Annotated in this window: 52 protein-coding genes and 1 riboswitch; of the genes, 18 read left to right on the top strand and 34 right to left on the bottom strand. The window is 51.9% G+C overall.

Going from position 1 to position 47718, the window contains the following annotated elements:
• Positions 1-69 precede the first annotated feature (69 nt).
• The 6 genes from R2K26_RS14850 to R2K26_RS14875 form a co-directional block, all read right to left on the bottom strand.
• The gene (locus R2K26_RS14850; RefSeq protein WP_316523329.1) at positions 70-450 is read right to left on the bottom strand and encodes a relaxase/mobilization nuclease domain-containing protein; all 381 of its coding nucleotides are present in this window, start codon (positions 448-450) and stop codon (positions 70-72) included.
• Positions 411-719: a plasmid mobilization protein gene (locus R2K26_RS14855; RefSeq protein WP_136890900.1), complete on the bottom strand. Its 309-nt coding sequence runs from the start codon at positions 717-719 to the stop codon at positions 411-413. The genes R2K26_RS14850 and R2K26_RS14855 overlap by 40 nt, the downstream gene beginning before the upstream one ends.
• Positions 712-1017 (bottom strand): hypothetical protein, encoded by a 306-nt coding sequence (locus R2K26_RS14860; protein WP_316523330.1) that lies wholly within the window; start codon positions 1015-1017, stop codon positions 712-714. The genes R2K26_RS14855 and R2K26_RS14860 overlap by 8 nt, the downstream gene beginning before the upstream one ends.
• A gap of 193 nt (positions 1018-1210) precedes the next feature.
• Positions 1211-1573 carry a hypothetical protein gene (locus tag R2K26_RS14865; protein WP_316523331.1) on the bottom strand — a complete coding sequence of 121 codons (363 nt, stop codon included), beginning with the start codon at positions 1571-1573 and terminating at the stop codon, positions 1211-1213.
• The gene (locus R2K26_RS14870; RefSeq protein WP_316523332.1) at positions 1570-2016 is read right to left on the bottom strand and encodes a helix-turn-helix domain-containing protein; all 447 of its coding nucleotides are present in this window, start codon (positions 2014-2016) and stop codon (positions 1570-1572) included. Before R2K26_RS14870 ends, R2K26_RS14865 begins: the two co-directional genes overlap by 4 nt.
• On the bottom strand, positions 2016-2225 hold the full coding sequence (locus R2K26_RS14875; protein WP_316523333.1) for a helix-turn-helix domain-containing protein: 210 nt from the start codon (positions 2223-2225) through the stop codon (positions 2016-2018). Before R2K26_RS14875 ends, R2K26_RS14870 begins: the two co-directional genes overlap by 1 nt.
• A 128-nt stretch (positions 2226-2353) precedes the next feature.
• Between R2K26_RS14875 and R2K26_RS14880 the strand changes: the two genes are divergently transcribed.
• Together R2K26_RS14880 and R2K26_RS14885 are read left to right on the top strand one after the other, a co-directional pair.
• Positions 2354-5437 (top strand): RNA dependent RNA polymerase, encoded by a 3084-nt coding sequence (locus tag R2K26_RS14880; protein WP_316523334.1) that lies wholly within the window; start codon positions 2354-2356, stop codon positions 5435-5437.
• 115 nt (positions 5438-5552) lie between these two features.
• Entirely contained in the window at positions 5553-6299 is a 747-nt protein-coding gene (locus tag R2K26_RS14885; RefSeq protein WP_316523335.1) for a hypothetical protein, read from the top strand.
• A 163-nt stretch (positions 6300-6462) separates the two neighbouring features.
• On the opposite strand, the gene R2K26_RS14890 is transcribed toward R2K26_RS14885, so the two are convergent.
• The 9 genes from R2K26_RS14890 to R2K26_RS14930 all read right to left on the bottom strand — a co-directional run bounded on the left by R2K26_RS14890 (position 6463) and on the right by R2K26_RS14930 (position 17121).
• A complete protein-coding gene (locus R2K26_RS14890) occupies positions 6463-6930 on the bottom strand; it encodes a DUF6550 family protein (protein WP_316523336.1) in 468 nt (155 codons plus the stop codon).
• Entirely contained in the window at positions 6927-7250 is a 324-nt protein-coding gene (locus R2K26_RS14895) for a DUF6809 family protein (RefSeq protein WP_316523337.1), read from the bottom strand. Before R2K26_RS14895 ends, R2K26_RS14890 begins: the two co-directional genes overlap by 4 nt.
• A 183-nt stretch (positions 7251-7433) precedes the next feature.
• Positions 7434-7640, bottom strand: a complete 207-nt coding sequence (locus R2K26_RS14900) for a hypothetical protein (protein WP_316523338.1) — start codon at positions 7638-7640, stop codon at positions 7434-7436.
• Positions 7641-7724: 84 nt separating this feature from the next.
• On the bottom strand, positions 7725-11045 hold the full coding sequence (locus R2K26_RS14905; RefSeq protein ID WP_316523339.1) for an HsdR family type I site-specific deoxyribonuclease: 3321 nt from the start codon (positions 11043-11045) through the stop codon (positions 7725-7727).
• 28 nt (positions 11046-11073) lie between these two features.
• Positions 11074-12918 (bottom strand): P-loop NTPase fold protein, encoded by a 1845-nt coding sequence (locus R2K26_RS14910; protein ID WP_316523340.1) that lies wholly within the window; start codon positions 12916-12918, stop codon positions 11074-11076.
• 17 nt (positions 12919-12935) lie between these two features.
• Positions 12936-14060 carry a restriction endonuclease subunit S gene (locus R2K26_RS14915; RefSeq protein WP_316523341.1) on the bottom strand — a complete coding sequence of 375 codons (1125 nt, stop codon included), beginning with the start codon at positions 14058-14060 and terminating at the stop codon, positions 12936-12938.
• Complete coding sequence (locus tag R2K26_RS14920) at positions 14047-15651, bottom strand: N-6 DNA methylase (protein WP_316523342.1); 1605 nt, start codon at positions 15649-15651, stop codon at positions 14047-14049. The genes R2K26_RS14915 and R2K26_RS14920 overlap by 14 nt, the downstream gene beginning before the upstream one ends.
• Before the next feature lie 28 nt (positions 15652-15679).
• Positions 15680-16531, bottom strand: coding sequence for a nucleotidyl transferase AbiEii/AbiGii toxin family protein (locus R2K26_RS14925; RefSeq protein ID WP_316523343.1), 852 nt, complete (start codon positions 16529-16531; stop codon positions 15680-15682).
• Positions 16528-17121, bottom strand: coding sequence for a hypothetical protein (locus R2K26_RS14930; protein WP_316523344.1), 594 nt, complete (start codon positions 17119-17121; stop codon positions 16528-16530). Before R2K26_RS14930 ends, R2K26_RS14925 begins: the two co-directional genes overlap by 4 nt.
• Positions 17122-17481: 360 nt before the next feature.
• On the opposite strand from R2K26_RS14930, the gene R2K26_RS14935 reads away from it, so the two are divergent.
• A complete protein-coding gene (locus tag R2K26_RS14935; protein ID WP_316523345.1) occupies positions 17482-17703 on the top strand; it encodes a hypothetical protein in 222 nt (73 codons plus the stop codon).
• Between the two features lie 459 nt (positions 17704-18162).
• On the opposite strand, the gene R2K26_RS14940 is transcribed toward R2K26_RS14935, so the two are convergent.
• Complete coding sequence (locus R2K26_RS14940) at positions 18163-19032, bottom strand: patatin family protein (protein ID WP_316523346.1); 870 nt, start codon at positions 19030-19032, stop codon at positions 18163-18165.
• Positions 19033-19239: 207 nt separating this feature from the next.
• Between R2K26_RS14940 and trmB the strand changes: the two genes are divergently transcribed.
• The 3 genes from trmB to R2K26_RS14955 are packed head-to-tail and all read left to right on the top strand — an operon-like array spanning position 19240 to position 20921.
• Positions 19240-19956: a tRNA (guanosine(46)-N7)-methyltransferase TrmB gene (gene trmB, locus R2K26_RS14945; RefSeq protein WP_316523347.1), complete on the top strand. Its 717-nt coding sequence runs from the start codon at positions 19240-19242 to the stop codon at positions 19954-19956.
• A 43-nt stretch (positions 19957-19999) separates the two neighbouring features.
• On the top strand, positions 20000-20407 hold the full coding sequence (locus R2K26_RS14950; protein ID WP_316523348.1) for a DUF4430 domain-containing protein: 408 nt from the start codon (positions 20000-20002) through the stop codon (positions 20405-20407).
• A 1-nt stretch (position 20408) separates the two neighbouring features.
• A complete protein-coding gene (locus R2K26_RS14955) occupies positions 20409-20921 on the top strand; it encodes a hypothetical protein (protein ID WP_316523349.1) in 513 nt (170 codons plus the stop codon).
• Between the two features lie 62 nt (positions 20922-20983).
• Here the strand turns inward: R2K26_RS14955 and R2K26_RS14960 are convergent, their stop codons facing one another.
• From R2K26_RS14960 to R2K26_RS14970, 3 genes are read right to left on the bottom strand one after another with little or no spacing between them, the layout of a single operon-like run.
• On the bottom strand, positions 20984-21526 hold the full coding sequence (locus R2K26_RS14960; protein ID WP_316523350.1) for a hypothetical protein: 543 nt from the start codon (positions 21524-21526) through the stop codon (positions 20984-20986).
• Positions 21527-21553: 27 nt separating this feature from the next.
• A complete protein-coding gene (gene fliB, locus R2K26_RS14965; protein WP_316523351.1) occupies positions 21554-22576 on the bottom strand; it encodes a flagellin lysine-N-methylase in 1023 nt (340 codons plus the stop codon).
• A gap of 16 nt (positions 22577-22592) precedes the next feature.
• Positions 22593-23663 (bottom strand): LacI family DNA-binding transcriptional regulator, encoded by a 1071-nt coding sequence (locus R2K26_RS14970; RefSeq protein ID WP_316523352.1) that lies wholly within the window; start codon positions 23661-23663, stop codon positions 22593-22595.
• A 390-nt stretch (positions 23664-24053) separates the two neighbouring features.
• Between R2K26_RS14970 and R2K26_RS14975 the strand changes: the two genes are divergently transcribed.
• From R2K26_RS14975 to R2K26_RS14990, 4 genes are all read left to right on the top strand, one after another.
• On the top strand, positions 24054-24203 hold the full coding sequence (locus R2K26_RS14975; RefSeq protein WP_176820446.1) for a hypothetical protein: 150 nt from the start codon (positions 24054-24056) through the stop codon (positions 24201-24203).
• A 315-nt stretch (positions 24204-24518) separates the two neighbouring features.
• Positions 24519-25439 carry an aldo/keto reductase gene (locus tag R2K26_RS14980; RefSeq protein ID WP_316523353.1) on the top strand — a complete coding sequence of 307 codons (921 nt, stop codon included), beginning with the start codon at positions 24519-24521 and terminating at the stop codon, positions 25437-25439.
• A gap of 230 nt (positions 25440-25669) precedes the next feature.
• A complete protein-coding gene (locus R2K26_RS14985; protein ID WP_176820978.1) occupies positions 25670-26788 on the top strand; it encodes a sodium ion-translocating decarboxylase subunit beta in 1119 nt (372 codons plus the stop codon).
• Between the two features lie 12 nt (positions 26789-26800).
• The gene (locus R2K26_RS14990) at positions 26801-26929 is read left to right on the top strand and encodes an oxaloacetate decarboxylase (RefSeq protein ID WP_176820979.1); all 129 of its coding nucleotides are present in this window, start codon (positions 26801-26803) and stop codon (positions 26927-26929) included.
• 159 nt (positions 26930-27088) lie between these two features.
• On the opposite strand, the gene spoVAE is transcribed toward R2K26_RS14990, so the two are convergent.
• Positions 27089-27445 carry a stage V sporulation protein AE gene (gene spoVAE, locus R2K26_RS14995; RefSeq protein WP_316523354.1) on the bottom strand — a complete coding sequence of 119 codons (357 nt, stop codon included), beginning with the start codon at positions 27443-27445 and terminating at the stop codon, positions 27089-27091.
• Positions 27446-27560: 115 nt separating this feature from the next.
• Here spoVAE and R2K26_RS15000 point away from each other — a divergent pair, with 115 nt between their 5' ends.
• Entirely contained in the window at positions 27561-28547 is a 987-nt protein-coding gene (locus R2K26_RS15000) for a 2-hydroxyacid dehydrogenase (RefSeq protein ID WP_176820981.1), read from the top strand.
• Positions 28548-28603: 56 nt separating this feature from the next.
• On the opposite strand, the gene R2K26_RS15005 is transcribed toward R2K26_RS15000, so the two are convergent.
• From R2K26_RS15005 to R2K26_RS15015, 3 genes are all read right to left on the bottom strand, one after another.
• The gene (locus R2K26_RS15005) at positions 28604-28924 is read right to left on the bottom strand and encodes a rhodanese-like domain-containing protein (RefSeq protein WP_176820982.1); all 321 of its coding nucleotides are present in this window, start codon (positions 28922-28924) and stop codon (positions 28604-28606) included.
• A 71-nt stretch (positions 28925-28995) separates the two neighbouring features.
• Positions 28996-29943 (bottom strand): L-lactate dehydrogenase, encoded by a 948-nt coding sequence (locus tag R2K26_RS15010; protein ID WP_308449175.1) that lies wholly within the window; start codon positions 29941-29943, stop codon positions 28996-28998.
• 222 nt (positions 29944-30165) lie between these two features.
• Positions 30166-30999 (bottom strand): MBL fold metallo-hydrolase, encoded by an 834-nt coding sequence (locus R2K26_RS15015; RefSeq protein WP_316523355.1) that lies wholly within the window; start codon positions 30997-30999, stop codon positions 30166-30168.
• A gap of 382 nt (positions 31000-31381) precedes the next feature.
• Here R2K26_RS15015 and rpsT point away from each other — a divergent pair, with 382 nt between their 5' ends.
• Positions 31382-31642, top strand: coding sequence for a 30S ribosomal protein S20 (gene rpsT, locus R2K26_RS15020; protein WP_176821029.1), 261 nt, complete (start codon positions 31382-31384; stop codon positions 31640-31642).
• A gap of 246 nt (positions 31643-31888) precedes the next feature.
• On the opposite strand, the gene R2K26_RS15025 is transcribed toward rpsT, so the two are convergent.
• Positions 31889-32293: a DUF4190 domain-containing protein gene (locus R2K26_RS15025; RefSeq protein ID WP_316523356.1), complete on the bottom strand. Its 405-nt coding sequence runs from the start codon at positions 32291-32293 to the stop codon at positions 31889-31891.
• Positions 32294-32495: 202 nt separating this feature from the next.
• Between R2K26_RS15025 and R2K26_RS15030 the strand changes: the two genes are divergently transcribed.
• Genes R2K26_RS15030 through R2K26_RS15040 form a run of 3 tightly spaced genes read left to right on the top strand, consistent with a single transcriptional unit; the run spans position 32496 to position 34998 of the window.
• The gene (locus tag R2K26_RS15030; protein ID WP_316523357.1) at positions 32496-33098 is read left to right on the top strand and encodes a DUF1836 domain-containing protein; all 603 of its coding nucleotides are present in this window, start codon (positions 32496-32498) and stop codon (positions 33096-33098) included.
• A complete protein-coding gene (hflK, locus tag R2K26_RS15035) occupies positions 33091-34119 on the top strand; it encodes an FtsH protease activity modulator HflK (protein ID WP_316523358.1) in 1029 nt (342 codons plus the stop codon). The genes R2K26_RS15030 and hflK overlap by 8 nt, the downstream gene beginning before the upstream one ends.
• Positions 34120-34122: 3 nt before the next feature.
• Positions 34123-34998, top strand: a complete 876-nt coding sequence (locus R2K26_RS15040; RefSeq protein WP_316523359.1) for a protease modulator HflC — start codon at positions 34123-34125, stop codon at positions 34996-34998.
• A 128-nt stretch (positions 34999-35126) separates the two neighbouring features.
• Here the strand turns inward: R2K26_RS15040 and thiC are convergent, their stop codons facing one another.
• The 3 genes from thiC to R2K26_RS15055 form a co-directional block, all read right to left on the bottom strand.
• Positions 35127-36434, bottom strand: a complete 1308-nt coding sequence (gene thiC, locus R2K26_RS15045; protein WP_176820989.1) for a phosphomethylpyrimidine synthase ThiC — start codon at positions 36432-36434, stop codon at positions 35127-35129.
• Between the two features lie 61 nt (positions 36435-36495).
• A riboswitch (TPP riboswitch) is annotated at positions 36496-36603 on the bottom strand.
• Positions 36604-36673: 70 nt separating this feature from the next.
• Positions 36674-37939 (bottom strand): chloride channel protein, encoded by a 1266-nt coding sequence (locus R2K26_RS15050; protein WP_316523360.1) that lies wholly within the window; start codon positions 37937-37939, stop codon positions 36674-36676.
• 221 nt (positions 37940-38160) lie between these two features.
• Positions 38161-39003, bottom strand: coding sequence for a DegV family protein (locus R2K26_RS15055; protein WP_316523361.1), 843 nt, complete (start codon positions 39001-39003; stop codon positions 38161-38163).
• 222 nt (positions 39004-39225) lie between these two features.
• On the opposite strand from R2K26_RS15055, the gene R2K26_RS15060 reads away from it, so the two are divergent.
• Entirely contained in the window at positions 39226-39537 is a 312-nt protein-coding gene (locus R2K26_RS15060) for a TM2 domain-containing protein (protein WP_316523362.1), read from the top strand.
• A 14-nt stretch (positions 39538-39551) separates the two neighbouring features.
• Positions 39552-40214 carry a TM2 domain-containing protein gene (locus R2K26_RS15065; protein WP_316523363.1) on the top strand — a complete coding sequence of 221 codons (663 nt, stop codon included), beginning with the start codon at positions 39552-39554 and terminating at the stop codon, positions 40212-40214.
• 110 nt (positions 40215-40324) lie between these two features.
• Here R2K26_RS15065 and R2K26_RS15070 read toward each other — a convergent pair whose 3' ends face one another.
• Positions 40325-42250, bottom strand: coding sequence for a beta-L-arabinofuranosidase domain-containing protein (locus tag R2K26_RS15070; protein WP_316523364.1), 1926 nt, complete (start codon positions 42248-42250; stop codon positions 40325-40327).
• Positions 42251-42452: 202 nt separating this feature from the next.
• Between R2K26_RS15070 and R2K26_RS15075 the strand changes: the two genes are divergently transcribed.
• Complete coding sequence (locus tag R2K26_RS15075; protein WP_308449165.1) at positions 42453-42932, top strand: hypothetical protein; 480 nt, start codon at positions 42453-42455, stop codon at positions 42930-42932.
• A 197-nt stretch (positions 42933-43129) separates the two neighbouring features.
• Here the strand turns inward: R2K26_RS15075 and rsmI are convergent, their stop codons facing one another.
• The 6 genes from rsmI to R2K26_RS15105 all read right to left on the bottom strand — a co-directional run bounded on the left by rsmI (position 43130) and on the right by R2K26_RS15105 (position 47449).
• Positions 43130-43972, bottom strand: a complete 843-nt coding sequence (gene rsmI / locus R2K26_RS15080; RefSeq protein WP_176820996.1) for a 16S rRNA (cytidine(1402)-2'-O)-methyltransferase — start codon at positions 43970-43972, stop codon at positions 43130-43132.
• A complete protein-coding gene (locus R2K26_RS15085; protein ID WP_316523365.1) occupies positions 43959-44717 on the bottom strand; it encodes a methyltransferase in 759 nt (252 codons plus the stop codon). Before R2K26_RS15085 ends, rsmI begins: the two co-directional genes overlap by 14 nt.
• A gap of 169 nt (positions 44718-44886) precedes the next feature.
• Positions 44887-45057, bottom strand: a complete 171-nt coding sequence (locus tag R2K26_RS15090) for a DUF362 domain-containing protein (protein ID WP_176820997.1) — start codon at positions 45055-45057, stop codon at positions 44887-44889.
• A 115-nt stretch (positions 45058-45172) separates the two neighbouring features.
• On the bottom strand, positions 45173-46039 hold the full coding sequence (locus tag R2K26_RS15095) for a stage 0 sporulation family protein (protein WP_176820998.1): 867 nt from the start codon (positions 46037-46039) through the stop codon (positions 45173-45175).
• Positions 46040-46136: 97 nt separating this feature from the next.
• A complete protein-coding gene (locus R2K26_RS15100; protein WP_316523366.1) occupies positions 46137-47126 on the bottom strand; it encodes an ATP-binding protein in 990 nt (329 codons plus the stop codon).
• Positions 47126-47449, bottom strand: a complete 324-nt coding sequence (locus R2K26_RS15105) for a cyclic-di-AMP receptor (protein WP_176821000.1) — start codon at positions 47447-47449, stop codon at positions 47126-47128. The genes R2K26_RS15100 and R2K26_RS15105 overlap by 1 nt, the downstream gene beginning before the upstream one ends.
• Between the last annotated feature and the right edge of the window lie 269 nt (positions 47450-47718).

The raw sequence follows: 47718 nt of genomic DNA on the forward strand, positions 1-47718 counted from the left end.
TTTACGGTCATGCTGCTGTCCCCTTTGGGTTTCCCCGCCAGGTTAGCCGTTGACCACAGGCCTGAAACCTCACACCTGCCGCTTGCTAAGCGGATTTACTCTGCCCCTTATGGGCGCACTGATGATGTGATTGTGGATGTGCGCCGTATTCATATGCGTAACCACCACGCACTGGTAGCCCTTGAAGTATTTCGCAAACTTCAACCCGATCTCATGCGCTGTATCAAAATCCAGCGGATCGTCCGGGGCGAAGGCTTGGACGATGTGATAATAGCTACGGCCATCTGTTTTGCGGAACTGTTTCTTTACCGCTTCGAATTCATCCTGAGCTGTTTGAGCCATGCAGTTGACACCGGATATGAGACGTTCCACCGTTTTCTCACGGTTTGTAACATAGTCCAGGATACCGCTCAGACTGCGTGAGACAGCAATGAATTTAATGTTTGCCATGCGTTCCGGTACACCTCCGTAAAGGGTTCATAGTTCACCTGCGTGATACGCCCCTGCCGAGCCATGACCGTGAGCTGGTTCAGGTTATTTCCCTGATAGCGCAGCTCCCGCAGGAGCTCATCCATACCTTCAATGACCGTGACCTCACGATCCATAGCCGCCCGGCGCACAAACTCGCTCTCGGTCATATGAGCTGCATCCGCCTTGCGGCGGATGCAGTCCTTTTCCCACCCGGCAACGCGGGCGCGGATAAATTGATTCTTAGCCATGGTGCTCATCACCCTGGCGTGCCGGCATAGTCATCGTCTCGATCTGCTTAGCCAGAGTCTCGTCCCGCACATGCATATAATAGAACTCCAGCATCTTTTCGACTGCAAAGCACTGCTGCCACTCCGCACAGCCAGACAGTGCGGCTTTGCCCTTGCCGGTGAAAAAGTGATCCAACTCTTCACAGGAGACATCCGCGCCGAGTTGATAGAGCATGGCTTCCCGTACATCGCTGAGCATCTCTTCCTTATCGTACTTGTCCATCATAATTTCATAGGGATTATAGGTGTTCTCCGTCATAATCTTTATCTCCTTTAAATTTATTTTTCTTTGTGTTGATAGGGGTGCGGGCTTAGCCCGCCTGCCGAAGGGGTCGGAACGGGGCAATCGCCCCGTTCCGTACCACGAAGGCGAAACTTGTCATTCTCGAAGCGAGAATTTTCGGCGCTGACGCGCACTTCAGCCGCTCTGCGGCGCTTTGCGGAAAAGGCAGTCATCCCGCTTGGTCAAGCATCCATGGCGCATCACCTCCTTCCGTGCAGAACACGCTGCGGTAGGTACTGACATCCGGCACCATGCCTCGCTCCAGCATGATCGCACATTGCAGGGAGCGAAGGCACATTTCCTCATAGACGCTCCGTATCTCGTCGCGGCATCGGCGGGCGAGGGTCTTCTGCTCATCGGTCAAATCACCGCGATGTTCATCGCAGAGAAACAGACGAAGTCCGTCTTCATCAATGGGATCGGCATGATCCTTGTTCCACGCCCACCGGATGTAGCGTACTGTGTCGTGCGTGCGCTGGAGAACCATCATCGGGTCATGGTCTACAATAAAGTTTGCAATCTGCTGCATCATGCGCTTTCCTCCTTCTTTACGTTGCTCCGCTGCTCCAGCTCAGCCAGGCGCTTTTGCACCCGCGCCCGCTCCACACTCTCCTCCGCCCGCTGGAATTGCCGCTGGTAGTTCTGTTCCAACGCCTCCTGAATGGGTCGGATGTTGTAGATAAGGCTGCCGTTGCGCACGCGGCCGTCCTTCGTGATGATGGTGCTGGGTTCGGTACGGATGAGACCTTTTTCCTCCAGACCAGCCACATACTTCCGCACGGTGTTCTCGCTCAGCTGCACCGCCCGACCGATGGTGCGGTAGCTGGGATGGCACTGGTAGGTCCTGCGATCTTCGCAGCGCAGGAGGTAGTTGTAGACGGCGATCTCATGCGAGCTGAGACCGAGGTTGAACACCTCGTTTGGCACGAGGTAGTAATACTTGTTCGGATCTCGCTTAGGCCAGCGCTGGAACATCAGGCATCACCTCCTGTCTGCGCATCGACCCACCGACAGAACTTTTCTTTGGGTACCACGATGCGGCTGCCGATCCGCAGCGCTGGGAAGCCCGTCTCGTGCATGAGCTCATAGGCGCTGGAGATGGACACGCCCAGCACCTGCGCCACCGTGTTCGCGTTGAGGAACAGCGGCAGCTGGTCATAGTTGGTGAATGTGGATTCTTGCATTGGTTTCCTCCTTTATAATTTTTTGTTGAGAGCTGCAAGCAAAAAGCTCCCACTGAAAAAGTGGGAGCAGTATCCGTATTGCAAATTTGGAACCTTATGATAGAATAGAAGCATGAGGAGGTGAGCCGATGCCGCTGGTAAAATACAGGATCTACGAGCTGTCCGCCAGAGCTGTGATCAGCTATGGCAGGCAGCAGGACGGGACATATACCTTCCATCTCAGCGCCGCCGAGACAGAGAAATGCAAATCACTTTCCGCACCTCACGAGCAGGACGATAACGCACTGTTCTATCAGATCATGTGCGTGCTGCACGGCGATGCCTTCACCGGAAGACCCGGTGGGCAGCTGGTGACTGACCTCTCGGACATCATTTTCTATATGGACTTCTCCGGCATCTTCGACCGGAGCGGCGCCAGAAAGAAACACCTGATCCGGCAGGAGAAGGCCAGGGCCCTGTTCCGTCCCGAAGGTGTCAACCTGGACTTTGGCTCCAGGGCACATCGTTACCTCGCCTTTGAGCGTTCGGGCAGCATGAGCCGGCAGGCGCGGCTGGCCTTCATCCGGGAGGATTTTTATGACACGGTGTGCCGCCGCATCATGATGGATATGACCATCGGTGACTGCCAACTCAGCAAGCTCTATGCCTACAACGGCCTGATGCTGTCCAGCGGTATCCGCATTGACGGCATCGGCATTGACCGGCCCCACCGGGTGGTGGTCATCGACAATCCTACGCGCACAGAGCGGAATGTCAGCGTCATCACCGTAGAGGACGACGGAACGCAGAGCAGTACCCGCAAATATCACCGGGTGGAGAAAAAAGAGGACATCGAAATCACCTGCTTCGACGGCGAGGGGCTGATCTCAAAAGAATATGCCCGCGTCGTGGACGAGAAGCTGTGCGGGAAGAAAGTCCACACCTCATTCCAGATCCGTATGCCCTATGTCAAGGGTATGCTGCACGAGGTGGACTTCAAAGACTTCCTGACCCTCTGCGGGACGGACACCATCACCGATCTGTGGGGCATGGAGCATTCCGTCCGGGATGTGGACGTCATCCTCACCAAGAGCATGTTCAAGGGATACGGCTGGCTCACTGCCAGTGGCATGAACTGGGAGGACTACCGGACGGTGTTTCGCAAGTACCGCCATGCGCTGTACATCACCAATGTGAGCAAGGAGAAACCGGAACAGACCACCGAGCTGAACTATCAGTTTCTGACCACCGTTTCCATTCAGGGTGACGAGTTCCGCCCTGCCGATCTACCGGACGGCTGGGACCACAGCCCGGAGACAGACGAGCGAAATTGGCTCACCAAGCAGACGGAACTGGCGTATTACAATTTCTGCGCCGATGAATCGTTTCGGCAGAATTACTTTCTGGAGAAGTTTGAGCGGGTCAGCTGGTGGGAACGACACCAGGGCAAGGACCAGATCCTTGCCGCCGTGCTGAAAAAGAATCCGAGCTTCATCAACGAACCGGTCTATGCCAAGCGACTGGAGGATGAAGCCGATAAAATCGTGGAGCAGTACGCCGTCGGCCGGTTGATCGTAGCGGGAGACAACCGTTATCTTTCCGGTGATCTTCTGGACTTTCTGGCATTTCTGCTCCCGACTGTTCCGCCGCGCAAACGCAGGCAACGGATGTTTTACAGCACCGTCATGACCGACCACTTCCCGGAGAGTTCCTTCTATGCACCCCAGGCGGCCTATGCCCATGACGACGCCTGCACGCTGCTACGCAATCCGCACATTGCCCGCAACGAGGAGCTACAGCTTTCCTTCTACGACGCGAAGGAAGAGAGAAAGCAGATTCGGCATTACTATTTCGGGCACCTGACGGATGTGGTGATGGTGGATTCCAATATGCTGGCTGCGGAGCGGCTGGGCGGCGCTGACTACGACGGCGATATGATCAAGACCATATCTGATCCGATCCTGAATGCCTGCGTCCGCCGCAACTACAACCTCTACCGCTACGAGAAACACAAATCCCTCACCAACACAGAGAACATTCCTCTGCTGATGATCCCTACGGCCCAGCCCCAGATCCGCAGTGCCGACAACTGGGAGGCCCGTTTTGAGACCGTCCGCAGCACCTTCTCCTCCCGCGTCGGTCAGATCTGCAATGCCGCGCTGAATCGCAGCATTATCGCCTACAACGAAAACTCCGACACCGAGGAGCGGGCGCGCTGCCGGGAGGAGACGGAAACATTAGCCATCCTTACCGGGCTGGAGATCGACTCGGCTAAGAGCGGCATCCGCCCCGATCTGGATGAGTACCTGACCCACAAGACCGTCAAGCACAGTGCCTTCCTCAAATATAAGACGCTGGTAGAGGATGCGGAGACCCGGCGCGCCTGGTACGAGCCTACCCATGCGGCCAAGATAAAGGCGTTTTTCAAAAAGGTGGATTGGGACGAGGTGGACTCCAACGTGGAGCGCCTGCCGTATCTGGCACAGCAGCTGAAAAAGAACACGCCGCGCATCAAGGCAAAGCCCACCAAGGACGAAGAAATGTTTTCCTTTGCTGCCCAGCAGCCGGACTGGAGGGAACAGCTGGATTCCGATAAGCTGGCGGCGGTAGCTGCGCTGCTGCATGATTACGATGCCTGCCTCTCCCGCATCCGGGCCTGCCGCGTTCCGTTGAAGGAGAAAAAGCGGAAGAGCGATGTGGAACGCATCCTGTATGCCAGAGGGCAGGAGGATGCATATGATCCCGACGAGCTGTACGCCCTGTTCGGCAGTCTGCCGCCGGAAAGGGTGTCCGCTCTGCTGCACGCCATGAGGGAGCAGGCATGGCACCTCATGGACGGAGATGCACGGGAGCGCTTCCTGCGGGAATGGCTGCCAGAGCCAGAGTTTGAGGATGTTTATGACCTGCTGACCGATTTTCGCTTTGGCGGCTACCGCATCCTGGGAGATATTGTCTGTGATATGGAGGACGAGAACACCGGCAGGGAGAAAAAGCAGCTGTTCCGTGAAAGCGACTCGAAAGCCTTCACTGCCATGATGAGAGCTTTTGCGGACAAGTCCGCTTCCCAGGGCTACCGAGACGCCGTGACGGCCAAGTGCCGGGAGCTGCTGACTGCGATTGTAAGACCGGCTCTGGCCGTGCGCTATGTGGTGGCCCTCGGCAGACGCGACCTGCTGTGGGAGCTGCTGCCGGAGTATATCGAGAAAAATGTTCTGGAGGTGCGGGATGATTAACGAATGGGAAGAATTCTGCGCATATACCGGAACGGTTTCCTATACCGCCAGCAAGAAGAGCGATACGACCTGGCTGGGCCGGTTCACCTTTGCCACGATTTTGGAGTTTGAGGGGATGTCGCGGATTCTAACCGTTCTGGCTCGCGGATACCTGTTCCACGGCAAAGATGGAGCGGTCATTTGGGGTGATCCGCATGACCGGGTCGACCATGCCCGCCGTGCGCTCTGCGCCTGGTGTAGTGTGCCGGAGGACGGAAAGCGTGTGCAGGGCAAGGAGTGGCAGTTCCAGACGGACTTTTCGGAGCTGCATCCAGAGTTCCCGGAGCTGGTGGATGCGGATGGGGTCGGCTGGTTCCTCCGTCATGTGCTTCGCGCGGCGGACTTCATGCTGGCGCACCCGGAAAAGGTGCGCAGCACCTCACTCAAGTATGCGGAGGTCCTTCGCTCGAAGTTTGCCTCCGCATGGCGAAGCAAGGTGATGCAGTATCAGATCCCGATTTTCGCGCCCCAAACCAAGGGTGCCTGGACGCTGCGTTTTGATGATGTCCTTGCCGATGCGCTGGAGCTTGGCCCGCTGCGCAGAGAAGAACCGGAGCTGCCGCACAAGCTGACAGAGAAAGTGAAAGCGGCACTTCCGAAGGAAATTCCAGCCGAAGTTGTCTGTACATTGATCCGCTATTACCTCGCCAACCGGCAGGATGATTGCGAATGGGTCGTCCTGCCAGTGGCAAGCTTTGACGCCTACTTCGGGGACACCAGCTTCAGCAAGAAATATCTGCCCAAGATCCCGGCAGAGGTCGTGGAACGGAGCAATGCCTTCGGCATCAGCCGGTATCGGATCACGGAAGAATATCTGCCATAAGGCACAGACAGCGGGACAAGCCTTTACGGCCTGTCCCGCTGTTTTTCTGTCTGGATTTTTGAAAGTGTTTTCCTTGTCTATGGCGGCGCAGCCGCTGACTTGCTGCCTAAAAAGTCTGATTGCCAATAGAGCTTTGGTCCTATCTGATTGTTATCCGCACTTTTCACCCCATGATTCCAATTTTGTTGCCGTTTTCGTAAATATCCGTACCATCTTCACAGTGGTTGGGGCCCTCATACTCCACCCAGCCGAAACCCGCTACATAAACCTTGTCACCGGGCTGCAGTTCTTTAGAAGGTTGGGACAGAGTCTGCTCTGGTACAGAATTTTTAGCGGGCATCTGCTCCGCAGAAAGCTGGAGTTCAGAATCTGCGGGCGTTTCAATAGACTCTGTCTCTGGTTCAGGACGTTCCTCTTGGAATGCTTCTTGCTGCGGAACCTCGTTTTCCATCTCTGCCAGTGACGCAGAATTCTCTTCTGTTTCGATTTCCACGACGGTCGCTTTCTTGGCGCTCACAGCGGTTTCTACGGCCGGGGCGGGTGTTTCCTCGACCACGTTGCCATGTGGCCACACAGCGGCGCACATGGCGACACCGGCGGAAATCATGGTTGCTATGACGAACTTCTTCATTTCTCATCCTCCCTTGCAGATGCGAAACAAGCCCCCAATCCCATTGCCGTTCGGCAGAAGACTGAGCGCTCATTTTCGTAGTGATTCAGTTCTATGGACAGCTTCCACGCCAGTTCAAATCCGGCGATAAAGCTGTCGATGGAGGTATCCTCCGCAATGCGATCCTTTGCGTCGATGATCTGGAGCACCAGCCGACGCTCCGGTTTGCCCAGCACCTCGCTAAGTGCTTGATGGCATTCCTCAATTTCCTGTTTCTGAGCCTGGAGTTCAGGTGGGATATAAAAGCAGTCATATAGGTCTTTCAGCAGCTTGTATTTCATGCGCTCGCCTCCTTGCAGCACAAACATATACCACAGTTCGACGGAAACAGCTACTGAAACTTTTGAGAAAAATAGCGGCTGAACCGCATAGTTTCAGCCCCTATTGAGGATGCGGGGTATTCGTGGTGACTTGCGAATGATGATAAGCAATATTATGGCGCAACCACTTTCCGCAAGATAGAATCAAACCAACGCGCCGTTGTCCTCTACTTTTTCCACTTCGGACAGTTCTTCCCAATCTCCAAGGTTTCCGCACCTACGAAGATAATCAAGGCCACCGTCCACGGCGCACGAACCGCAGCTGCAAAACTTGAAATCATGGACAGTCTTGCTTTCAATAATGTCTCCACATTTCTTGCATCTGATCGCGTTCCTGATAATTTTCGGCATAGTCATTCCCTCTTTAGCGCGTTTCTGATGTTCCCTTTCCCTCGCCAACAACCTTTTTATAAACACTGCTGATTTTCGGTGTCATCAATTATTTTCCTCGAAGTTCTCAACCTGCTCCATCACCTTTTGAAAAACCTCAGGACTATACTGCGGTGGGTAGCCGTTCTTAACCAGACATACTTTGATATCAAATTTGAGCTGGTCACGGACAATTTGATTGTTAAGCCAATCCGCAAAGGATGATTTTGTATCAATGATCTCCTTTATCTTCCTTGCGAGAGCTTTGCACTTACTGTTTACAATGACTCCGCCAAAGTTCTTATCCTCGCCGTATTCAAAGTTGTATTGATCCCTCAATGACATCAAAATATCATAGAACGCCTTTTCCTCGAAGGTTAAGCCAACTTTTCGGAAACTTTCACGGCTCTCGTTCATTTCCTGCAAAATTCTTAATGCCTGTTCCGTAGCATTGCGAATAATATCTTCCGATGCCTGCTCCTGCGTTTCTCCAGCCTCTTCCGAGGAAAGGCGTTTGCGACGCTCATGGTATTCCGCAATTGTTTTTTCAAGCATCTCTTGAAATTTCTTCGCAGCGACTTGATTTGTTTTGCTGTATTCAATTATTTGCCTACGCAGTGTTTTGATCAGTAGTTCAAGTTTTGAAGCCGGCATTTTTACATCAGACAGTTTTTCTAAGAATTCCGGGCCGAAAATATCTTCTTGTTCACCTTCGTTAAGAACGCTTTCCACCCTGTTGTATCGAAGGGCCTCTTCGACCATTTGGGCAACATGGCGGTTCATTGCCTCGGTGTCGACCTCACTTGTTCCGCTCATTTTGCGGACAAATCCTGCAATTGCCATGAAACACTGGGCCAAGGCAGATTCTTCTTCGCCAAGTTCTCCTGACGGTTGGCAAATATCAAACGCCATGCGCATCCGCTTTACAGTTTTCAGAAAATAGGTTTTGAAAGAAACTGTTTTGACGCTTTTACCGCTGTTGCTCATGCTTTGCATTTCTTGCGTGGAAATAAAAACAAATTCAGCCGCTTTAGAAAGATGGCGATATCGCTCAAATGGGTCTCCATCAGGATTTAAGAAAGGTCTCAAATCAAGACTGGCGAATAAATCCTTCAGCACGGACAATTCCTCTCTGAACACAGCAGTGGCCTGTTCGACATCGTCAGTCGTAGGCGCAACGGATGTATTGCCGCCGTATATCTTCATCGCCGTCCGCATATTGTCGCGAATACCAATGTAGTCAATAATCATGCCGTACTCTTTGCCCGGGTATTTTCTGTTCACTCGGCTGATCGTTTGAATAAGCATGTGCTTTTTTAAGGGTTTGTCGTTGTACATATATGTAAGCGCCGGAACATCAAAGCCAGTAATCCACATATCCACAACGATGGCAATATGAAAATTGGATTTTTCCTGTTTAAATGCTACATCCAGTGCGTCGGAGCGCTTATCATTTTTAACGCCGCCGAGATAGTTATACATTTCTGCCTTATCATTGCTGCCGACACTTGCAACCATAGCCATAAATGGCATGGTCTTCAATTCTTTCAGTTCCTCTTCCGTTGCGGAAACACCGTCAGCAGTTTTCTTCTCAATAAACCATTCCGGGTATTTATCTTGAAATATCTTGAGGAGTTCATAGGCAATGGGTCTTGAGGAACAAACAATCATCGCTTTCTGCACTCTGTCGGGGTCCATCGCACAAGCTGCAACATAGTGGTCGTGGATATCTACCGCCAGCCGCTTCAAGCGGGAAGGCTCACCGAGGATAACTTCCATAGAGCTCATTGCCTTCTTGCTGGTTTCAATATCTTCTTCCGTTGCACCATCATCGGCACAGGTCTTGTAGTATGCTTCGATTTGCTTGACCTTCTCATCATCCAAAAGCACTTTCGCGATTCTCGGATGGTACTTGATAGACACAGTAAGGCCATCAGCTACGGCTTGATCCATGGTATATCGGTCGATTTCATTGCCGAAAGTCTGATATGTTTCCGCTATAGGCGTACCTGTGAAACCCACAAAGGTTGCCTGTGGGAACGCTTCCTTCAGGACCTTTGCATAAGGCTTGGACACCATCGCTTTCATATTTTCATCGGCATCTTTGCTAAACTGAATCTTCTTGGAATGTTCAAGCTGGGTCCTGTGCGCCTCGTCGGAGAAGCAAATAATATTTGCCCGGTCATTGATCAGCCCGATTTTGTCGTCTTCTCGGTCACAGAATTTCTGTATGGTACAGATGTAAAAACCGCCGCTTTCTCGGACACCTAATTCTTCACGAAGCTTCTTTCGGCTGGGAACAACGCTAACTTCTCCGAGATTCAGAAATTCTTTACTCTTCGTAAATAACTTTGCACCCTGCTTTTGAAGTTCCTCTCTATCTACGATCATGATGATGGTCGGAGATCCAATCTCAGGGCAGCGAAGGGATAGCTGGCGGGCAAGAAACGCCATGGTGTAGGTTTTGCCGCAGCCGGTGGCTCCAAAATATGTACCGCCTTTACCGCTTTTTTCTTCTACCGATTTTACAATACTTTGCTTCAATCGCCTTGCGGCGAAAAACTGCGGATACCGGCAAACGATTTCACGCTCGTCGCTGTCGTAAATGCTATCTTGGAAATAAATGTAATCGCGAAAGATTTCAAGGAATCTCTCAGGTGCGTAAACACCCTTTACCATATTTTCAGTTTCCTCAAAAGGCAGCGTTGATACCTCGTCACCGTCGTTTACTCTGCGCCACGCGTAAAAATGCTCATAGGGTGTGCGAACGGTACCAAGCCGGGTCTTCACACCATCCGAAATGCAGGCCAACGGACAATAATGCAGCAGATGCGGAATATCCCGCCAGTAGCGAATATTGATCTGCTCCCACGCATCATAGATGGTGGCATTGGCATCCGCCGGGTTTTTAAGTTCTATCACACAGAGCGGAAGCCCATTGACAAACAGAAGCACGTCCGGCCTACGGGTTTGTTTTTGTCCGTTATTGACATACTCCACAGTAAACTGGTTGACACAGCGGAAAATGTTGTTTCCGGGATTTTCATAATCAATCAGAGCCACCATTCGCGGTGTCCCGCTCTGCGGTGTAAATTGAACACCATCTATCATCCAGCCATAGACCTTGTGCAGCGTTGCAAAATCGTTCTCCGCGCCAACAAGGCGCACAGAATCTATGATGCTGCGAATTTCGTCCGGCAGTAAGTCCGGGTTGGTTCCAGTCAAAAACCTCTCCAAATCATTGGAATACAGCACATCCTTCCGGGTCTGCCGGTTGATTTTGTTTCCCTGCAAATACTGCCATCCCTCTCTTTCCAAGAAGGCAATAAAGGCATATTCATATTCAGATTCGCAAAAATGTCCGTTGTATTCCTTTAATTTAGACATGATTTGTCCTCCAATGTACCTATGTCCGTTAAGACAATTTTCTCTTTATCTCCTCAAGATTTTTAATAAACCAATCGTATTGCAACTGTTGTATTCTGTCACCAACATCGCCAGACCTATCTGCCTTAATGAATTCAAGCAGTTGTACTATGCTCTCCCTATCATTAGCCAAAAAGCTCTTTATATTGCCGATCCTGTACATTCCTACAAACACTCCGCGAATCTGCTGCTTTTGCTCTGCGGTACTGTTTCTAAACATTTCTGATAACCGTTTCATGTCAAATTGCGCAGCAAAAGATTCTTGTGTATGGAATTTTCCTTCATTAGTGATTGCATAGTCGTAGAAATCTTTGCTTTGTTCAGGTTGATAGTCAAAGTTTGGGATTATCTTATCCCCCTTCTTTAACGATCTTGCCATTTCTTTGCGCAACGATTCATATTCCTCTTTTTGTTTTGTGGTACAATCCGCACCTATAATCGTTCTAAATATTTGCTCAAGTTCAAGTTTGTTTCCTTGTCCCTCTAAATTAGCAACAAGGCGTCTTTTAATTGTATCAATATCGCAGCCAAGGATACCCTTGATTATAATCGCATAAACCGCAATGGTTCCGTACTGGTAGAACGATATGTCTTCAGGGACTTTTAATCGCCGTTCAATATTATTTATCGCATCTAATACATCACTATCCGTTCGAACATAATAAGTCTGCAATGTGATAATGTCGTTATCGTTATTTGAACGGTTTTTGTCGTACAAAACAAGCTCTGAATATGCTTGATAAGCACCTTCGATATCCTCAAACTCCGTGATTTGCCTCATTATATAGTCATAGCAGAATTTGAACAGTGGAGCTTTTTCATGCCCGAGCACAGCAGAAAAATACTTTTCGTTTCCCCATGCGTGGGAGTTTCCATTTTTCTGCTTGAGTACAAAGGATAAAATACCGATGAATACAGCTTGAACAAAATTCTCATCAGAGAGATATTTTTCGTCAAGGCTGCTGAAAATATCGCTTGTCTTTTGGCAAGCAAAAATGAAAGAGCGAAGATTATAGCTCTGGCAATGCGACATGATGTCTAAAATATCTTTAATACTCTCGACGGTGGAGAACTTATTCAATGTTTCATTATCAAACATTTGGACAATTTCTCGAATCGCTGTTTGGTAATCCTCCTTGAACTCTATTGTATCGCTTATAGTTTTTTCTTTTAATCTCAGATAGTCTTCTGATAACCGACATTGAACGATTTCCCCCTTGTTTTCAAAAGGCACGTCAAAGGCTTCATGTAGTCTCTTTTCTTCCTCGATTTCCTCCTTTTTTCGACGCCCAATAACCTTGTTTCCCAATTCGTATTTAATAATCTCTTCCTCATTTGCGACAAGAAGAACCTTGACCCCATCTTGCTCAACAAGATTATTCACATATCCGAGTACCTCAAGGATATCAATGCCAGAACGCTCCAAATCTTCAAGGACAACCAGCTTCCCTGTTAAATTCACAGACGCATATAATCGTTTCAAAGATCTTTCGCTAACTGACAAATCAACCCCAAAAGCCCCGGCAATTCCTTTAATAATCGTTTCGCCTGCGAACGTTACGGTAGTTGACTTTTCCGATGCAGCGGTTAAGAATTTCATCCGCGTTCCGAGATATATGCTTTTGCTGATCTCGGCTGTATCCTTTAATCCATACAGCGACACAATAACGCATGAATGTCCCCCGTTTTCTTTTTTCTCAAGAAACGGTTTGAGTTCATTTTGTATATAATAACTTTTACCTGTACCCCAAGGGCCGGTAAGCATAATGGCACTTTTGGTTTTATCCTCCGTCAGATAGTGTAGGATATATTGGTTTAATTCTTGATAGGTCATTATGCAAACCCTCCTTTTTATTCCTCCAGCGAGCCGCGAATCAGTATCGGGCAAATGTTTTTGATCTGTGCCTTTAGCTGCTCATTGATTTTTTTGCGGGCGTTATATACGGTGTGCATTTCGGCGATAGACTTCTGCACGCCTATATTGGGAATTGGGATTTGAACATCGCACATATCCTCCCAGTTAAATGTTTCTCTCGCCGAGCCCCAAGAATGAAAGCGTGCATATCTGTCAAACTCAGCCCGCAAAAAGAACAAAAACAGATATTGTGGAATCAAGTACTTTTTATTGGTTTCAAACACCGTAGAAATTGAGGAAACTAAATATGTTTTTGGTGATGAGTTTATGGCAAGTGATATCTTGTCCCCACGGCGGGAAGTGTCTGAAATAAAGGCAATCTCGTTAGGTTTAACAATCTTGTAGTTGCCAAGAGGGACACCATCCATGTTCGCTTTTGTATCAATAAGCTCCTTACCCGTGGATATTCCCCTTACAGAATCGACATTTAAACCAACCTCGTTTTTAATATTGCGCTCTATAATGTACTTTCCAATTTTTTCGCACGGCAGTTTTCTCCGCAAATCTTCGATATATCCGTCGCAAGTGAGCTTCAAATCCTCCAAGCCGCGCTCGTATGCCTGCTGGTTGGCGACCATGGCATTGTAGATATCAACATATTTCTGCTGCACACAGAGTAAGGGCAACTCCACCTCCACCTCGCAAAGATCCTCCCAGTTGTAGAATTCAGTTGAACTCCCCCATGAATTTGTAATGACATAACGATCAAACTCAGCACGGTTAAAGAACATATACAGCCATTCGGAAGAAAGCTCCGTTCGCGCTTCCTCTCTAATACGGAATACCACATAATCTTCCGTGCAAATAACAGGCTTATTACTATCGTTGTAGGCAATGCTGAATTTGCTTCCGTTTCTGGAAGTCCTATGATTGAATACGAATTCATCTGGATATACGATTTGAAATTTGCTAAGGTCTCGACCATTGAGGTCTGCCTTTGTTGGCATTAACTGTTTCAAATTATTGACGCCACGAACAGACTCCATGTCAAATGAATAATCGACATTTGTAATCTCGCGCAACTCAATATACTTACCAAGTTTACATTTACTCAATCCCATAGCCGATCCCCCTGAACGCATCCTCCAGCATTTTCTGGGACTGCTTTTCCTGCGCCAGCACCTCACGCATTTCCTGTTGGATGCGTGCCATTTCCGCAGGGAAGTCGATCTCCAGATCATGGTCGATAAACTCGATATACTTGCTGGGGATAAGGCTCCAGCCCTGCTTTTCGATCTCATCCATCCCCACGCTGCGGTAAAGCTCCGGCACGGCATAATCTGTGCCGTCCGTCCCCTCATTCTGCCACGTGTGATAAATGTCGGCAGCGTGCCGGATCTGCGCTTCATTCAAAAGTACTTTCTTTTTACCCTCGCCTTTCACGGGGTTTTCCGTCCATGTGCGCAGATCCATAAACAGGATCTCATGCTCCCGGTTGCGAAGCATCCGTTCGTGATACTTCCCGCCCTTTTTGTTCTGGTTCAGTATCCAGAGCGTGACACTGATATCGGTGGTGATAAACAGTTCCCGAGGAAGAATGACAATGGCTTCCACCTTATCATTCTGAATCAGTTTTTTGCGAATCTCTAAAGTGTCACTGTCGCCCAACGCACCGTTCGCCAGCAGGAAGCCCGCAACGCCGTCCGCGGCCTTCAAATGTGAAAGCATATGCAGAATCCAAGCGTAGTTGGCGTTGCTCTCCGGCGGTGTGGCATAGTCTGCCCAGCGGGAGTCGTTTTTCAGATTTTCATCGTACCAGCCCTTGAGGTTAAAAGGCGGATTGGCCATGATGTAATTGAAATACAGGCCCTTATGCAGGTCATGGGTAAAGGAAGAGTCTGCTTCACCGCCAAGATGATGGCTGATGCCGCGCAGGGCAAGGTTCATCTTTGCAAGTCGATAGGTGGCGGGCTCTTTTTCCTGACCGTATACATTGATGCCGCTGATATCGCCCTTTTTCGCCTTGACAAGGTCAGCACTCTGAATAAACATACCACCGGAGCCGCAGCAGGGGTCGTACAAGGTGCCGTCAAAGGGCTCGATCATGGCAGCGATCAGTTGAACGGCATCGTGGGGTGTATAGAACTCCCCCTCCTCCTTTGTGGCATTGACGGCAAACTCCTTGAGGAAATATTCGTACACACGTCCAATCAGGTCTTTCTCTTCGCCAAACGCCTTATGACTGATTTTGTTGACCTCATCAACCACCTTCTTGATGTCATTCGGTGCAAGGTTTCGAGTGGTAAATGTCCCCTCCACGAAGCAGCCACGAAGTTGCTTGCTGCTGGTGGCAATGCTGTGCAGTGCCGTATCAAGCGCAACATTGAGCTTCGGTGCAGGCGTGTTGATGATAGTAGACCAACGTGCCTCCGGCGGGAGATTATAGGTGCCGTCCGTGAAAGTGGCATCATCAAAGAACGCCGCGAAGATTTCAGGATCATCCGGGTCAAGCCCCTGTGCAATCAAATCCTCGCGGAGCTTTGCTACGCCATCCTCAAATTTTTCTCCGATAAAACGCAGAAATACGAGGGTCAGCATCATGTCGCGCTTTTCAAAGAAAGAGCCGGAATTGCGTGCCGCACGCAAAATATCTCTGCATTTGAACAGAATCGAGTCCAAATTAATTGTTTCTTCAATCTTTTTCTTAGCCATGTAATAATCCCTTTCTATTCTTCAGCCATCAGATGTTCTCTTGGCGTATCGTATTTATTCCCAGCAACCTTTTCAGCACATTCATAATCTGCTCGTATTCTATATCTGCTGCATAGGCAAATTGTTTGCGGTACCTCTCCCACATTGTCTTGAGTTCAGGGCTTTCTTCGATGTTCTGAAGAATGCCGGGAACATCCTCGATCTGTCGAGTCGTGCCGCGGTGATTTGCGGTTGCCTTTAGTGCATCCTCAAACACTGCGTTGTCGAATTTCTGTGTGGTGGTCAGTATGTAGGCATCGTAAAAATCTCTGGGACGGGTATTGAATACGCCGCGTCGCAAAATGGTCTCCACCTTTTCCGCCATAACGGTTTCAATGTTATATGCCCACAACTCATATGTTTTCTCGTCATCGAAAATCTCGGAGAAGTTGTACTGTACCGCATGGGGCGTAATCGCATCGCCGGTAGATACATCCATGCTGAGCGGCGTAATGATCGTATCAAACCGTGCCTTCAGCATAACACGGTATCCCCCGTATATATCGTCTTCGCGGATGGGTAAAATGGTACCGATCTCAAACGAAACGCCATCGTCAAAGGGGCTGTTGCAGATATTGTCCAGTGTACTGCGGATCGCTTCCGGCGTAAGCGGCAAGTTTTTGAGTGTGGTATCCATATCCATAGTCGCGCGGTTGTCCAGCCCCACCATAGCGGCCACCAGCATACCGCCCTTCAACACGAATTTATCTTTATATTTTGAAGCAGACAAACGCACAAGGAGGCGTTCAAACATATAGTTCTGCAAAATGACCTGCGCCGGAATGTTTTTCTGTTTTGCGATATTTCTGATTTTCGCCTTCAAGCTCATCGCATTACTCATAGAAGCACCTCCAAATACTGCCGCAGAACATTAGCCACCCGCATTTTCTTTGCATAATCGCTCAGCTTGTTCAGATCTTTTTTAGGGTTTACCGCATACAGTTTCAATGCGGCGTGGAATGTTTCTGTCCCAAGCTTGTTGCGGCTACGAATGACATCGCAGATGGTGCGCTCCAGATCATACGCGGGGACCTTGTTCCCGGCAGGTGTTTTCAGCATTGTTTTACCGAGTACAAACAATTCAGGCTTGATATAATACACCTTACATTCCGACTTAATTGCCGCGGACGGAATACAGCCGGACGGCGCTGTAACCGTATGTTCAAATGGTGTACGGTCAGAGATACCGTGAAGGTAAAGAGCGGTTTCGTGAGAAAAAATAATCCTGTCGGAACGGTTGCTGATGGCCAGCAGTTCGTCCTGCATATCATCAGGAAAAATGTATTGTCCCTTCACGATACGATGGATTTTGTTTTCTTTGCACAGTTTGCAAAGCATCGCTTTTGAGATGCCTATCTGCGCCGCTATTTTTGTTTCGATGATTCCGCCATGCGCTTTGGCAATGGTGGAGAGTTCCGTCATGTAATCCATGCTCTCACCTCGGCTACGATAATCCTATAATATTATACTTATTATTACGATGAAAGTCAACCCACTTTGAGTGCCAATCGAAAAATATTCATGATAAAATTACGACGAAAGTCAACAGCGTTTCTCTCGCAGGGCGCAGATGCTTTCCCTTATTTCGGTGCGCATTCCCTTAAAATATCGCCCGAATTACGGGAATGCAATGGCTGTTACTGGTGTTCCTTGTCTGTGACATCACACATTTCGCGTTGCTATCCTCCCAGAAAACCACTTGCACACCCCTGCTCTTAGAGTTACAATGCAGGTAATCCAAAACGATTCCCGCTGAGGGCAGGCGAAAGTTCACCGAAAGGAGCAACTGACATGGATAAAGAGCGTATGGCAGCGTTAGAGGAAATTGAATCTCATGGTGCCGAGAACGGCTGGGTTGCCCCGATGACAGCGGAAGACAGGGAGTTCTTTGCATATTTTCGCTCGGTGTTTAAGCGCTACAATATTTCGCTCTCAAAGGCAACGCGGCTGGAGTATGATTTTGTGACGCGAGTTGCGGAGAGTGAGTTCTATCTCCAGAAGGTAAATGCGTGATGCTATTCTTTGTCTATAGCGCCGCAGCTTCTGAGCCGTCACCCCCGCAGAAACCTCTTGCATAACTGCCTGTCCAGAGTTACAATACAGACCACACAGCAACGCAAAACGCTTCCCGTCCGGCATCGGTGAATCTTCACCGGAAACCGGGCGGGAAGCGTTTTTGACCACATAGATTACCACATACGGCGCTGGAACACCCGGAAACAGTGGAGATAAGAGCGTCAAAGAGTAAGTAAAACAAATTAAAAAGCGCCGAAAACCGCTATAAACGAGCGGAAAAAGTATTCCCGATAAGTTTGGGACCAAGATGCCGCAGGTTCGAATCCTGTCACCTCGACCAAACGAAAGGACTTTGCAAATTGCAGAGTCCTTTTTCGTTAAAGCCCGCAGATTTTCTGAGTCTGCGGGCTTTGCTTAATCTTTTACAATCGTCAATTTGACAGCGCCTTTTGCAAATTACGCCTCCAAATACCGTTTCAGTGCGTCCATGCGACGCTCGGCTTCCTGACGGCCTTCCTTGTACAGCGCTTTTAATTTCGCCGTGTCCTTTTCCGTGTGCGAAACGTTCACGGGTCCCTGCGGGCGAATAACGAAAATGCGGCCTTCTTTCTCTAAGCGGTCGATCTCCCTTTGCTGGGCGTCGTAGCGCGTCGGAACGGCGTACAGCGCACTCAAAAACTTCGGGAAATGCCGGAAATACTTCGCATACAAACGCAGCATAGAGGGCTTTGTGTAAAGCTTGCGGTAGCCCTGCTGGCGCGTTAAGACCAGCACGATCTTCTCAAAGCCGTCATCGATGGCCTTTTGGTACGGAATTGCCATGGCACAGCCGCCGTCCAGGTACAGCTCGCCGTTCATCTTCACGGCTTTCGAGAGCATCGGCATACTGCTGCTGGCGCGAATAGCTGCCAAAATGTCCGAATAAGAACTTTTTTCAAAGTATTCCGCCTCGCCGGTTCTTAGGTTCGTCGCCACGGCGGTAAAATGCTGCGGCGATTTATAAAACGTGTCAAAATCCATCGGCAGAATGCTGCGTGACAAATCGTTAAATAAAAAGTCAAAGTTAAAGATCTCGTGGTGTAAGATGAGATTGTTCACACCAAGATACCGCTTGTCGTTCACGTAGTCGATGTTAAGCTTTGCGGAACGCCCCGGCTGGCGGGAAACGTAGTTCACGCCGGTCAAAGAGCCTGCGGACACACCGGTCACATCGGAGAAATATAAGTTGTGCTCCATGAAGACGTCCAAAACGCCGGAGGTAAAGAGCGAGCGCAGAGAGCCGCCCTCCAAAATTAAAGCACCGTTTTGCATTTTTAATTCGTCCATCACGTTTTCCTCCTTGACATATAAAGTGATATGTAAGTCTAAGTTTGCGCTTTTTCTTATTATAGCAAAACGCCCGATGCCTTTCAATGGAAAAAGAAGAAAAAAGCGCGCAAAACGGGGAAAAATCAGAATCGCACTTGCACACTTTTCATTTCTGCGTTAAAATAGGCAGAGCGAAAATAACGGAAAAGAAATGAGGATAAAATTTTGAGGATCCGAAAGAAAAAGTGGGCGCGCCCGGAACTTGACGCGTGCCCGTTTTATGTGCACGAGCCGAAAACCGCCGCCGGAACATGGGGCGAGCGCTTTAAAAAGCAGCAGCCCATCCATTTAGATCTCGGCTGCGGCAAATGCACGTTTTTGGCAAAGCTTGCGCACCGAGAAAAAGACGTAAATTTCATCGGCATCGACATCAGTGAAGATATTTTGGGCGTCGCCCGCCGCAACATGGAAGCGGAGTTCGGCGAGGAGCCCGTGGAAAACGTAAATCTGCTTTCGTATAACATTGAAAAGCTCGATACGCTTTTTGCGCCCGATGAAAAAGCTGCACGAATTTATGTAAACTTCTGCAACCCGTGGCAGAAAGCCGGCGACCACAAGCGCCGCCTGACCCACACCCGCCAGCTGAATACCTACAAAAAGGTGCTCGCACCCGGCGGCGAGCTGTGGTTCAAAACCGACAACACCGACCTGTACCTTGCAACGCAGCGCTATTTAGCGGAAGCCGGTTTTGAAATTCTCTGCAAAACGGACGACCTGCACAGCGAAGACGCGCCGGGCAACATTCAGTCCGAGCACGAGGTGATGTTCACCGCAGAGGGCATCAAGACAAAAGCCATTATCGCCCGTTGGAACGGCGAGCCGGAAACGCCCGAAAGAGTTTCCACAGAGCAGGCAGAAAAAGTGGAAAACACAGCCGAGTAATTCACCTGTTTGGCGATAAAAAACAAGAAAGAGGTAAAAAATTATGTCAACCAAAGTCAAAAACCAGAAGCCGCTCATTATTGCGGCCATCGTGTTCGTTGTGCTCGTCGTCGCAGGCGTTGTCATCTGGCAGGTCACGGCGCCGAAGGGCACCGCAGGCGCTAAAGCCTACACGCTCACCGTTATCGATGCCGACGGCAAAGAGACCGTGCATAATCTCAACACGGACGAAGAAATGCTCGGCGCCGCTTTGCAGGATGCCGGCCTTATCGAAGGCGAAGAGAGCGAATACGGCCTGTTCGTCACAAAAGTGGACGGCATTGAAGCCGACAGCGCGAATCAGGAGTGGTGGTGTCTGACAATCAACGGTGAAATGGCCTCCACGGGCGTTGATTCCACCCCGGTCGAAGACGGCGGCAAGTACGAATTCACGCTCACGGTGGGGTATTGATTTGCGCTTAAAACACGTGGCACTCAGCGGCATTCTGGGCGCGCTGATGTTTGTTTCGCAAGTGGTACTTGCCCCTTTGCCAAACGTGGAGCTTGCCTCATCGCTCACGGTACTGTTCACCCTTGCGCTCGGGCCATACGTGGGTTATACGCTCGCCGTATTCGTGCTGCTTGAGGGGTTACTGTACGGTTTTGGACTGTGGTGGTTTTCGTACCTCTATATCTGGGCGATTTTGGCCGTCGCCGCTTGGCTGTTCCGTAAAATGGAAAGCCGCCTCGGCTGGGGGCTTCTGTGCGGGTTTTACGGGTTGATTTTCGGTACGCTCACCGCGATACCCGTGCTCATTTTAAGCGGCCCCGCGGCAACGCTGGCGTATATCATCAGCGGCATCCCGTTCGACCTTATCCACGGTGTCTCGAACTTTCTCCTTGCCTTTTTGCTCCTGCCTACCCTCCGTCGCATCTTAGCGCGCCTGACGAGATCGCTGAACATGGGCACACTGTATTTTGAATAATTATACGCAAAAAGCACGCAGGTTTTGAAACACTGCGTGCTTTTGCTTTTGAAATCTTGAATTTACGCTCTGGTCAGGTCAAACCGTTTGATGAGGCGCATGGGATAGGTGTAGATCTCCAGCGCGGTAACTTCGGCTTGGGTGAAAACATCATTTTGGAAGACGAGCTCGAGCGCGTCCTGCAGCTCCGTGATGCGCACAACGCTGAGCGTACAGTGGATGACGGGCTTGTCCTCCGAAACGGCGGAGAAGCTGCCGATGCCTTTGCAGAACGACTCGTATTTTTCGTGGAATGCATAGTAAAAATCGACAAAAGGCTTTGCGTGCACCGGGTTCAGGCACAGCACGGCGGTTTCGCGGTGCGTGGCATACGGCGGCAGAAGGCTCACAGAGCCGAACGCCAGCTTTTGGCGCGTGTGCTCGCGGACGAACTCCCCTGTCCAGTCACAGAGCGCTTCGGCATCGAGATCTTCATACGCCGCAAGCGTGATATGCGGCGGCCACTCGGAAGATGCATAGCCCGCGTTTGTCATCTCGCGGCGCAGCGCAATCAGTTTTTCTTCTGTATTTTTATCAAAACGGGCAAGCACAACGTATCGGTTCATCGATCATAGCTCCTTTCAAGGCTTCTGTTATCCGAACAGGCGCTTTAGGTGTTCGGCGGAAAAAATGGGGTCTTTGTGCAGGGCATCGAGTGCCATTTCCATGTTTTCGGCGCTGTATTCCACCTGCTTGGAGTAGTCTTTCGTGCAGACGATGCGGTCCCACGGGGTGAATTCGCCGGTATCACGCAGGCACTTTGTGTTCATCAGGCAGATAAACCACACACTCACAGCGCAAAAGCCCACGCGCGCCGCGATGCGGCCGTCGGTCACACCGTGTGCAAAATGGCGGTACAGGAAATACACAAGCAGGTTTTCGTAGCCGCCATCAATATCGTCGAGATTCGCCTGCAAGCCGTTATCCTCCAAAAGCTGCACGTAATCGGGCCACGTTTCGTCGTAGGGCTCCATTTCGGTCATCATGTCAAACAGCGCGGCGCGGGTATCGGTCTCGTCGGTCGTATCGCGTTCGGCAGGCGACATATTGCCGAACAGCGTTTTCTGCGCCTGCACGCCGAAATCGAGCAGGCGGTGCATGCGCACGCGCAGCGGCAGAGAGCGGTCCTGCACGATGGCAAATGCTTCGTCCCGCAGATGAAACACAAGCGGATCCTCCGGCGCATTCGGCAGCTCACCGACGTTCGTCGTGATAAACGTGACGGGATTTTTCTGCTCAAACAGCAGTCTGCATGCCTCTTCACAGCAAAGGCCCACGCCCATTTCCACGCGGCCGCCGAGCTCCTCATAAAAGCGTGGGTGTTCACGGCAAATCTCGCACAAAGCATCATCGCCAAGCTTTAAGATAAGCTCGCAGAGGTTGTCGTCATCGAGGAACGGGCAACGCTCGTTTTCGCCGAGGCGGAAGCACACCGTGCCGTCCGGCAGGTCGCACAGCTCTTCGCGCAGGCGGTCGCCGAGCTCTCCTTCTAAATTTTCGTAATATTCAACGGTATCGGGGTCAACGTCGATTTCCCAGCCGGCGCAGCAGGTATCGGAACATGCGGCGGCCGTGCAGTGAAACGCGTCGTAAAAATTCGGTTTGATAAATTTCATTTTGCTTTTATGTACTTTACTTCTCTTTCTCATCGGTTTCAGTCGGCGCTGCATCGGGCTTTGGCAGCGTGACTTTTCTTTCAAATACAGGCTTCATGTGCGTGGTGAAGATGCGGCGCTCCGGTTCCGGCAGTGCATTCCCCGCTTCCACGCGCTCAATCAAGAGCTTAGCGGCTGTCTCGGAAAAATCGATCGTAGACGGCAGATACTGCATGGAGTAGCCGAAATTCGGCAGCGTGTTGTCATCGTCAAGGCCGGTCAGGTACACGTCCTCCGGCACGCGCAGTCCTGCAGAATGCAGCGCTTGCAGCATGGTATAATCCCAGCCGCGCACAAAGTTGATGATCGCCTTCGGCGGGACATCCCGACGGGCAACGTCATGCAAAAACGCATTCAGCGGTTTCGTATCTTCAATCGGCGCAAGAAAAATATTCTCCTGCGGCACCGTAACGCCGAACTCCTTGCAGGCGTCACGGAAGCCGCGCAGACGGTCGCAACCCGGTCTGTATATGGGCGGGTCTGCCATATATGCAATATTGCGGTAGCCGCGCGCGAGCACGTCTTTTGTAACCTCATAACAAGCGGTATAGTTATCGATATACACGCCGTCGCAGTGGATTCCTTCAATCTCACGGTCTACGCACACAACGGGCGTGCCTGTGCTGCGGATGTGGTCGAGATACTCCTTGTTGCTACCCTCGTCGCCGTCCACGGGCACGATGAGCAGCGCGGCGATCTTATACGAAAGCAGATCGTCAATGAGCTCTTTTTCGCGCTTTAAGCTTTCGTCGGAATTACACAGCAGAAGACGGTAACCGTACCGCTCCATAATGCGGTCTGCAATGTAATACATCTGGCTGAAAAACGGTGCAAAGATCTGCGGCACGATCACGCCGATCATGCGCGAACGGCTTTTGGAAAGACACACTGCAATAGCGCTGGGCGAATAATGCAGCGCTTCCATGGCTTCTTCCACGCGGCGGCGGGCGTCTTCGCCCACGTAGCCATTGTTGTTGAGCACACGGGACACCGTGGACTGCGAAACCCCGGCGGCCTTTGCCACGTCCCGTATGGTGGCCTTTTTCATATTCTTTTCTTCCATAACTTCTTTGCACGGCAGTGCCGTGCGTTCTCCCCTTCGAAAAATGATACAGGTAAGGTATGCGGCCTCCGTGCCGCATTTTGGGTGTTTCCTGCTGAAATACTCTAAAATAATATTGTAAGTTTTTTTAAACGGATTGTCAATAAATCCGGCGCAGAAACTGCTTGCATATGGGCAAAATGTTTGCAAAAAGAAAAATTTTTCATAGGATTTCGCATGGCAGCTCACGCCATGTGTAAACTTTGTATGACAGGGCACAAAAACGTTTGACTTTTCACCGAAACTTGGGTATGATAAAGGTAATCAAAATCGCCCAAAGTGAGACAGTGTACGGTCTCTTTCAGAATGTTGGCGAACCGGAAAGGATGGTTTATCATGAAGTGTTTGAACAAGGTGCTCACCATTATCGGCTGCATCACCGCTGCCGTTGCCGTTGTTACCGCCGCTTTTGCCGTGCTGAACTATTTCAAGGAAAAGAAAGAAAATGCCGAGCTGGAAGCGTATCTTGAAGGTTCCATCCAGTAACGACCAAACCGATGTAAAAATAAGCGCCGCGGAGTTTCATTTCTCCGCGGCGCTTGTTTTTTACGCACTCACATTCAAAAACGAATCATTATTCATTGTCACACCTATGCAAAACCTCAAGATAATCAAACCCGAGCTTTGCGATAAATTCCGCCTGCTCGATCGGCATACACACACCAAACCGCATGGCAACCCCTCCAAAGTCTTTTTCTCATTGTAGCCCGCGCACGCGGAAAAAGCAAGGAAAACACTTGCAAACGCGCATAAGTTTTTCTATAATAGAGGCAAATAGACTTCATTCGGGAGGCTTGTTGTATGGAAAAAATCAAACTTGGCAAAAGCGGGCTTTTGGTGCCGCCCATAGCCCTCGGCTGCATGCGTCTTGCGGACGCAGAGCGCAAACAGGCAGATGCATTTCTGCACACCGCGTTGGAGCTTGGACTCAACTTTTTCGACCACGCCGATATTTACGGCGGCGGTGCATGCGAGCGTGTGTTCGGCGAGATGATAAAGGACGCGGGCGTTCGCCGCGAAGATCTTATCATTCAGTCGAAATGTGCCATTGTGCCCGGCAAAATGTACGATTTTTCAAAGGAACACATTTTGTCTGCCGTAGACGGCAGTTTAAAGCGCCTTGGCACGGATTATCTTGACGTTTTGCTTCTGCACCGTCCGGACGCTTTAATGGAGCCGGAAGAAGTAGCGGAAGCCTTTGACGAGCTTGAAAAGAGCGGCAAGGTGCGCCACTTCGGCGTCTCCAACGAAGACCCGTACACGATGGAGCTTTTGCAGAGTGCTTTGCATCAATCGATCTGCGCAAACCAGTTGCAAATGAGCCTGACGAATGCCACGATGATCGCGCAGCCGATGAATACAAACATCTGCGACGGCTTAAACCCGGTGCTCGATAACGGCGTGTTGAACTACTGCCGCCTGCACAACATCACCATTCAGACGTGGTCGCCGTTCCAGTACGGCTTCTTCGAGGGCGTTTTCATCGGCAGTGAAAAATACCCGAAGCTAAACGCAAAGCTCGACGAGCTGGCGGAAAAATACAATGTGACAAACACCGCCATCGCGCTTGCGTGGATTCTGCGTCACCCTGCAAAAATGCAGGCCGTCACGGGCACCATCAATCCAAAGCGCCTGCGCGACTGCGCCGCCGCGCTTGACATTACGCTTGCGCGCGAAGACTGGTACGCACTGTACCTTGCAGCGGGCTACCGTCTGCCGTAAACTTTCGCTTGACAAATGCACCGCGCTCCCGTAAAATATGGATATAAAAGGGAGTAGCAAACAGGAACATCTGTAATGTATGCGTCAGCACGACGGTTTCCCCCGTCCGTATACGTTGTAATCTGCGAGACTTTTATCATGCCGCGGCAGGATAGAAGTCTCTTTTTTATTTTCTTTCGGAGACAAGGATTTTGCAAAGGCGGCAAAAACATCCGAGAGGAAGGTATAAAATGAACTTTTTAAGCGAGCTTTTCGCGAACGTGGGCAATGTGACGTGGCAGCACGCGGTAATGTGGTGCATAGGCGGCGTGCTCATCTACCTTGCCATCGCGAAAAAAATGGAACCTGCGCTGCTTTTGCCCATCGGCTTCGGTACAATCCTTGTCAATCTGCCGCTTTCCGGCGCGGTGACGCAGGGCGAAGAAGTGGGCGTACTGACGTTATTATTTGACAGCGGCATTGCAAATGAGCTTTTCCCGCTGCTTCTCTTCATCGGCATCGGCGCGATGATTGACTTTGAGCCGCTGCTCTCAAACCCGAAGCTGTTTTTATTCGGCGCGGCGGCCCAGTTCGGCATTTTCTTCACGCTGAGCATGGCGCGGCTGTTTAACTTTGACCTGCACGACGCCGCCTCCATCGCGATCATCGGCGCGGCGGACGGCCCGACCTCCATTTTTGTCGCGAACGTCTTAAATTCGCAGTATATCGGCGCCATCACCGTGGCGGCATATTCGTATATGGCACTTGTGCCCATTGTGCAGCCGCCGGTCATCCGCCTGCTGACGACCAAAACCGAGCGGCGCATCCGCATGGCGTACACGCCCGGCTCTGTCTCAAAAACGACCAAAATTCTGTTTCCTGTTCTCATCACGGCTGTCGTCGGCATTGTGTCCAATCGCTCGGCGGCGCTTATCGGCTTTTTGATGTTCGGCAATCTGCTGCGCGAGTGCGGCGTGTTAAACAGCCTGTCGGATGCCGCGCAGAACGTGCTGTCCAACTTGATCACCCTGATTCTCGGCATCACGATCACCGCACATATGACAGCGGCGGAATTTTTGCGCGTGGACACGCTGCTTATTTTGGGACTGGGTCTCATTGCATTCGTGTTTGACACCGTAGGCGGTGTACTGTTTGCGAAAATCATGAACCTGTTTGTTAAGAATAAAGTCAACCCCATGATCGGCGCGGCGGGCATTTCGGCGTTTCCGATGTCCGCACGCATTATCCAGAAAATGGGACAGCAGGAAGACCCGCAGAACTTCCTTTTGATGCACGCCGTAGGCGCCAATGTCTCCGGTCAGATCGCGTCTGTCATCGCAGGCGGCATCATCTTAAACATGATCCATTAAGGAGGATAACGTATGTTCAATGTTCCCGCATTTTTAGACAGCTTACAGTATATGGCAAAAGGCATGACCGGCGTTTTCCTTGTCATTGCCGCAATCATTTTGAGCATTTACCTCTTAAACCGTGTGTTTAAGGCAAAGTAAAACTTATCAGGAGCGCGAAAGATAAGTTTGTCCTCATTGGCTTCAAAGAAGCCGAGTGGACGAAAAGGATGAAAGAGGGATGCGTGCTGTCAGACAAAATTCCTTTTTCGAACCATGAGCAAGCGCCGCAGAGTTCCCGTTCTCTGCGGCGCTTGTTTTTTACGTTTTTTCTTTCGGCTTTGCGATGGCGGCCATCAGGCAGCTGAAGAAGACGGCTGCGGCAATGCCGGCGGCGCCGGCGGTAATTCCGCCCGTGAATACGCCGAGAATGCCCTTTTCTTTTACGGCGGCTTTTACGCCCTCGCTTAACAGATATCCGAAGCCGCTCAGCGGCACGGTGGCGCCGCAGCCCGCGAAATTCACGAGCGGTGCATACCACCCGAGCGCACCCAAAATCACACCGCCCGTGACGTAGGCCACCATGATTCTGGCCGGGGTGAGCTTTGTCAGATCGATCAAAAGCTGACCGATCACACAGATTGCCCCGCCGACCGCAAACGCCCTTACATATTCCATGTGAAAATCCACGCCTTTCGTTTTATACGTTTTCTTTGGGTTATTCTGTGCGGAATAACCCAAATTATGACGCGCAGAATAACTGTGCAACATTAAAACAAAAGGAGAGTGCAGCATGAAAAAAATCGCATTTTTTGATACAAAACCGTATGACCGCACGTGGTTCGACATTCTGGCAAAGCACTATGAAATCGCGTACTTTGAAGAAAAGCTGAACCGCCACACGGCGACGCTGACAGACGGCTTTGACGCCGTGTGCGCCTTTGTGAACGACCGTGTGGACGCGGCCGCCATTGACCGCATGCACCGCTGCGGCGTGCAGCTTTTGGCACTGCGCTGCGCGGGCTTCAGCAATGTGGATATGCAGGCGGCAGCGGGCAAGCTGCGCGTGGTACGCGTGCCCGCCTATTCCCCACACGCCGTTGCGGAGCACACCATGGGGCTTTTATTGACGTTAAATCGCCGTTTGCACCGCGCCTACATCCGCACGCGCGATTTCAACTTCAGCATTGTGGGCCTGACGGGCATAGACCTCTACAAAAAGACCGTCGGTATCATCGGCACGGGGCGCATCGGCCGCGCATTTGCGGAAATCTGCCGCGGCTTTGGCATGCGCGTTTTGGCGTATGACAAGTATCCTGCGCCGGACTTTGAGTACGTTTCGCTCGATACACTCCTGCGCGAAAGCGACGTCATCTCCCTGCACTGCCCGCTCAGTGAAGAATCCTACCACATGCTCGACCGCGAAGCGTTTGACAAAATGAAAAAAGGTGTGTTTTTATTAAACACCTCGCGCGGCGCGCTTATTGACAGCGAAGCGCTTTTGGACGCATTGAATAACGGCACCTTGCGCGGCGCGGGACTGGACGTTTACGAGGAGGAGGCGAAGTTTTTCTTTGAAGACCATTCCGACACCGCCGTACAGGACGACACTTTGGCGCTGCTCATCTCCCGCCCGAACGTCATCTTAACGGCGCACCAGGCGTTTTTGACCGAAGAGGCATTGTATAATATTGCGGAAGTGACGGTGCAGAACCTCGATGATTTCTTTGCCGGAAAGCCGCTTAAAAACGAAGTGTGTATCCGCTGTGCAGGAAATTGACCTGCCGCGAACGCACACTTTTCAACCGTTTTTTACTTTTCTGTGGAAATCAGGGCTTAATATTCCAAGCCGTACGGCCAATCGACCAAGCTGCCGATGTCGTAAATATGCGTATAGCCGTAGGATTCGAGCTTCATCGCCGCCATAAAGCTGCGGCGGCCGCTCTTGCAGTAAACAAGAATCGGCGTATCGAGTGTGGGGATCTTTTCCTCCGCGGTGTCTTCATCAATGGTATCCACCGGGAAAAGCACGGCGTTTTCGGCGTGGCCCGTGATGTATTCGTCTTCGTCGCGCACGTCCAAGATCACGCAGTTCGGCTCGGTATCGATGATATGCTTTGCTTCCTGAAACGAAACCTTTTTATATGATTCTTCCATGGCATTCCTCTCGTCTTCACTGAAAAGCCCCGGGGCAGGTGCTCCGGGGCTTTGTTACGGATAAACTTAACTTAGATCTGAACCTTCTTGATGATCTCCTTGAGGCACTCAGAGCTATGTACAAGCGCGGCATGCTCGCTCTCGGTCAGCGGCAGGTTGAGCTTATTCACAACACCCTTGTGGCCGACGGTGGTGAGCAGGCTCAGGCAGACATCGCTGATGCCGTATTCGCCGTTCAGCATGGTAGAAACCGTCATGTTGGTATCGATGCCGGAGAGGATGCACTTTACGATATGACAGACGGAAATGGAAACCGCATAGAACGTTGCGCCCTTGCGCCTGATAACGTTGCCGCCGGATTTGCGCATGTAATCCTCAACGTCCGCATAGTTGAGCGGCGGAATCAACATGCCGTCGGTGTTTTCCATAGCCTTCTGGTATGCGTTTGCCGGGATGTTGGAGATGTTCGCAACGGACCACGGCACGAAGGAGCTGTCGCCGTGCTCGCCCAGAACGTAAGCGTGTACGTTCTGCTGGTTAATCTGGTAGTACTCGGAGAGACGTGCACGCAGACGGGCGGTATCGAGGATGGTACCGGAACCGAGGATGCGGGACTCCGGAATGCCGGAGCACTTGCAGAACGTATAGGTGAGGATATCAACCGGGTTGCTGACGAACAGATAGATTGCATCCGGTGCGTACTTCGTGATGTTCGGCGTGATGCTCTTGATGATGTTGACGTTCGTCTGTGCGAGATCCAGTCTGGTCTGGCCGGGCTTACGGGCAATGCCGGACGTGATGATGACGATGTCGGAATCCTTTGCGTCTTCATAGCTGCCCGCATAAACGGAACATGGCGTGCAGAACGGAACGCCCTGACGGATGTCCAGAGCCTCGCCCTTTGCCTTTTCCTCGTTGATATCGATCATGACAATCTCGGAAGCAATGCCCTGCACGGTGAGGGTGTAAGCAATCGTGGAGCCGACGCTGCCGCTGCCGATAATGGTAATTTTATTCATAGTTCAAACCATCCTTTTTTCAGTATAGTCGCAGAATTTTGGATTATCGCTTTGATTATAGTATATTCAGGGGAATAAATCAAGTAATTTTCGGCGTTTTGGGCGCATTCTGCGGGCTTTTGGGGATTTTGTCAAAGCTGTGTCAAGCCCGTGCGAAAAAGTGAACAACATGCACGGACACCGCAGTCGTATGGCAAAACGCGCATGTCTTTGTGGCGCTTTTTATTTATTGTAGACCTTTTCCATGACGTAGGCAATGTTCGCGATGCCGCCGTCCTCGCGGTGGAACATGCCGTCAAACTTGCGGGCATAGAGAAATTTGCGCCCGAGGAACTCCGTTTCGAACCGGTCGTCGTCATCGCTTAAAATCTCCTCGCACAGTATCAGCGCTTCGTCTACAATGTACGCCGGAACAGCCTGCAGACCGTGACCGCCGTAAAACTTGTCGATGCCCTTAAGATATGTCGCAAGGTGGTCGAGACTTTTCGCATACGTCTCGACCGTTGTGGAGCACGGCAAACCGAGCAGTGTGTTCGCGTTGCAGGCGTCGCCGGAATACAGAACGCGGTGGGCACGGTCCAGATAGACCATGGTTCCCACGGTATGACCCGGCACGGCAATAGCCTCAATCTGCACGCCGCCGAGGTCGAACACGTCGCCGTCTTGAACAGGCAGCGTCTTCACTGCGCACGGCGGCACAACGTCTTCCTTTTTGGGCACAAACGCCCCCTCCGGCTTGCCGCCGCCCATCACAAATCCGTAGCGCTTGTCGATGTCGCCGTGCTCGTACAAAAGCGCAACGTCCGCCGGATTCACATAGCATTCCCCGTACTCAAACGATGCGCCGGCGTGATCCACATGTCCGTGCGTCAGCACAAGCGTAACGGGCAAATCGGTACATTCGCGTACAAACGCTTTCAAACTGCCTATGCCTGTAAGACCATCGATAAGCAGCGCTTTTTCACTGCCTTCGATCAAATAGCAAAGCTCGCCGCCCAGACCGCCGATCTGCGTAACATTGTCAAAAATCTTTCGGCTTGTAAAAAACTTGGACAAAATAAGCGCCTCCTCCGTAAATTTGCGGCTCTGCCGCCTTTTTATAAAGCGGCTGCCGTCTGCGCCGCTTTCCTGCGTTTTTCGCTTTTATTATACGATATCGTTAAAAAAATGTCTATAAGAAAATCTCGGCTTACGGGACTTTTTACATTACATTTAAAACAGATTTTTATCATACGGAAGTACTTTACGGCCCTTCTAACGGTAAACCGCGCTTTTTATCTGCCGTTTTACGAAAAAAGGCAAAAAAGCTCTTGCATTTTCGGGGGCTATGTGGTATGATTATGTCTGCGTTATTGGAGTTCAAGGCGAATCTATGCCCACCAATACGGTTCAGGCGGTTTCGCCGTACTATAATCCTACGATCGAGGAGGTGTCTACTGTGCCCAACATCAAATCCGCTAAGAAGCGCGTTAAGGTCGCTGCCGCAAAGACCCTGCAGAACAAGATGATCAACTCTCAGCTCAAGACAGAGATCAAGAAGGCTAACGTTGCTATCGAGTCCAATGCTGCTGACAAGGCTGAGGCTGTCAAGGTCGCTGTTAAGAGAATCGACCAGGCTGCTGCAAAGGGTATTCTGCACAAGAATACGGCTGCCAGAAAGAAGTCCGCTCTCGATAAGAAGCTGAACGCTGGCGCGTAATTTTCCCAACATCGCAATGCATTAGACGACTGCTTTCGGGCAGTCGTTTTGCATTTTACGGCACTTTTTAAAGAGAATATGTAAGGCGGAAGCAGGCTTTTTCGGTCTGCTTCCGCCTTTTTTGTTTTTGTGCGTTCTCCTATTCTAAACGTTCGTCATACGAACGCTTCAAGAAACCCAAGGCCCCACAAGCTTTTGAAAAAGCTTGTGCAAAACTTTATTCGTCCGCTCACCGGCAGAACTTCCTTACCACAACGACTCAATAAATACCATGGCGTACAAAAAGATGCTGAACACGGTCGTTATCATGCCGATGGTAAGCCCGGCGACGGCAAGACCTTTGCCCCGCTGAAAGCTCTTCTTAATCTGTGAAAGCCCCAATGTAGAGAACACGATGCCGAGGATTGACAGCGGCGGGAATACACACATCAGCACAAGCGCGACACACGAAAGCACAAAGCCCGCGACCGCGTAGCCGTTCGTGCGGTTATTCATCGGCATCCCATACGGCCGGTAGGGCTGCACATACGGATTTTTCGGTTCTTCAAACTCCGAGTTCGGCGCAAGCTGTATTTTCGCTTCACTGCCGCAGTTTGGGCAGCAGCGCATTGTTTCCGGGTACACGGTGCCGCATTCATAGCATTGTACCATTTCTCCACCTCATTTTTGCTCTTTTCCCCAGTATATCGGGTTTTAGTAGCCTTGTCAATGCCCGTTTCTGTCCGCGGCGGACGGGCAAAAATGACAAATTTGCCCATGTGCAAAGGATTTTACGATTTTATGAAAAAATCTTTAAATCTCTATTGACAATCATATAATTATGTTGTATACTCTCATCATCACATAGAAGGAGATGAACAAAGTGGAGTGGACACTTCCCGGAACGGTGCTCTCCGTTGACGCAGACCGGCCGCAGGCGGCGGAAGAAGTTTTTTCTTCCCTGTTTTTAGCCGGCGGGCTGGTGCTTTCGCAGGTGACGCAGGTCACGGGGCTGGAGCCGTACATCATTCAAAACTGGGTGCGGCGCGGCTTTTTGGCACCGCCGAAGCAGCGCAAGTACACGCGCCGCCAGTTGAGCCGCATCTTGATGATCAACGCGTTGAAAAGCACGCTTTCCATCGAGCAGATCTGCAAGCTTTTAAGCTACATCAACGGTGCGCTGGACGATGAGGGCGACGACACCATCGACGATACGGAGCTGTACGGCGCGTTCGTGCTGGTGGCGGGCAGCGTGCAGAAGCACGGCTTGACCTCGGAAAGCGAAATGAACCGTTTGATCGCGGACGGCCTTAAGGACTATAAAGAGTCGATCCCCGGCGCGAAGGAACGGATTGAACAGGCTTTGCGCATTATGATCACCGCGTGGCGCGCCGCGCAGCTGCAAACCAAAGCGCAGAGCATGATGAACGCGCTCTGCGTGAGCGCAGATTTTGAAAAAGGAGAAATTTATGTTTGAGGAATTCAAGGGCACCGCGATTCCCATCCCAACGCCAAAAAAGCCGAGCGGAGACTTTTTAAAGAAGCTGCCGAAAATCGTGCTCATCGTCGTGATCGCCCTCATACTGCTCGCCGCTGTGGCAAGCTCTTGGTACACCGTGAACGACAAGGAGCAGGCCGTTGTGACCACGTTCGGCAAGGTGACGGACATTACGGATGCCGGCTTCCACTTTAAGCTGCCGTTCGGCATTCAGAAAGTGGAAAAGGTCAACGTGAATGTCTACCAGAAGCTCGAGCTCGGCTACCGCAGCGTCGGTTCCGCCGATAACTTTGACATCATCGAAAGCGAAACGAAAATGATCACCGGCGACTACAACATCGTCGACGTGGAGTTCTTCGTGGAGTACAAGGTCAGCGACCCGGAAAAGTACCTCTACGGCTCGTATGACCCGGAAACGATTCTGCGCAACCTGCTGCAAAGTCAGGTGCGCAACGTGGTCGGCTCCGAAGCCGTGGACGCCGTTTTGACAACCGGCAAGGAATCCATCCAGATGCGTGTCAAAGAGCTTGTATCCGAAATTTTGCAGGAATACGACATCGGTTTGACGCTTGTAGACGTAAAAATTCAGGACTCCGACCCGCCGACCGATGAGGTGACGGAAGCGTTTAAGGCCGTGGAGACCGCAAAACAGCAGGCAGAGACCGTGCGCAATGAGGCGCGCGCCTACCAGAACGCACAGCTCCCGCAGGCGGAAGCCAAAGCCGACGAGCTGCTGCGTAACGCCGAATATTTGAAGCAGAAGCGCATCAACGAAGCAACGGAGCAGGTCGCGATGTTCGAGGCCATGTACAAGGAGTACAGCCAGAACCCGGGCATCACGCGCTCCAGAATGTACTATGAAGCCATTTCCGAAGCCCTGCCGGACGTGAAGGTGTATATCGATACCTCCGGCGAAAACGGCGTGCAGAAGGTGCTGCCGCTTGAAAGCTTCACACAGAGCGATGTGACTACGACCGCCCCCGAAAAAGGAGAAGAATAACCGATGAAAAAGAAAACCGTGATCCTCTTGGCCGTGCTTATACTGGCGGCTGTGTGCCTCTTTAATTCCGTGTACACTGTGGAGGAAAACGAATACGGCTGCACCGTGCGGCTCTCTAAAATCATCTCGACGACCGATGAGCCGGGCCTGCACTTTAAAGTGCCGTTTTTGGACAGCGTGAAGTCCTTCCCGAAAGCCACCATGCTGTATGATATTCCGCCGAGCGAAGTGCTGACCGCCGACAAGCAGAACATGACCGTGGACTGCTACGTGCTGTGGAGCGTCTCCGACCCGCTGAAATTTTACCAGTCGCTCGGCAACACGAGCGTTGCCGAGGAACGCTTAAACGCGCTGACCTACAACGCCCTCAAAACCGTAATGGGCACGCTTTCGCAGTCAAACATCATCAATATGGACGACGGCGCAGCGCGAAACGACATTTACGAGGGCATTACCACAAGCGTCGATACGCTTGCCGCAAACTACGGCATCAAGGTCGAGGACGTGAAAATCAAGCGCTTTGACCTGCCGGAGGCAAACGAAAGCGCCGTTTATGCCCGCATGATCTCCGAACGCCAGCAGATTGCGGAAAAATACACCGCAGACGGCAACTACGAAGCATCGCTCATCCGCAATGATGTCGATAAGCAGGTGAACATCATTGTCTCGAACGCGGAGGCCGAAGCCGCAAAATTGCAGGCCGAGGGCGAAGCCGAATACATGCGACTGCTCGGCAAAGCGTACAATACCGAGGATAAGCAGGAGTTCTACAAACTCACGCAGGCGCTTGAAGCCCTAAAGAGCACCTTAAACGGCGACGAGAAAACCATTATCTTAGGCAAGGATTCGGACTTGGCACAGATTTTGACGAATCCGTAAAGCCTGATAGCCACCCCGGCAAAACCGGGGTGGCTATTCCCATATAAACGAGAACGGCACAGCCCGGGAGGAAGCCCAAGGCTGTGCCGTTCTCTATTCAAATCACATAGGAGTCTTATGAGCTCAAATTATTCATCGAAGATGGAGACAATCTCGCCGTCTAAGATGCGGTTCATGTTCTTCACCGCGCAGAAGTTGCCGCACATGCTGCACGTGTCTTCCTTCTCCGGGCGGGAGGATTCGCGGTAGCGGCGCGCCTTTTCGGGGTCGATTGCGAGGTCGAACATCGCGTTCCAGTCAAGCTTCTTTCTGGCAACTGCCATTTCGTTGTCCCAATCCATCGCGTGCGGAACACCCTTTGCGATGTCAGCCGCATGCGCTGCAATGCGTGCCGCGATGATGCCCTCCTTCACGTCGTCCACGTCCGGCAGGCGCAGATGCTCTGCGGGCGTGACGTAACACAGGAACGATGCGCCGTTCATGGCTGCCACCGTGCCGCCGATGGCGGAGGTGATATGGTCATAGCCCGGGGCGATGTCCGTGACGATCGGGCCGAGCACATAGAACGGTGCGCCGTGGCACAGCGTTTTCTGAATCTCCATGTTCGCCGCAATCTGATTGAGCGGCATATGGCCGGGACCCTCGATCATGATCTGCACGTCTTTTTCCCACGCGCGCTTGGTCAGCTCGCCGAGCGTGATGAGCTCTTCAATCTGCGAAGCGTCGGTCGCGTCCTGCAGGCAGCCGGGGCGGCATGCGTCGCCGAGGCTGAGCGTCACATCATATTCACGGCAAATGTCGAGAATTTCGTCAAAATACTGGAAGAACGGGTTCTCCTCGCCGGTCATTTCCATCCATGCAAAAATGATGGAGCCGCCGCGGGAAACGATGTTCATCAAACGGCGGTTGCGTTTAAACTTCTTCGCCGTCTCTTTATTGATGCCGCAGTGGATGGTCATGAAGTCTACGCCGTCCTCCGCATGCATGCGCACAATGTCAATCCACTCGCGCGCAGTGATTTTGCCGAGCGCCTTGTGGTAATAAACGACCGCGTCATAGATCGGCACGGTGCCGATCATCGCCGGGCACTCGTGCGTCAGCTTGCGGCGGAACTTCTGCGTATCGCCGAAGGAGCTGAGGTCCATAATGGCCTCCGCGCCCATTTCGACCGCATGATTTACTTTTTCAAGCTCCATGTTAAGGTCGGTGAGGTCGCGGGACGTGCCGAGATTGACGTTGATCTTCGTCTTCAGCATGGAGCCGAGACCGTTCGGCTCTATGCATGTATGCACCTTATTGCACGGGATGATGACCTTGCCCTCCGCCATGAGCGCCATGAGTTTTTTCGGCTCCAAGTGCTCTTTTTCGGCAACTTTCGCCATTTCCGGCGTAAAAATACCCTTGCGGGCGGCATCCATTTGCGTTGTGTATTCCATTTTCTGTTCCTTTCCTAATGCGTGTTTCGGAACAAAAGAAAAGGGCATGTGATAATGACACATACCCGGATATTTCCGTTCCCTACGTTGGCATTATCCAAATCAGGTTTTTCGGGTCGAGGGTCACACCCTCCTCTCAGCCCGTATACGAGCACCCCGTTTATTATTTTTTGCGTTTTCCGCGTATTTACTCTACCACGCCAAGTGCGTTTTGTCAAGATTTTGCCTGTGTTCTCGGCTTAGTGTCCGCGCACGTTGATCTCTTTTTCGCTCAATTTCGAATAAATAAGCTGCTGTCCGGAATAAAGGCTGAAATAGCCCGAGAACAGGAAGCTTACAAGCGCCGCGATCATGCAGAACAGTGCACTTTCGCCGCCGAAGAGCTCTACGCTGAGCAGAATTGTCGCAATGGGGCAGTTCGTCACACCGCAGAACAGCGCCGCTATGCCGATGGCCGCGCCGAACGCAGGACTCAGACCGACAAGCAGCGCCAGCGTACCGCCGAGCGTGGCACCGATGAACAGCGTGGGCACGATCTCGCCGCCCTTAAAGCCCGCGCCGATCGTGACGGAGGTAAAGATCATCTTGAGCAAGAATGCCTCGGGACGCACGACGCCCTCTTCAAAAATGCGCTCGATGACGTCCATACCGCCGCCGTTATACGCGCGCGTACCGACAAGCAATGTGAGCAAAATCACCACAACGCCGCCGACCGCCGCGCGGAGAAATTCGTTTTTAAAAAGCTTTTTGAAGAGCTTTGCGCCGCTGTGCATCATCCAACAGAACAGCATGCTGACAACCGCACACAAAATGGCGATGACGAGCACACGCCACATGGTGGAAATATCAAATGCCGGGACATTTTCGACGAAGAAATGCTCCGGGGCGACACCCATAACCAGTGCCAGCGCATAGGCAGACGCAGAAGACACGATGCACGGAAACAGCGCCGAGGTGCAGAAGCGGCCGACGCTGACGACCTCTATCGCGAAGACACATGCCGCCATCGGCGTGCCGAATACCGCCGCAAACACGGCGCTCATACCGCACATGGTGAGAATGTGGCGGTCTTCCTCATTTAAACGGAACAGCTTGCCGAATAACGTCGCCACGCTTCCGCCGATTTGGAGCGCCGCGCCCTCGCGGCCCGCGGAGCCGCCGAGCAGGTGTGTAATCGTTGTGCCGAGGAAAATGGCCGGCGCAAGCAAAATGGAAACACCTTTATTGCTGCGTACACCCTCGAACACCTCGTTTGTGCCCACGCCGGAAACGCGGCAAAGTTTATAAACGCCCACAATGGCCAAACCGCCGACGGGCAGCAAATATAAAAGCCATGGGTTAGCGCCGCGCATGGCCGTTGCCCACGCAACGGATTTTGCAAACAGCGCGCCGACGAAGCCGCCGAGCCCGCCGACAAGCAAGCCTAAAACGCCCCACCGCAAAAACGCCGCAATATACGCCCACACGTTTTCCGCAAGCGAGCGAATTTTCTCTTTGTTCTCCATTGTTCTTTCCTCACTCAGTTCATGTCTTTATTGACAAATAAAGTTGATCAGATTCCAAAGGTGAAACCTTTGGTCGAGCTCCGCAGAGCTCTAAATCCTTTTGCCTACCAAAAATCAGGACGGAAGAACGGAACTTCCAGTGGACGTTCCGTCCGTGGGAGACCCAATTAGGGGGTCTCCCAAAAAGGCGAAGCCTTTTAGAATTTACTTTCTCACAAAATTTATTTTCTCACAAACAAAACGCCCAGCGTGTTCGGACCGCAGTGACTCGAGACCGTGCAGCCGGCATAGGTCTCCAACACCTCGTCGAAGCCGCCGCATTCCTTGATGATCGCTTTCACATTCTCCACAATCTCCGGCGCACAGCCCGAGTGCGTGATGAAAATGCGATTTCGTCTCAAATCGTCTCTGCCCTGCAAACGCTCGCGCACATACTGTGCAATGCAATTGTCGATCTTGCCGCGGTACTTTTTGCCCACGCCCATTTTGCCGTCCTTCACTTCAATGCACGGCTTTAGCTTCAATAAATTCGCGCCGAGCGCCGCCAAGGTAGAGCATCTGCCGCCCTTTTGCAGATAAAAAAGCGTATCGATGACGAAGCTCGCCTCTACTTTTTCCGCCGTTTCGCGCATGAGCGCGGCAATCTCTTTGGGGTCCTCGCCCTTTTCCGCACGCTCTGCGGCATCCAAAACGAGCAGCGCGATGCCCGTGGAAAGATTGCGGGAATCGACCACATACACGTTTTCAAACTCCGCCGCAGCGGTGCAGGCGTTCTGGTAGCAGCTGGAAAAATCACTGCTGATATTGAAATGGATCACCGCGTCGTAATTTTCCCTGCATTTTTTGAAAAATGCCGTGTAATCGCCCACGTTCACGGCAGCAGTGCGGCACACGCCCTGGCCTGAGCGCACGTAGTCGAAAATCTCCTGCGGCGTGATGTCCATGCCGTCGCGACAATTCTGCCCGCCCTTTTCAATGTACAGCGGCGTAATGCCGATATTATACGTTTCGATAAGCTCCGGCGACAGATCGCATGTGCTGTCCGCCGAAATTTTAATCCTCATTGCAGAATTCTCCTCTCCGCTTTCGATTCGTTTTACGGTGTTTATGTTGTTTCAGTATACAACAGCCCGCGCTTTTTTTCAAGATTTCGCACCGTTTCCGGCATGATTTTTCCGTCTCTTTCATAAATTTTAAGACATTCTTACATCGCGCAAAAACGCTTGCATCTAAAGAAATTTTTCGCTACAATAAAATCACAAAACAAAGATGAGAGGAGACCGTATATGCAAGGTCAAAATTACAATCCCTACACCGGCGCACCGCTTTCCGGCATAGATCCGCCCGCCGGTTATCCGCAAAAAAGCCGTATCGCAGCCGGACTGTTCGGCATGCTGATGGGCACATTCGGCGTGCACAATTTTTACCTTGGCAATACACAGCGCGGACTGATCCAGATTTTGGTCGCTACGCTCGGCGCGCCTCTCACCTGCGGTCTTTCCACCGTTGCCGTGTGGGTCTGGAGCCTTGTTGAGGGCGTGCAGATCTTAGAAGGCAAGATTAAAATGGATGCAAACGGCATCAAGCTGAAGGACTGAGAAAGGAGATCTTTATGACAGACGAAAAAGACACCCGGAACACCACCCCGGAGACCGCAAAGCCGGAGCCGACCTTGACGAATCCCGTAGAGCAGAGCTTTGCCGAAGCCGAGCGCCTTGCGGAGCAGGCAGAAGCCGCCGCAAAAGACGAACCGTGCTGCGATATGCCGAAAGCCGAAGAAGCTGCCCCGGAAGCACCGAAAACGGAGGTGCCAACGCCGCCGCAGTATCAGCCGCCGCAGTACACCTATGCGGCCTACACCGCACAGCCGCAGCAGCCCACCCCGCAGGAGGGCGCGGGCGACTACCGCCCCCCGCGCTACACGGAGCAGTACCAGGCGAACGCCAATAATGCAAATTATAACAACCCGCAGCAAACCTACTACGCCCCGAACGGCCAGCCGCAGTATGGGCAGAACTACGCACAGCCGTATGACCCGCCGCAGGGCACCAAAAGCCGCATTGCAGCCGGTGTGCTCGCCATTTTATTCGGTGTGTTCGGCGTGCACAACTTCTACATCGGCAAAACGGGCCTTGGCATTGCACAGCTTGCCATCACCGTTTGCAGCTGCGGCACGCTTGCCATCGTCTCCGAAATTTGGGGCATCATAGAAGGCGTGCGCCTTTTGCAGGGCACAATCTATACGGATGGCCACGGCATGAAGTTTATTGACTGAGCTTGATTTTATACCATTGACTAAAATTCCAAAACAGCAAAACCCGGTGCAGCCGAATCCAGACTGCACCGGGTTTTCTCTGTTCTGTTATGACGATATAAACGCGTTTCTTATTTGACCGGCAGCCAGACACGCATCTGGTTTTCGCCGCGGTTTGCCCATGTGTAATACGGGATAAGGCGGATTGTTTTTTTCACAAATTTCGGAGCCTTTGTGGAATACAGCGTGTCGATGTCTTGCTGTGCGCAGCCTGCGATCTCTACGGGCACAATGCCGCCGAGCGTTTCGGGCTCGAAATCGAGCGCCTTCGGCTCTGCACCGGCTTTAACATGCAGCGGCAACACCTTACCGTTATCGACTTCCTCTGCGCAGTAGACGAGCGCGCCGCGCTGTACACACACCTTGCCGCTGTCCGCCGCGATCTTTGCGGAGGCGTACACAACGTGCGGGGTCATATCCATGGTGAGCGCAAGCGTATCGCCGTCTTTCCATGCGCGGGTGATGTAAGCGTAGCCGTCCTTTGTCACGGCGTTAAGGTCAACCGCTTCGCCGTTTACGGTCAGCAAGCTCTTTTCACTCCATGCCGGAATGCGGATAGCGACCGTCGTTTCCGCTTCGCCCTTAATCGTATACTTTGCCGTGCCGCCGTGCGGGAAATCGGTCTCGCAGGTGAGCGTGATGCCCTTTTCGGTCTTCACCGTGCCGCCTGCATAGAGGTCAATGAAGAACGTGTCTTCATTTTCGCTGTACGCATAGGAGCCGAAGGAAGACACCATGCGCGCCACGTTCGGCGGGCAGCATGCGCAGGCATACCATTGCGGGCGGGTGGGCAGCACTGCGCGGTGCGTGACGGCCTTGCCGGAAATGCCCGGTACGACCTCAAGCGGGTTCACATAGAAGAAACGCTTGCCGTCAAGCTGCATGCCGGCGAGCACGGTGTTGTAGAACGCGCGCTCCATCACATCGGCATATTCGCCGCGGTGCTCGTTTTCAAGCATCTTCTTCGCGAAGAACATCAGGCCGATGGAGGCGCAGGTCTCGGCGTACACGGTGTCGTTCGGCAGGTCATAATCGACCGTAAAGGCTTCACCCATAAACGTGGAGCCGATGCCGCCCGTAACGTACATGCGGCGCTTTGTGATGCTCTCCCACAAATTGCGGCAGGCAGCAAGCAGTGTCTCGTCCTGTGTTTCCTTTGCGACGTCCGCCATGCCGGTGTAAAGGTACACGGCGCGCACGGCGTGGCCCACGGCGTCCTTCTGCTCACGCACGGGCAGAGTGCTCTGGGTGTAGTCGGTATTCAGCTCCTCCGTGCCGTCCCAAACGTTCCAGCCGCGGTTCTTTTTTTCTTCCACGAAATAATTCGGGGCCTGACCGCGCACGTCTACAAAGTGCTTTGCAAGCTCCTTATACTTTTCGTTGCCCGTGGCGCGCCACAGACGCATCAGTGCGAGCTCCACCTCCGGGTGGCCCGGGTAGGCGTGCGTGTTTTTCTTCATGAATTGCTCGTAAATGCAGTCTGCATTCTTCGACATGATGTCGAGCAGCTCGCGCTTGCCGGTAACCTCATAATACGCCACGGCGGCCTCCATCATGTGACCTGCACAGTAAAGCTCATGTGCCTCGCGGATGTTCGTCCACATTTTGTCGGGACACTTCACGGTGAAATAGGAATCGACATAGCCGTCTTCGTGCTGGGAAGCGCCGTAGAGCCGAATGGTCTCGTCCACGGCCTTTTCAAGCTCCGGGTCTTCGCCCGCTGCAAGCGCATACGCCGCCGCTTCGATCCACTTTGCGACATCGCTGTCTTGGAACACCATACCGTAGAATTCGTCCGGCTTTACGTCCTTGCCCCTCAGCTTTTCAGCTGCAAGGCGGATATTTTCAATGGCGTGGCTCTTTTCGATACCCGGGATGGCGTCGTTCAGGATATTATACTGATACGGCAGCACCTCCTCGCGCACGAGCTTCTGCATTTTGCCGATGAAACCGTTATCAGCGGAAAAGGATTTTACGGGGATACGTTCGCTTTTCATCTTTGTAAACCTCCATCATGAACTTCAAGTTGTTCGTACATCTTTTATAGCACATTCAACCGGAGAATGCAACTGTTTTCGGAAAACTTTTATTTTGATACGGAAAGTTCATGAAAAACGGTTGCAATTTTCACGCGTTGCAGGTAAAATCAAACTATAAAATTTTTTCCGAGAAACTCGAACCGAAAAGGATGCGTGCCGCATGGCCATAAAGATAAAAGGGAAACTTCCGCTTAAAATTTGCAGCGTGCTGTTCGTTTTGTACGGTGCAGCGTCGCTTGTGGCGCTTCTGCTGTGCCTCATCGACCGAAAATACGTGGAGGAATACGACCTTTCCGCTTACTTTAATTCCTCTATGCCGGTGCTGTCTGTTGCGGGCGCGATGCTTGTGCCCGTTTTGCTGCTCATTGCGGGGCTGATGGGCCACGCCCGAGCAGACCGCCCGAACAGCATGAAGCCGTGCTTTTTTCTGGGCCTTGCTACCGGCGTCATCATTCTTTTCAATGTTTTGTACGAAATCTTCACCGGCGATGCGCCGAATATGCCGGAAATCTGCACCTATGTTCTCGACCTCGTTCTCCCCGTTCTCTACACGTTCTGCGCATGGCTGAACTGGAGGCACAAGGGAGACGACACGCCGAAAGCCGCAGATGCCGACCCCGCACCCGCTTCTAAATCCTGATCGTTCCCTTTAGATAAAAAACTCAAGCACGCAGAACTTTCGAGTCTGCGTGCTTTTCTTTTGGCTTGTTCGGTTTTTGAAAGGCGGTTTGTGACCGCCTTTTAGGAAACCCATGCAACTGGGTTTCCTACGGATTGAACGTCCCCCGGACATTCAATCCTACTTTCCTGGTTTAAACCGCCGTTGCCGCGGGCTCGTCAGTTCATCAGCGCTTTATAGATTTCGCCTTTCTTAAATCCGGAGAGCTTTGCGGCCTCCTTAGCGGCGTCGCTGGCAGAGCTGCCGTTTTCCATCGCTTTTTTTGCGGCTTCTACGGCGTCCTCTAACGTCATTTCTTTCTGTTCTTCCGCCTTCGCACCCTCAATGACGAGCACAAATTCGCCCTTTGGGGCGTTCTGCTCGTAGTATTCGGCAGCTTTATATAATGTCGTGCGCACGCACTCCTCGTGGATTTTCGTAATTTCCCTTACAAGCGCGATGCGTCTGTCGCCGAATACCTCCGCCATATCTCTTAACGTATACGGCAGCTTATGCGGCGCTTCGTAGAACACCATGGTGCGCACTTCGTTTTTGACGGACTCCAAGTGATCCTTACGGCTCTTTTTATTGACGCTCAAAAAGCCCTCAAACGTAAATCTGCCCGTCGGCAGTCCCGATACCGCCAGCGCGGAAATGACGGCGCTCGGGCCCGGCACAACAAGCACCGGCACGTCGTGCTCGGCGCATAGCGCCACAAGGTCTTCGCCCGGGTCGGAGATGGCCGGCATGCCGGCGTCGGAGACGATGGCGCATGTTTCGCCCGCCAAAATGCGGTCTACAATGCGCCCGCCCTTTTCGGCCTTATTGTGTTCATAATAGCTTACAAGCGGCTTTTTAATGCCGAAGTGGTTTAAAAGCTTCATCGTGACGCGCGTGTCCTCCGCTGCGATGAAATCCACCGCCGCCAAGGTCTCCGCCGCGCGGGGCGAAAAATCCGACAAATTTCCGATGGGCGTGCCCACCACATACAATGCACCGCGAAGCAGTTTATTTTCTTCCATCTGCGCGTCCTCCCTCGTGACCGAATTTGTAATTCCCGTAAATTCCCAGCATTTCGGCGGAAAACTCGCCGTTTTCATCTTCTATAAAGAGCGTCGGCAGTACGGAAAGCCCCGGTTTGCCGCCGCGCCGCACTTCCAGTAAAAACAGAGACGGCGCGGTGTTTATCCTTTGCTGTACGAGCCGCAGCCTTTTCGGCTCTAAGCCGTAGCTTCTAAAAACATTCATTGCGTCTGCAAGGCGCTCCGGGCGCTGACAAAGGCAAAGCCGACCGCCGAAGCGCAGCACGTCTCTGCCTGCTTTCGCGACATCTTCAAGCGTGCAGGTACACTCATGCCGCGCGTTTTCCATGCGTTCGTCCGGGTTGCGCAGCCCCGCGCCCACGGCCTTATACGGCGGGTTACACGCCGCAAGATCTAACGTTGGGTGCGGAATGATTTTTTTGATCTCCCGTATATTCCCCCGAATGACCTCGATATTTTCTTCATACCCGTTTTCCGAAACGGAGCGCAAGGCCTGCGAAAACGCCTGCTCGCCGAGTTCCACCGCCGTGATGTGCCGCGGGGCGTAATTTGCCTGCCACAAAAGCGGAATGGTGCCGCAGCCCGTGCCGAGGTCAATGCAGCGTTCTTTGTGTTTCGGCGCGGCAAAATGCGCCAGCAAAATGGTGTCCGTATTAAACGTGTGCTCGCGGCTGACGAGTACACGGCAGGCAGGCGCAAGCGGCTCCCAGTGCAGATTTTCCACAGGTTTTCTCCTTTTGGTTGAATTTAGCTTCCGATAAACATGGTCAAAAGTCTTTGATTAAACTTTCTTCGAGAAAGTTTACGAATTCCAAAGGCGCTGCCGCCCTTTTAACAGCAAAAGAAAAAGGACTGCCGCTTGGGCAGCCCTCTCTTTTACGCAATGTCAGCGATTATGCCTGCTCCGGAGCGGAAACCGGGCAAGTGTCAGCGCAAGCGCCGCACTCGATGCAGGTATCAGCGTCGATCTCGTACTTGCCGTCACCCTCGGAGATTGCGGAAACAGGACATGCGTCTGCGCAAGCGCCGCAAGCGATGCAAGCGTCTGTAATTTTATATGCCATTTTAGGACACCTCCATGTATTTGATACCTACATTCTAACACAAATCCATGAAAATGCAAGCGAAAATTGCTTTTTTACAGATACGTAACAAAAGCCCGCCAAAATACAGGTGCTTTTAGTTCTCCAGCTTCTTGAATTCCTCAATTTCCTTCTTATTCAGCTTAATCTGCCCGTCTTTCAGCACGCGTACGTCCTTCACTTTGTAGACGCTCGGCGCGGCGTCCGGACTCTTATCGAGCCGCACGGTCAGTTTTCCGGTAAGCAGGTTCTGGTCGATAACAACGCCCTTGCCGTCCGGCGTGGAAACCACAGCGTTCACCTTCGGCGTGGTGCGCAGCAGGTCAAGGTATGCCTCCTGCTCATATTTCAGGCAGCACATCAGTCTGCCGCACGTGCCGGAGATTTTCACAGGGTTCAGAGAAAGCCCCTGCTCCTTCGCCATTTTGATGGAGACCGGCTGAAAGCCGCCGAGGAACGAGCCGCAGCAGAACGGTCTGCCGCAGATGCCGAGGCCGCCGATCATCTTCGCTTCGTCGCGCACGCCGATCTGACGCAGCTCAATGCGCGTGCGGAACATGCCCGCAAGGTCTTTTACCAGCTCGCGGAAGTCCACGCGGCCGTCCGCCGTGAAGTAAAAGAGGATTTTACTGTTGTCAAACGTGTACTCCACGTCGACAAGCTTCATTTCGAGTCCGCGCTCCGCAATTTTCTTTTCGCACTGCGTGAACGCATTTTTTGCTTTCAGTTCATTTTCCGCCACGCGGCGCAGGTCGTCTTTTGTCGCCTTGCGAATCACTTTTTTGAGCGGCTGCACAATGGAATCATCCGCAACATCGCGGTTGGCCATCGCCACTTCGCCGCACTCTACGCCGCGCGCCGTTTCTACAACGACGTGGTCGTCGGCGGAGAGCTTCTCGCTGTTCGGGTCAAAGTAATACACCTTGCCCATGTTCTTAAAACGAACACCGATTACTTCTGCCATATTTATATCCACAGCCCGTAAAGGGCTTCCTTTCTTTCCGGGAAAAATCCGTATTGTTATTTTGACAACACGGACAGTTTTTATTTCAAAACAGGCTTTATTTGCCCGCAGTTTCTTTCATTTCGGCGCACAGCGCCGTTACAAGCAGCGCCATGTTCGCGTTGCGCCGCCAGTATTCCGTGTATTTTGCCGTCATTTCGCACAGCGCCATCAGCGCTTTTAAAGACAGCTTGCGTCTTAATTTGTCGCAGACCTCGCGCGCGGGCACCTGCACATTTACATTGTTTTTCAGCAGACATGCATCGCGCAGCAAAAGCTGCAAGCGTTCCATGCTTTCCGGGAATAAGGGCTTGTCTTTGATGAGCGGCGCGGTCGCCGCCAAAAGGTCATGCTCCGTGCCGGAAACGAGTGCGTTTGCAATGTCTTCCGCCATTTGCTCCGCTTTTGCGGCGCGGCCGTTTTCGCCGTCCGAAAGCATTCTGCCGATGTTGCCGCGGTGCAACGATGCAAGCTTTTCAGCTTCCTCCATGGGCATGCCGGTCTTGTTCTGCACGTAAACCGCCGCTTCGCTGTCCTCCGGCGGGCGCACGGTGAAAACCTGTGCACGCGAGCGGATTGTCGGCAGCAAAGCGTCCGCAGAAAGCACCGTAAAGATGAAAAGCGCACCTGTCGGCGGCTCTTCAATGACCTTCAAAAGTTTATTCTGGGTGATCTCCGGCATGGGATTTTCCGCAAAAATGCAGTAGACGTTGATATCCGCTTCCTCCGGCTTTTTGTATGCGTCGCGGATGACTTCATCGACGGATGCGACCGAAATCGTGTTCGATTTGCCGCTGCCCGTAACAATGCGGATATCCGGGTGCGAGCCTGCTTTTGCGCGAATACACGCCGGACATACGCCGCAGGGCGCTAAATCGCGGTCTTCGCATGTGCAGACCGCCGCGCGGGCCAGAATCTGCGCCAACGTGCGTTTGCCAAGCCCCGCTTCACCCTGTAAAAGAAGAGTATGCGGCAGCCTGCGGCGCGAAAACGCCGCCGAAAGCGCCGTTTTCAGAGCCGCATTCCCCGCAAAACCTTCAAACTGCATTAAACCTTCTCAAAACGGTCTACGTTCAGCACGAAAATGGTAGAGCCGCCCACGGTGACTTCCACCGGGAAAGAGGAGTACATGCCCACATCCATGGTGGAGGTACTGGGCACAACCTGCGTTCTGCGGCGGGAATGCTTCGCGATGATACCGATGACTTCATCGACCTTTTCGTCTTCCACACCGGAGATGAAGGTGGTGTTGCCGGCCATCAGGAAGCCGCCGGTGGTAGCGAGCTTTGTGACGGAGAAGCCGCCTCTTGTCAGTGCGGAAGAGACCGCACCGCTGTCATCGTTGCTGACAATCGCAAGGATCAATTTCATAATATTTCCTCCTTATCGCGTTTTTTTGAAACGCATATTCGTTGTTTTTTGGAGATCAGCAAAGGCAGGCTAAACGAACCGTTAAAAGCCCCTCTATTCATCGCTTTTCTCTCTATTTGTATTTTAACATCTTGCCGAAGAAAAATCTATGGCAATACCGCACAGAAAAGTAGGCGCGATACTGCCAGAAGTGATATAATAAGACCATGGATAAACAGATGACAATGTCTGCGCTTAGTGATGAGTTGGCGCAGGTACGGACAAAGAAG

Origin of the sequence: Neglectibacter sp. CSJ-5, assembly GCF_032490475.1 — a bacterium.
GTDB classification, from domain to species: domain Bacteria; phylum Bacillota; class Clostridia; order Oscillospirales; family Acutalibacteraceae; genus Hominenteromicrobium; species Hominenteromicrobium mulieris.

Bases quoted from the DNA above. Each gene is read 5' to 3' on its own strand.
- R2K26_RS14850 (WP_316523329.1), bottom strand. From the start codon at position 450: ATGGCAAACATTAAATTCATTGCTGTCTCACGCAGTCTGAGCGGTATC.
- R2K26_RS14855 (WP_136890900.1), bottom strand. From the start codon at position 719: ATGGCTAAGAATCAATTTATCCGCGCCCGCGTTGCCGGGTGGGAAAAG.
- R2K26_RS14860 (WP_316523330.1), bottom strand. From the start codon at position 1,017: ATGACGGAGAACACCTATAATCCCTATGAAATTATGATGGACAAGTAC.
- R2K26_RS14865 (WP_316523331.1), bottom strand. From the start codon at position 1,573: ATGATGCAGCAGATTGCAAACTTTATTGTAGACCATGACCCGATGATG.
- R2K26_RS14870 (WP_316523332.1), bottom strand. From the start codon at position 2,016: ATGTTCCAGCGCTGGCCTAAGCGAGATCCGAACAAGTATTACTACCTC.
- R2K26_RS14875 (WP_316523333.1), bottom strand. From the start codon at position 2,225: ATGCAAGAATCCACATTCACCAACTATGACCAGCTGCCGCTGTTCCTC.
- R2K26_RS14880 (WP_316523334.1), top strand. From the start codon at position 2,354: ATGCCGCTGGTAAAATACAGGATCTACGAGCTGTCCGCCAGAGCTGTG.
- R2K26_RS14885 (WP_316523335.1), top strand. From the start codon at position 5,553: ATGTCGCGGATTCTAACCGTTCTGGCTCGCGGATACCTGTTCCACGGC.
- R2K26_RS14890 (WP_316523336.1), bottom strand. From the start codon at position 6,930: ATGAAGAAGTTCGTCATAGCAACCATGATTTCCGCCGGTGTCGCCATG.
- R2K26_RS14895 (WP_316523337.1), bottom strand. From the start codon at position 7,250: ATGAAATACAAGCTGCTGAAAGACCTATATGACTGCTTTTATATCCCA.
- R2K26_RS14900 (WP_316523338.1), bottom strand. From the start codon at position 7,640: ATGCCGAAAATTATCAGGAACGCGATCAGATGCAAGAAATGTGGAGAC.
- R2K26_RS14905 (WP_316523339.1), bottom strand. From the start codon at position 11,045: ATGTCTAAATTAAAGGAATACAACGGACATTTTTGCGAATCTGAATAT.
- R2K26_RS14910 (WP_316523340.1), bottom strand. From the start codon at position 12,918: ATGACCTATCAAGAATTAAACCAATATATCCTACACTATCTGACGGAG.
- R2K26_RS14915 (WP_316523341.1), bottom strand. From the start codon at position 14,060: ATGGGATTGAGTAAATGTAAACTTGGTAAGTATATTGAGTTGCGCGAG.
- R2K26_RS14920 (WP_316523342.1), bottom strand. From the start codon at position 15,651: ATGGCTAAGAAAAAGATTGAAGAAACAATTAATTTGGACTCGATTCTG.
- R2K26_RS14925 (WP_316523343.1), bottom strand. From the start codon at position 16,531: ATGAGTAATGCGATGAGCTTGAAGGCGAAAATCAGAAATATCGCAAAA.
- R2K26_RS14930 (WP_316523344.1), bottom strand. From the start codon at position 17,121: ATGGATTACATGACGGAACTCTCCACCATTGCCAAAGCGCATGGCGGA.
- R2K26_RS14935 (WP_316523345.1), top strand. From the start codon at position 17,482: ATGGATAAAGAGCGTATGGCAGCGTTAGAGGAAATTGAATCTCATGGT.
- R2K26_RS14940 (WP_316523346.1), bottom strand. From the start codon at position 19,032: ATGGACGAATTAAAAATGCAAAACGGTGCTTTAATTTTGGAGGGCGGC.
- R2K26_RS14950 (WP_316523348.1), top strand. From the start codon at position 20,000: ATGTCAACCAAAGTCAAAAACCAGAAGCCGCTCATTATTGCGGCCATC.
- R2K26_RS14960 (WP_316523350.1), bottom strand. From the start codon at position 21,526: ATGAACCGATACGTTGTGCTTGCCCGTTTTGATAAAAATACAGAAGAA.
- fliB (WP_316523351.1), bottom strand. From the start codon at position 22,576: ATGAAATTTATCAAACCGAATTTTTACGACGCGTTTCACTGCACGGCC.
- R2K26_RS14970 (WP_316523352.1), bottom strand. From the start codon at position 23,663: ATGAAAAAGGCCACCATACGGGACGTGGCAAAGGCCGCCGGGGTTTCG.
- R2K26_RS14975 (WP_176820446.1), top strand. From the start codon at position 24,054: ATGAAGTGTTTGAACAAGGTGCTCACCATTATCGGCTGCATCACCGCT.
- R2K26_RS14980 (WP_316523353.1), top strand. From the start codon at position 24,519: ATGGAAAAAATCAAACTTGGCAAAAGCGGGCTTTTGGTGCCGCCCATA.
- R2K26_RS14985 (WP_176820978.1), top strand. From the start codon at position 25,670: ATGAACTTTTTAAGCGAGCTTTTCGCGAACGTGGGCAATGTGACGTGG.
- R2K26_RS14990 (WP_176820979.1), top strand. From the start codon at position 26,801: ATGTTCAATGTTCCCGCATTTTTAGACAGCTTACAGTATATGGCAAAA.
- spoVAE (WP_316523354.1), bottom strand. From the start codon at position 27,445: ATGGAATATGTAAGGGCGTTTGCGGTCGGCGGGGCAATCTGTGTGATC.
- R2K26_RS15000 (WP_176820981.1), top strand. From the start codon at position 27,561: ATGAAAAAAATCGCATTTTTTGATACAAAACCGTATGACCGCACGTGG.
- R2K26_RS15005 (WP_176820982.1), bottom strand. From the start codon at position 28,924: ATGGAAGAATCATATAAAAAGGTTTCGTTTCAGGAAGCAAAGCATATC.
- R2K26_RS15010 (WP_308449175.1), bottom strand. From the start codon at position 29,943: ATGAATAAAATTACCATTATCGGCAGCGGCAGCGTCGGCTCCACGATT.
- R2K26_RS15025 (WP_316523356.1), bottom strand. From the start codon at position 32,293: ATGGTACAATGCTATGAATGCGGCACCGTGTACCCGGAAACAATGCGC.
- R2K26_RS15030 (WP_316523357.1), top strand. From the start codon at position 32,496: ATGAACAAAGTGGAGTGGACACTTCCCGGAACGGTGCTCTCCGTTGAC.
- hflK (WP_316523358.1), top strand. From the start codon at position 33,091: ATGTTTGAGGAATTCAAGGGCACCGCGATTCCCATCCCAACGCCAAAA.
- R2K26_RS15040 (WP_316523359.1), top strand. From the start codon at position 34,123: ATGAAAAAGAAAACCGTGATCCTCTTGGCCGTGCTTATACTGGCGGCT.
- thiC (WP_176820989.1), bottom strand. From the start codon at position 36,434: ATGGAATACACAACGCAAATGGATGCCGCCCGCAAGGGTATTTTTACG.
- R2K26_RS15050 (WP_316523360.1), bottom strand. From the start codon at position 37,939: ATGGAGAACAAAGAGAAAATTCGCTCGCTTGCGGAAAACGTGTGGGCG.
- R2K26_RS15055 (WP_316523361.1), bottom strand. From the start codon at position 39,003: ATGAGGATTAAAATTTCGGCGGACAGCACATGCGATCTGTCGCCGGAG.
- R2K26_RS15060 (WP_316523362.1), top strand. From the start codon at position 39,226: ATGCAAGGTCAAAATTACAATCCCTACACCGGCGCACCGCTTTCCGGC.
- R2K26_RS15065 (WP_316523363.1), top strand. From the start codon at position 39,552: ATGACAGACGAAAAAGACACCCGGAACACCACCCCGGAGACCGCAAAG.
- R2K26_RS15070 (WP_316523364.1), bottom strand. From the start codon at position 42,250: ATGAAAAGCGAACGTATCCCCGTAAAATCCTTTTCCGCTGATAACGGT.
- R2K26_RS15075 (WP_308449165.1), top strand. From the start codon at position 42,453: ATGGCCATAAAGATAAAAGGGAAACTTCCGCTTAAAATTTGCAGCGTG.
- rsmI (WP_176820996.1), bottom strand. From the start codon at position 43,972: ATGGAAGAAAATAAACTGCTTCGCGGTGCATTGTATGTGGTGGGCACG.
- R2K26_RS15090 (WP_176820997.1), bottom strand. From the start codon at position 45,057: ATGGCATATAAAATTACAGACGCTTGCATCGCTTGCGGCGCTTGCGCA.
- R2K26_RS15095 (WP_176820998.1), bottom strand. From the start codon at position 46,039: ATGGCAGAAGTAATCGGTGTTCGTTTTAAGAACATGGGCAAGGTGTAT.
- R2K26_RS15100 (WP_316523366.1), bottom strand. From the start codon at position 47,126: ATGCAGTTTGAAGGTTTTGCGGGGAATGCGGCTCTGAAAACGGCGCTT.
- R2K26_RS15105 (WP_176821000.1), bottom strand. From the start codon at position 47,449: ATGAAATTGATCCTTGCGATTGTCAGCAACGATGACAGCGGTGCGGTC.